General features: G+C 49.9%; 39 protein-coding genes (2 of these 39 cut by a window edge). 25 read left to right on the top strand and 14 right to left on the bottom strand.

Annotation, left to right across the window (positions count from 1 at the left end; genetic code table 11):
- From D9T21_RS21415 to D9T21_RS21400, 4 genes are all read left to right on the top strand, one after another.
- Positions 1-881: the final stretch of a family 43 glycosylhydrolase gene (locus D9T21_RS21415; RefSeq protein WP_123327201.1), read on the top strand. 1,015 nt of this gene lie to the left of the window's left edge; 881 of the gene's 1,896 nt are visible here — the last part of the coding sequence; the start codon falls outside the window, past its left edge; its stop codon occupies positions 879-881.
- Positions 882-1,052: 171 nt separating this feature from the next.
- On the top strand, positions 1,053-1,910 hold the full coding sequence (locus D9T21_RS21410) for an alpha/beta hydrolase (protein ID WP_164464803.1): 858 nt from the start codon (positions 1,053-1,055) through the stop codon (positions 1,908-1,910).
- Between the two features lie 164 nt (positions 1,911-2,074).
- The gene (locus D9T21_RS21405; protein ID WP_123327199.1) at positions 2,075-4,060 is read left to right on the top strand and encodes a hypothetical protein; all 1,986 of its coding nucleotides are present in this window, start codon (positions 2,075-2,077) and stop codon (positions 4,058-4,060) included.
- 117 nt (positions 4,061-4,177) lie between these two features.
- Positions 4,178-4,876, top strand: a complete 699-nt coding sequence (locus tag D9T21_RS21400) for a tRNA-uridine aminocarboxypropyltransferase (RefSeq protein ID WP_123327198.1) — start codon at positions 4,178-4,180, stop codon at positions 4,874-4,876.
- 49 nt (positions 4,877-4,925) lie between these two features.
- Here D9T21_RS21400 and D9T21_RS21395 read toward each other — a convergent pair whose 3' ends face one another.
- The 3 genes from D9T21_RS21395 to D9T21_RS21385 all read right to left on the bottom strand — a co-directional run bounded on the left by D9T21_RS21395 (position 4,926) and on the right by D9T21_RS21385 (position 10,885).
- Positions 4,926-6,461, bottom strand: a complete 1,536-nt coding sequence (locus D9T21_RS21395) for an alpha-N-arabinofuranosidase (RefSeq protein ID WP_123327197.1) — start codon at positions 6,459-6,461, stop codon at positions 4,926-4,928.
- Positions 6,462-6,473: 12 nt separating this feature from the next.
- Positions 6,474-7,430 carry a glycoside hydrolase family 43 protein gene (locus tag D9T21_RS21390; RefSeq protein ID WP_123327196.1) on the bottom strand — a complete coding sequence of 319 codons (957 nt, stop codon included), beginning with the start codon at positions 7,428-7,430 and terminating at the stop codon, positions 6,474-6,476.
- Between the two features lie 86 nt (positions 7,431-7,516).
- Complete coding sequence (locus D9T21_RS21385) at positions 7,517-10,885, bottom strand: LamG-like jellyroll fold domain-containing protein (protein ID WP_123327195.1); 3,369 nt, start codon at positions 10,883-10,885, stop codon at positions 7,517-7,519.
- Positions 10,886-11,257: 372 nt separating this feature from the next.
- Between D9T21_RS21385 and D9T21_RS21380 the strand changes: the two genes are divergently transcribed.
- The 4 genes from D9T21_RS21380 (at position 11,258) to D9T21_RS21365 (ending at position 18,813) form a co-directional block, all read left to right on the top strand.
- Positions 11,258-14,041 (top strand): TonB-dependent receptor, encoded by a 2,784-nt coding sequence (locus D9T21_RS21380; protein ID WP_123327218.1) that lies wholly within the window; start codon positions 11,258-11,260, stop codon positions 14,039-14,041.
- A gap of 266 nt (positions 14,042-14,307) precedes the next feature.
- Entirely contained in the window at positions 14,308-15,729 is a 1,422-nt protein-coding gene (locus D9T21_RS21375; protein WP_123327194.1) for an MFS transporter, read from the top strand.
- A gap of 143 nt (positions 15,730-15,872) precedes the next feature.
- Positions 15,873-18,332, top strand: coding sequence for a glycoside hydrolase family 127 protein (locus D9T21_RS21370; protein WP_123327193.1), 2,460 nt, complete (start codon positions 15,873-15,875; stop codon positions 18,330-18,332).
- A 58-nt stretch (positions 18,333-18,390) separates the two neighbouring features.
- The gene (locus tag D9T21_RS21365; RefSeq protein WP_123327192.1) at positions 18,391-18,813 is read left to right on the top strand and encodes an FKBP-type peptidyl-prolyl cis-trans isomerase; all 423 of its coding nucleotides are present in this window, start codon (positions 18,391-18,393) and stop codon (positions 18,811-18,813) included.
- 302 nt (positions 18,814-19,115) lie between these two features.
- Here D9T21_RS21365 and D9T21_RS21360 read toward each other — a convergent pair whose 3' ends face one another.
- A complete protein-coding gene (locus tag D9T21_RS21360; RefSeq protein WP_123327191.1) occupies positions 19,116-20,060 on the bottom strand; it encodes a transposase in 945 nt (314 codons plus the stop codon).
- Positions 20,061-20,400: 340 nt separating this feature from the next.
- Here D9T21_RS21360 and D9T21_RS21355 point away from each other — a divergent pair, with 340 nt between their 5' ends.
- From D9T21_RS21355 to D9T21_RS21345, 4 genes are all read left to right on the top strand, one after another.
- Positions 20,401-21,660 carry a pectate lyase family protein gene (locus tag D9T21_RS21355; protein ID WP_123327190.1) on the top strand — a complete coding sequence of 420 codons (1,260 nt, stop codon included), beginning with the start codon at positions 20,401-20,403 and terminating at the stop codon, positions 21,658-21,660.
- A gap of 246 nt (positions 21,661-21,906) precedes the next feature.
- Positions 21,907-24,873, top strand: coding sequence for a TonB-dependent receptor (locus D9T21_RS21350; RefSeq protein WP_123327189.1), 2,967 nt, complete (start codon positions 21,907-21,909; stop codon positions 24,871-24,873).
- Between the two features lie 118 nt (positions 24,874-24,991).
- A complete protein-coding gene (locus D9T21_RS23065; protein WP_241155785.1) occupies positions 24,992-26,560 on the top strand; it encodes a hypothetical protein in 1,569 nt (522 codons plus the stop codon).
- A gap of 15 nt (positions 26,561-26,575) precedes the next feature.
- The gene (locus D9T21_RS21345) at positions 26,576-31,150 is read left to right on the top strand and encodes a pectinesterase family protein (RefSeq protein WP_241155784.1); all 4,575 of its coding nucleotides are present in this window, start codon (positions 26,576-26,578) and stop codon (positions 31,148-31,150) included.
- A 536-nt stretch (positions 31,151-31,686) separates the two neighbouring features.
- On the opposite strand, the gene D9T21_RS21340 is transcribed toward D9T21_RS21345, so the two are convergent.
- The 5 genes from D9T21_RS21340 to D9T21_RS21320 all read right to left on the bottom strand — a co-directional run bounded on the left by D9T21_RS21340 (position 31,687) and on the right by D9T21_RS21320 (position 38,344).
- Complete coding sequence (locus D9T21_RS21340; RefSeq protein ID WP_123327188.1) at positions 31,687-32,811, bottom strand: ThuA domain-containing protein; 1,125 nt, start codon at positions 32,809-32,811, stop codon at positions 31,687-31,689.
- A 6-nt stretch (positions 32,812-32,817) separates the two neighbouring features.
- Positions 32,818-33,444, bottom strand: a complete 627-nt coding sequence (locus D9T21_RS21335) for a gluconate 2-dehydrogenase subunit 3 family protein (RefSeq protein WP_123327187.1) — start codon at positions 33,442-33,444, stop codon at positions 32,818-32,820.
- On the bottom strand, positions 33,444-35,135 hold the full coding sequence (locus tag D9T21_RS21330; protein ID WP_123327186.1) for a GMC oxidoreductase: 1,692 nt from the start codon (positions 35,133-35,135) through the stop codon (positions 33,444-33,446). The genes D9T21_RS21335 and D9T21_RS21330 overlap by 1 nt, the downstream gene beginning before the upstream one ends.
- A gap of 224 nt (positions 35,136-35,359) precedes the next feature.
- The gene (locus D9T21_RS21325; protein ID WP_123327185.1) at positions 35,360-37,198 is read right to left on the bottom strand and encodes an SLC13 family permease; all 1,839 of its coding nucleotides are present in this window, start codon (positions 37,196-37,198) and stop codon (positions 35,360-35,362) included.
- A gap of 174 nt (positions 37,199-37,372) precedes the next feature.
- Entirely contained in the window at positions 37,373-38,344 is a 972-nt protein-coding gene (locus D9T21_RS21320) for an arabinan endo-1,5-alpha-L-arabinosidase (RefSeq protein ID WP_241155787.1), read from the bottom strand.
- 218 nt (positions 38,345-38,562) lie between these two features.
- Between D9T21_RS21320 and D9T21_RS21315 the strand changes: the two genes are divergently transcribed.
- A complete protein-coding gene (locus D9T21_RS21315; protein ID WP_241155783.1) occupies positions 38,563-39,597 on the top strand; it encodes a glycoside hydrolase family 43 protein in 1,035 nt (344 codons plus the stop codon).
- On the opposite strand, the gene D9T21_RS21310 is transcribed toward D9T21_RS21315, so the two are convergent.
- The 3 genes from D9T21_RS21310 to D9T21_RS21300 form a co-directional block, all read right to left on the bottom strand.
- The gene (locus D9T21_RS21310; protein WP_123327183.1) at positions 39,594-40,496 is read right to left on the bottom strand and encodes an AEC family transporter; all 903 of its coding nucleotides are present in this window, start codon (positions 40,494-40,496) and stop codon (positions 39,594-39,596) included. The genes D9T21_RS21315 and D9T21_RS21310 overlap by 4 nt on opposite strands.
- Positions 40,497-40,623: 127 nt before the next feature.
- Positions 40,624-41,526 carry a sialate O-acetylesterase gene (locus tag D9T21_RS21305; protein WP_123327182.1) on the bottom strand — a complete coding sequence of 301 codons (903 nt, stop codon included), beginning with the start codon at positions 41,524-41,526 and terminating at the stop codon, positions 40,624-40,626.
- Positions 41,527-41,602: 76 nt separating this feature from the next.
- On the bottom strand, positions 41,603-43,231 hold the full coding sequence (locus tag D9T21_RS21300; protein ID WP_123327181.1) for a sodium:solute symporter: 1,629 nt from the start codon (positions 43,229-43,231) through the stop codon (positions 41,603-41,605).
- A gap of 272 nt (positions 43,232-43,503) precedes the next feature.
- Between D9T21_RS21300 and D9T21_RS21295 the strand changes: the two genes are divergently transcribed.
- The 9 genes from D9T21_RS21295 (at position 43,504) to D9T21_RS21255 (ending at position 52,401) form a co-directional block, all read left to right on the top strand.
- A complete protein-coding gene (locus tag D9T21_RS21295) occupies positions 43,504-44,223 on the top strand; it encodes a FadR/GntR family transcriptional regulator (RefSeq protein ID WP_123327180.1) in 720 nt (239 codons plus the stop codon).
- Positions 44,224-44,284: 61 nt separating this feature from the next.
- Entirely contained in the window at positions 44,285-45,064 is a 780-nt protein-coding gene (locus D9T21_RS21290) for an SDR family NAD(P)-dependent oxidoreductase (RefSeq protein ID WP_123327179.1), read from the top strand.
- A 228-nt stretch (positions 45,065-45,292) separates the two neighbouring features.
- Positions 45,293-45,997 (top strand): sulfite exporter TauE/SafE family protein, encoded by a 705-nt coding sequence (locus D9T21_RS21285; RefSeq protein ID WP_123327178.1) that lies wholly within the window; start codon positions 45,293-45,295, stop codon positions 45,995-45,997.
- Between the two features lie 120 nt (positions 45,998-46,117).
- Entirely contained in the window at positions 46,118-46,522 is a 405-nt protein-coding gene (locus D9T21_RS21280) for a hypothetical protein (RefSeq protein ID WP_123327177.1), read from the top strand.
- 60 nt (positions 46,523-46,582) lie between these two features.
- On the top strand, positions 46,583-47,467 hold the full coding sequence (locus D9T21_RS21275) for an SMP-30/gluconolactonase/LRE family protein (protein WP_123327176.1): 885 nt from the start codon (positions 46,583-46,585) through the stop codon (positions 47,465-47,467).
- A 204-nt stretch (positions 47,468-47,671) separates the two neighbouring features.
- Positions 47,672-48,718: a UDP-glucose--hexose-1-phosphate uridylyltransferase gene (locus tag D9T21_RS21270; protein ID WP_123327175.1), complete on the top strand. Its 1,047-nt coding sequence runs from the start codon at positions 47,672-47,674 to the stop codon at positions 48,716-48,718.
- Positions 48,715-49,863, top strand: coding sequence for a galactokinase (gene galK, locus D9T21_RS21265; protein WP_123327174.1), 1,149 nt, complete (start codon positions 48,715-48,717; stop codon positions 49,861-49,863). The genes D9T21_RS21270 and galK overlap by 4 nt, the downstream gene beginning before the upstream one ends.
- A gap of 48 nt (positions 49,864-49,911) precedes the next feature.
- Entirely contained in the window at positions 49,912-51,474 is a 1,563-nt protein-coding gene (locus D9T21_RS21260; RefSeq protein ID WP_123327173.1) for a sodium/sugar symporter, read from the top strand.
- Between the two features lie 369 nt (positions 51,475-51,843).
- A complete protein-coding gene (locus D9T21_RS21255; protein ID WP_123327172.1) occupies positions 51,844-52,401 on the top strand; it encodes a single-stranded DNA-binding protein in 558 nt (185 codons plus the stop codon).
- A gap of 416 nt (positions 52,402-52,817) precedes the next feature.
- On the opposite strand, the gene D9T21_RS21250 is transcribed toward D9T21_RS21255, so the two are convergent.
- Positions 52,818-53,708, bottom strand: a complete 891-nt coding sequence (locus tag D9T21_RS21250) for a LysR family transcriptional regulator (protein WP_123327171.1) — start codon at positions 53,706-53,708, stop codon at positions 52,818-52,820.
- Positions 53,709-53,850: 142 nt separating this feature from the next.
- On the opposite strand from D9T21_RS21250, the gene D9T21_RS21245 reads away from it, so the two are divergent.
- From D9T21_RS21245 to D9T21_RS21235, 3 genes are all read left to right on the top strand, one after another.
- Positions 53,851-54,315, top strand: a complete 465-nt coding sequence (locus tag D9T21_RS21245) for a (R)-mandelonitrile lyase (RefSeq protein WP_206427315.1) — start codon at positions 53,851-53,853, stop codon at positions 54,313-54,315.
- Positions 54,316-54,326: 11 nt separating this feature from the next.
- Positions 54,327-55,109, top strand: coding sequence for a carboxymuconolactone decarboxylase family protein (locus tag D9T21_RS21240; RefSeq protein ID WP_123327170.1), 783 nt, complete (start codon positions 54,327-54,329; stop codon positions 55,107-55,109).
- A gap of 115 nt (positions 55,110-55,224) precedes the next feature.
- Positions 55,225-55,590, top strand: a complete 366-nt coding sequence (locus D9T21_RS21235) for a zf-TFIIB domain-containing protein (protein WP_123327169.1) — start codon at positions 55,225-55,227, stop codon at positions 55,588-55,590.
- Between the two features lie 112 nt (positions 55,591-55,702).
- Here D9T21_RS21235 and D9T21_RS21230 read toward each other — a convergent pair whose 3' ends face one another.
- A protein-coding gene (locus D9T21_RS21230; protein ID WP_123327168.1) for a TonB-dependent receptor crosses the window boundary here: on the bottom strand, positions 55,703-57,671 show its 3' portion. Its footprint extends 122 nt past the window's final position; the window shows 1,969 of its 2,091 coding nt (coding positions 123-2,091); its start codon lies beyond the right edge, outside the window; it ends in the stop codon at positions 55,703-55,705.

Raw genomic sequence — 57,671 nt, 5'->3', positions numbered from 1 at the left:
CTTTAACGCCGGGCGTAGAAGTCGCGCCGCCATCGGGTGAGAACGGCCCATTGGTAACCCGTGTACAGGGTCAGCGTTATCAGTTGGTGAATGCAACCAGTGAGCTGTGTCTGGATATCTCTGCCGACCCGGAAGACAACCGCGCAGTGCAGCGTCAGTGCGCCGGGACTAACGGCCAGTGGGTGCTGGACTCGACCACCGACGGTTTCATTCGTCTGGCTAACCGCGAAGACAGTAAATTCCTGGAGGTGGCCAATTGCGCTACGAGCGACAATGCCCGTGTGCAATCGGCGGCCTGGCGTAACAACTACTGCCAGCAATGGAAAGTGGAAGCCGGTATCGATGGCAATGTTACGCTGAGTAACCGTTATTCGGGTAAACCTCTGGCAGTTGCCGGGTGCTCTGCATCGGCCAATCAGGCTGTGCTGCAGCACAATACCGACAGTGCCTGTAATCAATGGCAGCTGCGCCCCATGGGTGAAGTGGCCCTGATGAGCCAGCAAAGTGGTAAGGCGCTTGCCGTGAATGGCGATAATATCGAACAGCAGGCCTTTGATTACCAGGCAGAGCAAAGCTGGTTATTTGTGCCAACCGATACGGGCTATCTGTCGCTGAAGCAAGACGCTGATAGTGAGTTATGTGTGGGTGTGGATGCCAACCAGGTTGTGCCGGGTGCCAACATCAGTATGGTGAACTGCGAAGAGAAAACGGCGCAGTGGCGTTTAACGCCGAAAGACGGCGGTGGCATGATGCTGTTTAACCGCTATACGCGTTTGCCACTGGGCTTAACCGACTGTGGTCTGGCTGAAGGAACCAATATTGCGCAACAGCCGGACTTAGCCACACGCTGTCAGATTTTCCATCTGCGCGAACCACAGTAAGTCATTACTTTTTAAGTACCTTGTTGTTCAAAGGGGGAGTACCGAGTAGGGCGGTGCTCTCCCTTCTTTCTTTGCAACTCCTCAAACCACGAAGCAAATGCATGACCCTGCATGATTTTTTACGGTTTTACTGGTACGCTTAAAGCAGTTAAGAGTTATCCAGGGAAAGGCATGCGCCGTTTTATCAAAGCCTCCATCATTACCGTCATCGCAGTGGTTATCACCGGCTGTGTGATCAACGTCACACCGGGCAATCTTATTTATCAGTCCACCAAAACCGAAAAACTCAATCTTACCCGCTTCCAGGAGCAGGCCTTTAAGGATGATATGTCGGTTGCCCTTAAAGCAGTAAGCCTGACCAGTGAGCAGGGGCATACTCTGCGCGGTATTCAGGCGCTTTATCACGGCGCAAAAGCTAACATTCTGTTGTTTGGTGGCAACGGCATGACCATCAATGAGTCAGCCAATATTGTGCACCGATTTGGCGCCATTCCGGCCAACGTGATTTGGTTTGATTACCCCGGCGCGGGGATCAGTGATAAACCAGCTAAACTTGACCCCGAAGCCATGATGGCTGATGCGCTGGCAATATATGACTTTGCGGCTGATAAACTGCGTAACGATAAACCTTTTATTGTTCACGGCATTGAGCTGGGGAGCGCCGTGGCTGCCAATATTGCATTGCAGCGCAGCCCGGATGCGCTGGTGTTAGAAAAACCCATTGTTAACCTCTCTCAGCTTATCAATGACAATTCACCGGGCTGGTCTGGCTGGTTTACGCGGATCAAACTATCTCCCAAACTGGCGGCGGTGGATAACGCCTATCAGGTGGGTAGCTACGAGGGCCCCTTGTTGATTTTAGTTGGCGAAAAAGACCTTACCACCCCCCCTAAATATAGTCAGATACTGTACCGGGTTTCCCCATCAGACAATAAAAACCTGGTAGTAGTAGAGGGCGTTGGTCATGACAAGCTTATGCGAAGTCCTATTGCTGTTGATGCCTACAAAGCCTTTGTTGCCGGTTTGTAACTATTTAGGCGGATTAACACTGCGGGTGAAAACCTATCAGGGAACATGGATAACACCCAATAGTGGTCGCACAGCCATACATTAGCTGATAATCTAACCGCCAGGTAAGTAATTAGCGCCGGTCTGCAAAAACCGGGGCGCGCGTTGGAATATGGAAATAACACATGGCATTTACTGGCAAAGTCGAAGTGACGCCATCACAATTTGTCACAGGTAGCGCAGGTATGCGTTCAGAGGAAGAAGCCAAAAAGCTGCAAAAGCAAAAGTGGTTAGTGTTAAGCTTAACCTTTCTGGTGGTATTTGCTGCCGCGCTGGCGTGGGTTTGGTCGCGGGCAGAGATTTACCAGAGTCAGGCCATCGTCCATTTTAGCTATGCTCAGCAGCATAACACCGAGCAAAGCACCGTGCCGGTTGAGCAAATCACCCTCAACAACCAGCGCCTTACCAGTAATCGTGTGTTTAATGATTTGAGTGCCCGCTTACTGGCCTACGATTCCCTGTCTCTTACCCCCGAGCAACTGGCTGGTATGCTGAGCACCGAAGCCAATACCAGCAGCCGTATAATCAGCCTGTATGCCAACGGAGAAGATAAAACCCTGTTAAAACCGGTTCTGGAGCAGTGGCTAAGCCTGTATCTTGAACAACTGTCGGCGGAAACCATCGCTAACACCGAAGAAACCATCAGTGTCGAACAGGAAAAACTCCTCGCGCTGGAAGAAAAGATTAATGCACAACGGGCAGTCGTGCAGGCCTTTGGTGAAGAAAATAATATTGTTTCGCTGGAGCGTGATGAAAACCGTGTGCTGGCGAAAATTAAAAGCAAAGGTGCGGCCCTGGATGAGGCCGAATCTATGCAGGCTGAAGCCGAGGCGGAGCTGGCTACCGTACGCCAGAGTATTGCCAACGGCGAAATGGTCTTTCACCCTAATGATAAAGCACGCATGGATAGTCTCTATGCCGTGATTGCCGAAGTAGAATCTGAGCTGGCCGAACTGGCCGAAAATTTTACCCCCACTTACATGAACATGGACCCGGAAATCGTTGGCAAAAAGCGCAAGCTGGAGGAACTCAGGGGTAACTATGACAAGACGGTAGCCGAAAGTCAGCAGCGCTACCTGGAAGAGCTCAAACGAACGGTAACCTCTTCCCAGCAAAAGCAACAGCAGTTGGAAAACGAACTTAAACAACTGTCGCTTGACGCCCAGGCCTTCAATCAAAAGCTAGAAGAATATGCCCGTCTCGACGGCGCTCTGGAGCAGTTACAATTACAATCGCAGACGCTGCGGGATCAACTGGTACAGGCAGAGGTGCAAAAACCTATGCAGCCTACCATCAATATTCTGGAGCAGCCCTTTGAACCGGACTTCCCCATAGCGCCACATTACTGGCGGGATTCTTCCATCGCGCTGGTGGTAGCAATTATTCTTGGTTTGCTGGCATTGCAGCTGTTCAGTTCGATTCATCGCCAGCAAGCTCCTGCGCCGACCTTTACCAGCTATAACGTGGTGCCTAATCAGGGACTGACCCTGGAACAGCAAATGGCAGCCCATCAGGCGCTTGAAAAACAAAAGGTCTCTCAGTTAGGACACCAGCAGGCGCCAATGCAACTTGGTCATGAGGCGCCGGCGAGTAATGCCCGGTTACTGAGTGAAAAAGACTGTCTGGGGCTATACAAAGCCGCTAATCGTGACGGCAAACTGGTTATCGCGCTGCTACTCAGCGGGGTAGCGCCGGAAGAATTACCGGAAGTACGTTATCAGGACGTGCTGGTAGAAAAAGGTGCGCTTAAAATCCATGGTGATTTTGCCCGGACTCTTGACCTAACCAATGAATGCGTAGGTCTATTGTGCGAGTCGGAAAGCGACCCTGAAGCTACCGTATTGAGCAGCCGTCTGGATGCCAGCCAGCTGGATCAGATGATCATAAACGTGGCACACGACGCCGGGCTGCCATACCCGGATCAGTTTTCAGTAGCAGCGTTAAGGCACACTTATCTGACATTCCTGGTGGCTCAGGGGGCACGCCTCAACGATATTGAACAGGCCGCGGGTTTTGTACCACCGGCTGAGCTGGGTCTTTACCGGCAGGTAAACCGCAACGGTAATGTGGTGGATATCGACAATCTGGAAACCCGCTACCCGCTGGCCTAATTTGTTAACCATGCGTACTGCTGGCAGCCGCTGCTAAAATACTCACCAAGCATTGCTGGTAGTGTCGTGCAGGGCTCATATACAATGTAGTCCTGTTCGTTTTATTCCGGCAATGCTTTGCATAATTCTGTTTTAGCCCTGCGCCAGCGAGAGCTGGTTCATTCAACCCGCCCGTTTCTGGCCCGCGGTGGTAAGGTCGTACGCTGTGACGACTGTTTGCTACCCACCGTCAATTGTATTTGTGAGTATGTGCCAGAGCCGCAGGCGAACAGTGCATTTGTGTTCCTGATGTACAAAGGCGAATGTTATAAACCAACGAACACCGGGCGACTGATTGCCGATGTGGCAAAGGTGAATCACGCCTTTACCTGGCATCGCACCGAACCATCCCCTGAGTTTTTAGCGCTGCTTAACAACCCGGTCTATCAGCCGTTTATCATCTTTCCCCACGAATATGCTGAGCCGGAGCGACGCGCACACGCCGTTGCGGATAACGGTAAAGTGCCCTTGTTTATTATGCTTGATGGGACCTGGCGAGAGGCGCGCAAAATGTTTCGTAAAAGTGAGTACCTTAAACACCTGCCAGTGTTGGGGATAAAGCCGCAGGTCAATTCAGAGTATAAATTACGTGAGGCGGCTCATGCTCATCAGTTATGTACCGCCGAAGTTGGCGTGGAAGTATTAAAACTGGCCGGGGAGGCGAGTGCAGCTCAAACGCTGGCGCATTACTTTAACGTTTTCCGCCACTTTTATGTGAAGGGGAAGCCCCATCTGACCGACCACTTAAGTGCCAGTGAACTGGGCCTGAGTGAATAAAAAAGCGCGGCCAGTAACTGACCGCGCTTTTTATCCGTATCGAAGCTACTTATTTCAACTCTGCAACGACAATTGACTTGGCTGGCAATACCAGTTCGTCGAGATCACTGCTGAATGACGCAGGTTTTACAACTTCCTTGGCGTCAAAGGTATTTTTAGCAGTAATGGCATCTGCAGTAAGGATCTGACCAATCAGTGAGGAATAATCACCGTTGTCAAAATCCAGTGCCACCTCAGCTTCATTGGCCGGATCTAAATTAACCAGAGCAATATATACCTTGCCATCCTGACCCTTAGCAATAGAGGCAGTAACTGCAGGTAATGACTGGTCACCCTGTTTATATTCACCACCGTTAATGGTGAATGGGATGGACGTTGCATCCTGAAAAACCTTATACATGCCATACACATGATAAGTTGGCGTCAGCAGCATGTCGCCACCATCCGTGAGGATCATGGCCTGCAGCACGTTAACCATCTGCGCGATATTGGTCATGTGCACACGTTCGGCATAGTGGTGGAACAGGTTAAAGTTCACCGCGGTTAAGACCGCATCACGCAGGGTGTTTTGCTGATACAGAAAGCCCGGCTCACGGCCTGGTTCCGGATCGTACCAGGTACCCCATTCATCCACATAAAAGCCCAGTTTGCCTTCAGGATCGTTGGCATCGAGTTTAGCGATATTATTTTTGAGGTACTTATCCATGCGATAGGTACGCTCCATGGTTTTAAACCAGTCGGTTTCGGTAAACTCGGTGGCGTGGCCCTTATTCGACCAATCACTGTTAGGCAGCGTGTAGAAGTGGTAGCTGATACCATCCATATTGCGCTCAATACTGGCGCTTAGCACATCAGTCCACTGGGTATCTTCGGTATGACCGCCACTGGCAACCAGCTTTGGCTTTTTACCCGGTGGGGTTTTGATAAAAGTGGCAAACTGGTTGTACAGGTCAACGTAGTACTCCGGCGACATATGACCGCCGCATCCCCAGCTTTCGTTACCAATACCAAAATATGCAATATCCCAGGGCTCTTCACGGCCATTGGCACGGCGTTGATTGGCCAGCGTGGAGTTTTTGTCTGAGGTCATGTATTCAACCCACTCAGCCATTTCACGCACGGTGCCGCTGCCCAGGTTACCATTTATGTAAGCATCCGCCCCAAGCAGTTCAACAAAGTCGAAAAACTCATGGGTGCCTACGGCATTGTCTTCCTCTACACCGCCCCAGTGGGTATTTACCTTCACCGGCCGTTCAGCCGGATCGCCGATACCATCACGCCAGTGATATTCGTCGGCAAAACAACCGCCCGGCCAGCGCACCAGGGGAACCTGAATATCGCGCAGGGCATTAAGAACGTCATTGCGGAAGCCTTTGGTATTGGGAATATCTGAGTCATGACCGACCCAGATACCTTCATAAATACCCCGTCCAAGATGCTCGGCAAACTGACCGTAGATATCCTTGTTAATGGTGGCACCTTCTTTACTGAGGTCGGCAGAGATACTCACATCATGTTGTTTGGAAACACATCCAAATGACAGGCCAACCCCGAACAGTGCACAAGCAACTAATTTTAACTTCATCATTACTCCTTGTTATTTCTGCACGCCTTCAGTGGTCATAATGACCCGTTTTAGGGTGCCGTCTTGGTTGTAATATAAAGGTTCAACGGCCACCGAACGACGGAAACGACCGCCACTCGCCTTGCCGTCTTTAGGCGGCAGTGCGCCGGTGTGATAAATGAAATAGCTCTTGCCTTTGTACTCAATGATGGACTGGTGATTGGTCTCTGAGTTACCGGCAACTTCGTTAAGGATGCCCTTGTATTCCCATGGGCCATGAATGCTTTTACTCATGGCATAGCAGATCTTCTCCGGGAATTCACAGGCATAGCTGAAGTAATAATTATCGCCCTTTTTATGCACCCATGAGGCTTCGGTATAATTTGGCACATCGATGGTTTTTATCTCGCCATCAAGTTCCAGCATGTTGTCTTTGAGTTTTACGTATTTTGGCATCAGGTTGCCAAAAAACATGTAGGCATCGCCGTTTTCTTCAATAAAGATTGCCGGGTCGATATCGTCCCAGTCATTTGGCGTATGGGTTGTCATATCATCGGTGATGAGGGCTTTGCCGATAGCGTCCTTAAACGGTCCGGTCGGGGAGTCTGAAGTGGCCACACCAATAGCGAAACCAGGTTTGGTTTCATCGTGACGAACGGTGGTGTAAAAATAAAATGTGCCGTCTTTTTCCACCATATGGGACGCCCAGGCAAAGCCGGGTACTGCCCACTCAAAATCAACGCCTTTCATGATTGGCCCGTGGGCTTTCCAATTCACCATGTCGGTTGAGCTGAAGGCCAGCCAGTCATGCATTTCAAAAAATTTATCGTTATTAGGCGCTTCGTCATGGCCGGTGTAAAGGTACACGGTGTCGTTATAAACCATAGCTGCCGGGTCGGCAGTAAAAACGTCGGTAATAATCGGGTTATCAGCACTGGCCGCAGAAGCAAATAAACAGGCGAAGGCGGTGCATAGAAGTCGTTTTCCCATGATGATCCTTATTGATTACGAGTGTCGAAGAAACGAAAAAACCGCTACCTGAAAACAGGTAGCGGTGAGTAGCTTAAGTGCAGTCCTTACTCAGGACGTTGCGAGTTATAGATTTGCGTAACATCAGTTGCAGTCAGCGCATCATCAAAGATGTACAGCTCATCGATTTGACCGTTGAAGGCGGCATCCCAGAAGTTGGCACCAATCGCAAAAGAGGTAACCGGAGCCGGGGTAAATACATCCGGGAAGTTCTGACCAGCGAAGCTTTCTACGCCATTGATGTAGATGGTCATTGCACCCTGGTTATTTACCATCACCATGTGGTACCAGTTGCCGGTTTCCAGCGTTTGGTCGGTAAAGGCGTCATACCAGGCTGTACCAGACCATACCATGGCATTGTCTGAAGCATGGTGACCACCAGGGATCATGCTGATCCAGCTGTCACCTGACTCATAACCAAACACTACTGGTGTATAGTTGGCCAGCGCCGCAGCGTTAAACCATACCGAGATAGCGTAGGAGTTATCTTTAATCAGATCATCAGCCAGCTGCACGCCGTAGTTGCCATCCATATCCAGTGCCCGACCTACAACGCCGTCGGTAAAGGCTGCTTCACCACCTGCCTGATCGATAGTGGCACCGGTTGGTGTACCTGAACTTTGCTGACCGGTTGCATCAGACAGATCATCGTTATCGAAGCTGTAATGGACTACCGGATCAGGCAGACCCAGAGCACGCACGTTAACTTCGAAGGTCTTGGTAAGACTTTCGCCTTCCAGGGTGATAGTGGCTGTTAGTACCACCAGAGCGTCGTCTTCACCATTGGCAGGACGGGTTACTTCACCTTTAGTGCTGATTACATCCGGGTTAGAGGATGTCCAGCTTATGGCTGACGCGTATGGACCTGTGGGGCGCATTGGCAGATCAGCGATGACTGCGGTGGTGTCACCTAAGTCGAGCAGGTCAGCGGCCGAAGCCAGCAGCTCCGCAGTAGACAGTGGTGTTACATCAAGGTTTTTGATTTCACCAGCCGTTAATGCCGTGTCATACAGCTTCACTTCGTCAATCATACCGTTGAAAGGCACATCCCACGGGTTTACTGCCAGGGTAAATACGCCCTCGTAATCGGTAAACATATCCGGCAGGCCATTGGCTTCACCGGCCAGTTCGCCATCAACGTAAATACGCACAAAGCCGTTATTTACAGAGAAAGCTACGTGGGTCCAGGTATCCAGTTGCATAGGCACGCCAGAGATACCGTCAAACCAAGGGTTGCTGCCTTTCAGTACCGAGTTACTCCACAACATGATGTTGCTGTCCCAGCTTTGTGGTACCAAACTCATCCAGCCGTTATCACCAACATTACCAAAGAATGCCGGAGTAAAGGTGTTGAGTGTCTGTGCATTCAGCCACATCGACACTGTGTAGTTGTATGAGTTAATAAAGCTGTCTGGCAGACGCAGACCGTTGGTGCCATCGAACATGGCTGCCTGACCTGTCTGACCTTCAACAAAGTTAACGGTACCTTCGGTATCCGGACGCATGCCGGTTTCAGTTGCGACCGTGTAATTACCCAGTTCGTCAGCAAAGCTGCCGTCGAAAGAGTAGTGGGCAATCCGGTTAAACGGCACCTGAGCCGGGATAACAATGGTGTAGGTCTGAGTTTGCGACGTACCATTGAGAGTAGCGGTTGCAGTTAAGGTGACTTCGGTATCACCAGACCCAACGTTAGGACGGGTTACCACACCAGTGTAGCTGGCATTCGGCAGTTCCGGCTCACCTTTCACTTCGATGTAATCCGGGTGGCTGCTGGTCCAGGTGATATCGGCGCCTTTAGCACCAATCGCTGGCAGCGTAACGTCTACGGTGGTTTCTTCCGGGAACGAGATGGCAGCCAGCGCATTGGTCAGCGCGGTAGCATCGTCGTTCTCCATCAGCTTACTGCCCCAGATAGCAACGCCTTCTTCATTTACCGCAGTAAAGGTTGGCACAAACTCGCCCATGTTGTCGTTGTACTGCCAAGAAGATACCCCTTTGAAGGTGCCACGGCCGTCGAGATACAGGCGTACAGTGTTATCAGCTTCGTAGTACCATTTACCGGTCACGTCGCCGCTGACAATATTGTAATCTTCCAGCGTAATATAAGTAGACACCTTGGCTTCACGATCGATGTCGGTACCGTGGTTAATCAGTTTGAAGGTACCAAACAGATCGGTCTCATCGGCAATATTATCGCCTTCAACCGGTACATAACGATGTGGTGCAACAACCAGCCAGCCATCTTCGTTTACGAACATTTCATGAACGCGTACGTTGTGGATTTGGCCCTGGCCAGGGAAGCGGGTATGGAAAATAACAAAGTACTTGCCGGTTTCTTCATCGTAGTAGGCAGAGTTATGGCCTGGTGCCATGTAACCGTGGTCAGTGCCTGCTTCACCAGGATTCACATCATACAGGAAGCCACCCATCACTTTATTACCATACTGCTCGATAGACGACCAGCCGCCAGATGCGCCAATCATGTCCTGACCCTTGCTGTCGGTGAAAGGACCGTTAGGGTTACGTGAACGGGCAATACGCATGTTGTAACCGTCGGCGTTTTCATAACCGCCAAACGAGGTAAACAGATAGTAGTAATCGCTTTCAGGGCTATAAATCATGTATGGCCCTTCAATAGCGCTGTAGAAGCCACCCATGAGTTTGGTGCCGTAGCCCTGGTCTGGTAGTGCCATACCGGTTTGTGGATCCATCTCCATAATCCAGATACCACCGGAATACGAGCCGTAAACCATCCATAAGCGGCCTTCTTTGTCGAAAAATACGTCCGGGTCGATGGCATTCGGATGCACATTACCGTCGTAAGCTTCGCCATTGATGCCTGGGTTTTCTGCGCCCACGTGCCCGGTAGTCAGGATCAGACCCAGGTCTTCATAAGGACCGTCGATATTGTCTGATACTGCAACCCCCAGGTATGAACGGGATACACAGTTACCGGTATCCGGCAGCGCACAGTGGTTGTAATAGAAGTAATAACGGCCGTCGCCCAGCTGGATAACATCCGAAGCCCAGGAACCAATATTGCCGCCTACCCAGTCAATGCCTTCAGACACTTCAGATGGATAGGTATTAAATAGTGGGGTATTAGCTGCTGCATCTTCGTTATTGGCGGCACCGGGATTTAACTGAGTCCAGTTAACTAAATCGGTAGAGCTGGCATAAGCCATATGAGAACCGAAGATATAGAAAGTGCCGTCATCCAGACGAATAACAGAAGGATCGTGAACGCCTACTTCACTAAAAGTAACACCGGTTGGAAAGGTCGGGTCTGTAACACTGACAGGCGGTTCGTTTTGAGGGGCCTCAACAACACCTTCAACTTTTTGTTGTGTTCCGTCTCCACATCCACCGAGTACGGCGGAAATACTCACGGCTAACAACACTTTGTTCCATCTCATGGTTAAACCTCATCAAAGTAATATTGTATGACTAATTTAAAATATCAAACAGTATATACGATGTAAATCTGTTGTTAATAGTCAAATTTCGTAAATTAATCTAATTAATTATAATTTGCTGATAAATAACGTTAATTTTTTATAGTATGTAGGCTTGACTGTTAATTAACCAGCGGCGCCAATCCGGTTTGTTAAGAAATGTTAATAGATTTAACAGGCTTTGTTGACACCGATTAAATCATACAATAATATCTAGCGTAATCTAATCGTTCTGTTACGAAAATTTATATTTTTTTACTTTGCAGTTAACACAACTTATACAAAGGTTACTGTCAGGAGCTTGCTCGGCTCCCAGTAATGGAGGTTTACCGTATGTTTAAAAGAAAGCAACTAGCAACAGCAGTCATATTTGCGCTGGGCAGCACACTGCTCTATGCACAAGAAGCTGATAATGCACAGGAAGAAGCACCAGAAGATGTAGAAGTAATAGAAGTCTCTGGTATCCGCGCTAGTTTAAATAAAGCCATCAACATCAAGCGCCAGAATCTGCAAATCGTAGACGCGATTGTTGCTGAGGACATTGGTAAATTTCCTGATAATAACGTAGTGGAAGCACTGCAACGGGTGACAGGTGTTCAGGTTACCGACAGAACCTCCGGTGAAGTTAACACAGTAACTATTCGTGGTTTAAGTGACGTAACAACAACGGTAAACGGACGCAACATCTTTACTTCTACGGGCCGCTCTATCGCATTGGCTGATATTCCAGCTGCGCTGTTGGAAAGTGCCAGTGTGTATAAAACCCGTTCGGCGTCGCAGCTCGGCAGCGGTCTGGCCGGACAAATTGACGTAACCACACAGCGTCCGTTTAATTTTGAAGGTAGTCAGATTGTGTTTGCTGCTCGTGGCATCGAACAGGAACAGGTTGGCGATCTCGACCCTAATATCAGCTTTCTGGCCAGTAATCGTTGGAATACCGACATCGGTGAGTTCGGCGCATTGATTAACGTGGCTTACGCCCGCACCCGCTTCCGCGACCAGCGGGTTACGGCGGGAGCCATGTTACCTTACTTCACTAAAAACGCACCTGAGCCATACGATATGTTATCGCGTGTGCCTGGCGAGTTCTGGACAGCAGGTCTGGAAGAAGGTCTGCCATTTGCAGCCGGCTCGACCTTAGATATAAATGGTGTAGACGCAGAGTATTACCTGTCCAGGGATGCTATCTTTGGTATCGACAGCTACGGTGATCGTGAGCGTCCGGCGGTAAGCGTATCGTTCCAATGGGCACCGAATGACTGGTCTGAATACCTGTTCGAAGCATTCTATAACGGCTTCAGAACCGACAACCAGACAGCCATGATTTTCAAAAACGTAGAGCATGCGCGTTTGCTGGACCCCACTACGCCATTGCATATCTATGAAGGCACCAACATTGTTAAGGCTGGTTCTTCACGTGACTCAACCACTACGGCTAACAGCTTTACCAGTGGTGACTACTTCCATGGTGAAACCGACGGTTATTTATATGCACTGGGTGGTACCTGGGATTTCACCGACGATCTGCGGGTAAAATCAGAACTTATTTACCAAACCAGTGAATACTCCAACATGTTCTTCGCCATGCGTGGTGTGCCGGTATCACTGCAGGGACGTTTAGATTTCGACTTTAATGCAGGTGGTGGTATTCCGTCACTTGAGATTGTAGATAATCCGGAAACGGCCATTGATGAATCAGCGATTACCAGCCGTGATATCTGGCGTACTGACCAGCTGTACGATAACAACTATCTGGGTGAAGGGGATGCGCTAACCTTTAAAATTGATGCAGAACAGTATGTTTCGTGGGGCATCATCGAGAAAATTGGCTACGGTCTTCGTTATGACCGCCGTACCGCACAGGACTACGATTACGCCGGTACCGGTGGCAATATCGCAACTATCCTGTCGGAACTGCCTGAAGGCTTAACCTTTATCAACAAAGATTTCTTTGATGGTAACGCTAACTTCCCAGACTCATGGGCATCCATCGACGCGCGCTATATTGCTAATAACCGTCAGGACATTCGTGCTCTGCATGGCTATGAAGACGTTACCGACCAGACGCCTGAGCTTAACTTTGATATCGAGGAGATCTCTCAGGAAGCTTATGTTGAGGCCGACTTCTCTACGCAGTTAGGCGGTAAAACCGTTGATGGTCAGATTGGTGTGCGGGTAGAAAGTGCCGAGCGTGACATGCTGTTTGCCGGAACCAGTGGTGAAGGTTCCAGTACCTCAGTGCTGCCAAGCCTGGTAGTACGTTATCACCTGATGGACGATTTACTGGCCCGTTTTGCTTACACAGAAACAGTTCGTCGCCCGGGCTTTGCATCGCTTAACCCAACCATTAACTATGGTTCTAACCTTACTGGTCTGGATTTAAAATCAGCCGGTCAGGGTAACCCGGACTTAGGCCCGGTTGAGTCAACTAACTTCGACCTGTCACTGGAATGGTATTTTGCGCCGCAGAGCTCAGTTTATGCAGCCTGGTTTAAGCGTGATATCGAAGGTTTTGTGTTTGATCAGCGTCGTCGCGTAACCATGCAGGGCCCGAACGACGAGCAGCCTACAGATTACATTCTGACCCAGCCGGGTAACACTTCAGACGGTACTCTTGAAGGTTGGGAATTTGGTGCGGTTTACTTCCCTGAAGGGCTGCCTGATATGCTTGATGGTTTAGGTGTTCAGGCCAGTTACACGTTATTGGATTCAAACCAAATCGTGCGTGAGTATGACGTAAACGATCAGGGCGAAATCTTCTTATCAAGCGTGCTGGAACGCAGCATGTTTGGTGTATCAGATAACTCCTACAGCGTAGTGGCTATCTACGAGAAAGATGATTTTGATATGCGCTTATCCTATGTATGGCGTGAAGACTTCATCAACCACTATGGTTCAGCGACTTTTGCTAACCCGCGCGCTGTATATCGCCGTCCGGAGCAAAGCCTGAACTTCCAGATGAGCTATGATGTTAGCGAAAATCTGATGGTGACCTTTGATGCGACTAACCTGACGGATGAAATTTATCAGACATACTACCAGTATCCTGATACCAATAATCTGGATAGCAACTTAATTAGTCGTACCTTTGCCGTGGGCATGCGGTATAGAATGTAGTCCGGCAAAACCCGTTAACAAAAGCCCGATATGATATCGGGCTTTTTTTGTTAACAGTGTATACACGCTGAATGTTAACAACTTTAGAGAGGAATAATTTCCGTAAAGCGAATGTCATAATACGGCTTGTTTAAATTGTATGATGATAGTATATTTGCTATTAACATTTGGTTTGCAAATGCCGCAAATCGAGGGCTAAATTAACGGCCCTTTATCTATTTCAAACAGCCTGAAACGGTAAGGCTGCAAGTCGGAAGCGTGGTGGTATGGTTTCACAAAAATTAACCCGGTTAGAGAAGATAGGCTTCGGCGCCGGTGATATGGCGGTAAACGTCGTAATTTCCTCGATGATGTTGATCATCACATTTTTCTACACTGACGTGTTTGGCTTAAAACCCTCAGATATGGCATTGATGTTTCTGCTGGTACGTATTCTGGATGCGGTAAGTGATCCGCTGATGGGGATGGTGACCGACCGTTACACCAGCCGGTGGGGGCGTTATCGCCCGTACTTTCTGTTTCTGTCGGTGCCCTTTGGTATCTCGGTATTCCTGACTTTCAGTACGCCCGATGTGGATTATAACGCCAAGCTGGTGTGGGCTTATTCAACCTATATTTTCGTTACCCTGATGTTCACCGCAGTAACGATCCCCTATATTTCCCTGATTGGCGTAATGACCTCGGACCCTAAAGAAAAGCTATCGGCAAACGGCTATCGCCTGTTCTTCGCCAAGGTTGCTGCGTTTCTGGTGACTATTATTGTGCCCTGGATGGCTGGCGCTGATTACTGGGAAGGTAACCTGGCGGCTGGCTATCAGACCGCCATGGGCTTAATGGCTGGCCTGGCCGTTGTCATGTTCCTGTTTTGCTTCTTTGCCACAACCGAACGTCTGGAACATGAAGTAGAAGAGAAACCTTTCAGAGAACAGCTGTCGTTATTATTGAAGAACGATCAGTGGTTAATTTTGTGCGGTGTTTGCGTGTTAGGGACTACCGGGTACGTAGTGCGTGGTTCGGTAGCACTATACTACGCCAAATATTATCTTGGTGGTGACGCCGGCTTACAGTCTATGTTCCTGTCTACCGGCGTGGGCGCGGCTATTCTGGCCATGGTTGCCTCAACCTGGATCACCAAACGTTATTGTAAAGTGAAGCTCTTCCGTTTCAGCCAGATGGCTGTTGGCGTACTGAGCCTGCTGATGTATTTCGTGGTTGGCCCCAATGATGTGGCGCTGGCTTTCATCCTGTTTTTCTTAATCAGTTTTGTGGTTGATTTACACGCGCCTATCTTCTGGTCGGCCATAGCCGAAGTGGTCGATTACGGCGAAAGCAAAACCGGTAAACGAGTGGCTGGCCTGGCATTTGGGGGTATTTCATTTTGCCAGAAAGCGGGTATGGGTGTTGCCGGTGCGCTGGTGGGCTGGTTACTGGCTTACTTCGAGTACGAAGCCTCAGCCCAGCAGAGTGAGTTTACGTTAATGGGGATCGTGCTCATGCTGACCATTATCCCAGGTGTGTTTCATTATCTGGTGGGCTGGTTAATGAACCGCTACAAGATCACCGATGACGAATACAAATCACTGTCGGCTGTAGTCCAGGCGAACCGCAAAGCGGCATTAGCCAGCGGCGATGTGCAACTGGACAGTCACAATCAGCACAATGCCGATATGGCATCTGGTGTGAAATAACGAACATCGCAAGACATGCAACGATTACCCAAACGCTTACAGAAGCGACGCCGGGTCTGGCTGGTGCTTAATCAGCCCCCGGCGACTGCAGCGTCTTCAGTCAGGCGGAAAGGGATTAAACGATACAAAAATGGCGAAGCGCTATGAAGATAAATACAGTTAAACACTGGGGTCTGGCGCTTTGCGTCAGTGCCGCACTGGCAAGCCTCAATGGCTGCAGCCAACCTGCTAATCAGCAAACTTCCGATTCCACTAATGTCACAAGTGTGGCAGAGCCAACCTACCTATCCGCAGCCGATGCCAGCCTGTTTGATTTACAGCAGGTGAGAATAACCGATGGCCCGTTTGCCCATGCCATGCACACAAACGTAAATTACCTGCTGGCCATGGAGCCAGACCGGTTGCTTGCGCCTTACCTGCGTGAAGGCGGCCTGGAGCCTAAAACTGACTCTTACGGAAACTGGGAGAATTCCGGGCTTGACGGTCACATAGGCGGGCATTACGTGTCGGCGCTCAGTCTGGCCTATGCTGCTACCGGCGATCAGGCGTTATTAGGACGCCTGGAATATATGCTGGATGAGCTAAAGCGAGCTCAGGATGCGGGCAACGGCTATTTGGGTGGTATTCCGAACAGTGCCGCAATGTGGGCTGAAATCAAAGCAGGTACAATCAAAGCTGGCTCTTTCAGTCTGAACGACCGCTGGGTTCCGTTGTACAATATAGACAAAATATTCCATGGTTTGAGGGATGCTTACGAGATTGCTCATCAGGAACAGGCCAAAACCATGCTATTGGCCCTGGGTGAGTGGATGCTGGACATCACCGACGGATTAACCGATGAGCAAATTCAGCAAATGCTGGTTTCGGAACATGGCGGTTTGAATGAAGTCTTTGCTGACATGGCGGCCATCAGCGGTGATGAGCGATACCTGACCCTGGCGCGCAAGTTTACCCATCAAACCATTTTGCAACCGCTGACTGAGTCCCAGGACAAACTCACCGGTTTACATGCTAATACGCAAATTCCCAAAATTATTGGTGCCTTACGAGTAGCAGAGCTGGATGACGATCAGGTCTGGGCCGATGCCGCGAAGTTTTTCTGGAATACGGTGAGTCAGCATCGCAGTGTCAGTATTGGTGGCAACAGCGTGCGCGAGCACTTTCATGATGACGACAATTTCACCGCCATGGTAGAGGATGCTCAGGGGCCTGAAACCTGCAATACCTATAACATGATGAAACTCAGTAAAATGCTGTTTCTGAGAACCGGAGAGCAGCGCTATCTTGAGTTTTACGAGCGCGCTACCTACAACCATATTTTGTCCAGCCAGCACCCGGAGCACGGCGGCCTGGTGTACTTTACTTCCATGCGTCCGGGTCATTATCGGATGTACTCATCGGTGCATGATTCAATGTGGTGTTGTGTGGGATCAGGTATTGAGAACCATAGTAAGTACGGTGAGTTAGTGTTTACTCACAAAGACGAAGCAGTATGGGTTAACCTGTTTATGCCGGCTACTTTAAACTGGCAGGATAAAGGCGTTATTATTCAACAGCATACCCGGTTCCCGGATGCGGACAGCGTGACGATTGAAGTCAATCCTGGTGACCAGGCGTCAACCTTTGCCCTCAATATTCGTCAACCGGAATGGGCCACTAACAACCTGACAGTCGCTGTTAACGGAGAACCGGTAGATGCGCCGCTAAGTAACGGTTATCACCAGATAACCCGTGAATGGCAGGCGGGTGATAAAGTCTCGTTTTCGGTAAATCCGGAGCTGCATGTCGAACAGTTACCAGACGGTCAGGATTACTATTCTGTGATGTATGGCCCGGTAGTGATGGCGACTCCGGTAAACGCTTTTGCCGATGAACAGCTCAATTTTGTGTCGGATGACAGCCGGATGGGTCACGTAGCTGCTGGCCCGGTATGCCCACCTGAGGCGTTGCCCATGATGCTTGGCGAACCACAGGCATTCCTGTCAGCCTTGCAGCGTGAAGACGGCAAGAACCTGGCGTTTAGAGCTACCGAACACGTGGGTATTGCCGATCCCGTTGATGCTGCGGCGCCAACAACTCTGATCCCGTTTTTCCGTCTGCACGATTCCCGTTATCAGGTATACTGGCCGCAGATGAATGAATCTGGTTTTAATGACTTCGTTGCCGAAGCGAAGTCCAGGGCGACTCTGGCTGCAGAGCTGCAGGCCAAAACGGTAGACCAGATCACCCCGGGGGAACAGCAGCCGGAAGTTGAGCATGAATTTAAGAGTGAAAACTCAGAATCAGGTGTTTATAAGGGGCGGCACTGGCGTCATGCCAGCGGCTACTTCCAGTATCGCTTGGCTAATCCAGAACTTCGGGCTGAAACATTACAAATCAGTTATTCAAAAGACGATACCGACCGTCAGTTCCGAATTCTGATTAATGGTGAAACGCTGGCTCAGGTGGCACTGCCGGTTGGAAAGCCGGAAAGTGACTTCTATCATGTCGACTATCCGTTAACCGAAGCGATGAAAGCGGCAGAGTCATTGGTGGTCCGCTTTGAAGCGGCACCGGGTTCAATGGCCGGCGGCGTTTACGGTATTCGTTTACTCGCCGAGTAAGCGAGCTGGTTAGATAATAACAAAGCCGGTCATCCAGACCGGCTTTTCAGGTTGTATTATGGCAAAAAGAAAACAATCCAAAGGCTCCCGTGGCAGCAATAAAAACCTCACCGAGGAGGTGCTGACTAAATTTCAACAGCGACAGGATGTCACCGTGCTTCCTTCGGGTCTGCTGTATCGCATTATTGAAGACGCTGATGGTGCCCAGCCAACGATGCAGGACCGGGTTAAGGTGCATCAACGGATCAAGCTTGGCGATGGCAGTGTTATTGATGATACCTACAAAAAAGGACTGCCTGAAGAGTATGCGGTCAGCGAAGCCATTGAAGGTTTGCAGGAAGGCTTTCAGCTAATGAATGTCGGCGCTCGCTATGAGTTTGTCATTCCCCCTGAGCTGGCGTGGGGAAAGCGCGGCAACAGTGGTGCAATAGGGCCTAACGCGGTCATGATTGTGGATGCGAGAATCGTTGGTATCGAGTAGCCAGAGCTAGGACAGGCACATCACATAGCTAGCCAGAGCTAGGACAGGCACATCACATAGCCGAGTTGGACAGACACATTGTTAGCTGCGATCAGCAAATTTATCCAGCATCAAGAATCTGACCGTTACTCTCTATTTTGGGATCTTTTCATAAGTCAGCGTGTGGAATTGAAGCGGGAGGTCTGTAAAGCGCTTTTAGGCCTGCGAAGTGAACGCAATGATTCCTCGTTCAAAGTTTAACGGTCTGAAATGAAATTTAATTATTTAGAAAATAAGATTTAGCCTCGTAGAAAAGGCAAGCCTTAGCCATAGCCGGCATGTTTCCGGCTTTGCCGGATATATTTTTCAAAGCTTACCGATGATTTAAAGATAGTCTCAATGCCGGTTACCATCTCGTCCCAATCATTGTTCGCGAGTCCAACCCGGGTGAGAATGGGTGAGGCTGAATCTTCGATTTTGCCTTTCTTGTTGGGCTTTAAATGGCGCCCAGACAATTCAACAAGTTCAATGTAGTCTTGCAGTTGAAAAGGCAAGCCATCAGGCATTCTGTTCTGCGTGTTGCCTGTAAAGGGAAATAATGGTTTCGGTTGCTTATTCCATTTGGCCGCGTTGATGCGTTTTTGAATACTTGTGTGGTTCGATTCTTCTGGGGTATTAGCCAAACACGCGCGTACGGGATTTAAGTCAACATACGCCATGCAGGCGGCTAGAGAAGCTTCATCTAAGAGTGCCTGTGATTTAAACCGCCCTTCCCAGAAATGACCGGTACATTCATCTTCTTTATTGGCCCTACGGGCTATGTATTCATTTAGCAGCCGCATAAACCAACTGATATCGTAAAGTCGCTTACGGTAAATTTCAGCCAGGCTACGTACGGTTTCAATTTCCGCTTCAGATAACGGGGTAGACTCAACAGGGTCAATGTAACGTTGCGACAACAACATGCCTTTGTAGAGCCGGTGCCACCGTCTGATGACATCTTTAACGCCTAGCGAGTAAGCTTTTTGTTTATTGATGCGTAAGACCACATGGGTGTGGTTGCTCATTACTGCATAGGCGCACACGTCAACACAAAACACCTCTGCTAAAAACAGTAACCTGTCTTCTACCCACTGCCGGCGATGCTCATAACTTTTGCCTGTTTGATTATCTTTTCCACATAGATACGCCCGACGAACACAGCGGGAAACACAGTGATAATAAGGTGTATCTGAGAGGTTGATTAGGCTTTTACGGGGTCTGGGCACAATGTTTCACTAGAGTTAGAAAAGTCGTGTGTTCATTGTGCTGATATTAAGAAAAAATCCTACTGGTCGTGAGTCTAGCGAGTGACTGTCCATCACGGTTAACTGTCCATCACGGTTAACTGTGCGCATTGATATAAGTGTTAAGCTGGTGAACCAGAATAAAACTGAGAAATGTCAGTAAGTGTCGATATGACATGATGGTTAACTACTTGTTAATTTTTATGGGGTGGTGTATTTTTGAAAATGCTACCGGTGGCATAAAGGTGGTTAACGTACTGAAAAATGCAGGCGCGTCCTGTGACAGTGGATTTTTACGCGAAAATGGGCAGGAGAAAGCAGGATGAAAGTCGTTATCGGGATACTCTCTATCATGATTCTGCTAAGCCAGATTGACGTCTGCCGGGCGCAAACCGACGTCGCTTTCGATGGCGCACTGGGATTTGGTCAGTTCACCAAGGGCGGTAAGGGGGGAGAGCGCTATATTGTGACCTCGCTGGCAGATGATCCGGATTCACCCCAACCAGGAACTTTACGCCATGCGTTCAAGCAGAAAGGGCCGCGTATTGTTGAGTTTGCCGTATCCGGTGTTATTCACCTCAAAGCGGAGCTGGAAATCCAGCAGGGTTATCTGACGGTACTGGGACAAACGTCCCCCGGCGGAATCGTGATTACCGGCGCGCAGACCTCCATTAAAGCTAACCAGGTGATCCTGCGTTACCTGCGTTTCAGGCCCGGACATTTGCAGGGCGAGGGCGATGCCCTTACCGCACGCAACCAGCATCACATAATCATTGATCACTGCTCGTTGAGCTGGGCTAACGATGAAGTTGCCTCTTTCTATAATAATCAGCACTTTACGTTGCAGCATTCGATTATCGCCGAGAGCCTCAGAAATGCCGGTCATCATAAAGGCAGTCATGGTTATGGCGGGATCTGGGGCGGCGCTAAAGCCAGCTTTTTACGCAATGTGGTGGCACATCACGATAGTCGCAATCCGCGTATCAACGGCTACCGGCTAAAGCCTGAGTACCCTCAGCAAGAAGCACTAACGGATATTCGTAATAACGTGTTTTTCAATTGGGGAGACAACAGCGGCTACGGTGCAGAAGGCACCCGTTTTAATCTGGTAAATAACTACTATAAGCCTGGCCCGGCGAGCGACGACATCCGTTTTTTTGAACTCTGGTCCAAGCCCGGCTTACCGCCCACTCGGGCTTTTATCAGCGGTAATGTCATGGCTGGTTACGAAGCAATGAGCGCTGATAATAAACAGGGGCTTACGGTAAAAAATCAAAAGAAATCCAGTAGGTCTGAGGTCGCAGCGGTATTTCAGTCAACCCTTGCAGACCACCCGTTTGATATAGCTCCCTCAGACACCCTGACAGCCGGTGATACTTATCAACGCCTGATCATTGATGGTGATGTGGGCGCTAATAAAAACGCTGCTGGCCGCTTCAGCGACTCGGTGGATACCCGCTTGCTTAGTGAAATTCGCACCGGCCAACCTGGTTTTGGTACCGGGTTGATTGATTCAGAACTCACTGTTCTGGCACCCGGTGGCTGGGCAGCCTATCAACAGGAGTTTACTACTCAAAACTAACTGGCTGTCTTCCTCCCTCCTCCCAGAGGTACTGACACACAGTGCCTCTAAGCAATTCCGTAAAATACTCTTGAGCCTCAAAAAGTTTTAACAAAATGTAAATAAAATGTTGATCAAGTATTTTTGTTGGTGCTATATTGCCACCGGTGGCACTGGTTTGGTGTGTTATGCCTGTTTTACGTGTCATTGACGAAAATTATATCGCACTCGTTTACACGACTTACTCATCGTGTCTGGAGAAAGAACATGAGAACATTTCGATTAAACGCGGTAATGGCCTGTCTGGCGTTAAGTTTGCCCGTTTATGCTCAGCAAGCAGAACAACAGAATAAAGCCGCTGACACGCAACCAGCTTCCACCGAAACGGAACAAGCTGCCAGTACCGAACAACAGGATCTTGAAATTATTCAGGTTAAAGGGGTGAAAACTGCTGACCTGAAAGCGCGGGATCTGGAACGTATGAAAGATGGCTTCAGCTCCGTCATCTCCACTGACGAACTGGGCAACTTTGTTGACCAGAACGTGGCAGAATCATTGCGCAGATTGCCCGGCGTAACCCTTCAACGCAGTGAAGGCGAAGGTAAATTTGTCGCCGTTCGTGGTCTGGGCCCAAGCTTTGTAACGGTTAATATGAATGGGGCGGAAATGGCCGGCGCCGGTGAAGACCGCGCGGTTGGCCTTGATGCCATACCCGCCGACTTGTTGGGAACCATTGAGGTATTAAAATCACTGACCCCTGATCAAAACCTTAACTCAATTGGCGGTACCGTAAACGTAAAAGCTATTTCAGCCTTTGACCGTGGTAAGAGTACTCTGAACCTGAAAGTGCAGGATGCCTACAACGAACTACGTGAGTCCCATTCACCGCGATTTAGTTTAAACGGCACCCAATTATTATTTGATAATACTATAGGACTGGGCTTCGCTCTGTCCTATGAAGACCGCGAAACGCTGGTTGACGAAACCCGCCATCACAGCTCCAATGAAATGAAATTTTATCAGGCCGATTTCGGGGTTAGCGATGAAGACATTGCTGCCGGTAATCTCGGCCCTGAAATCCTCGGCCCTGCACAGCTGGAATACCGTCGTGAAATTGCTGATCGCACTCGTACTGCGGGGGCATTAAACGTTGAATATCAGCCATCAGAGAACGCTTATTATTATGCCAAAGGCACCTACACTAAATATGAGGATGGGGACTTCGCATTACGTGAATTCTACGATTTTCAGGACGCCGGTTCTTTTGGTAACGAAGAGATCCTGTTTGTAAATGACGATACCAAAGAGTTTATTCTGTCGGATATTGATGTCTTTCATCAGCATTTTATTCAGGAGAGTAGTAACGAAACCACTACGTTCAGCCTGGGCGGCAGGAATACATTTAATGATACCTGGGTTCTGGATTACGAATACGCTAAATCTAAGTCAGAAGAGGATTCCCGTGGTGACCGCCGGGTACAATTTCGCGAACGCGACCTAATCGTTTACGGTCAGGGCGGCCGCCGCAACATCAATGCCCGGGTAATGAGCCCTGAAGAGGCCGCAGCGTTTGCTGGCTTGCCTTATTCCGAAGGTATGTTTGGCAATGCTGCGCGCGGCGATGCCAGCGACCTGAATAACTGGGACTTCGACAACCTGTTCCTGGAAGGCGGCTTACGCATCGATGACCTGGAAAGCTGGCAGGTGAATCTGCGTAAGGATGTGTACAACGAATACATAAACTACGTGAAAGTGGGTGGATTGTTTACCACTCGTTATTACGCCCGGGATAAGAACCGCTGGAGCTTTGACCCGTCGCCAGAGGACTGTAACGACGGCCAGGCATGTATTGATGCGGTGAATTCCAGTCTTGCCGACTACCCAAGCGCGGTACCGGCAGGCAGCGACTTCCAGTATCCCTTTGAAAGTGCAGCCATCGTTGATGCAATTGTTGACGTAACACGTCAAACAGTTGAGTCAGCCACTAATGGTGAAGAATCGATTGAAAGCACTAAGGGTGACTACGCCATCGATGAAGACACCAAAGCGTTGTACGCCATGACAGAGTTCCCATTAGGCATGGACGCCACCATCATTACCGGCGTGCGCTGGGTAGAGACAGAGTTTGCGTCCACCGGGTTTATGTCGCTGGAAAATGATGATTTTGAATTTAACGGCGCTGGCAACGGTGAGCTGGATATTGCCATTCCACTGCCGGAAGCCTCGATAAAATACTCTGAATTTTTCCCCAGTGTGCATCTGCGTTACGAACCCACCGAGAACATTCTGGTGCGCGGTGCTATATGGAGTAGTTTTACCCGCCCTTCATTTAGCCAGGCCCGCGCGTATGCGACCTTCGACAGTGACATAGAGCTGTGCCCACCCGGTACCGATGACTGTGATGATTCTCAGGGCGGCGCCAGCATTCGTCAGTTGCAGGACTACATTCTCGCTTCCGACAATACTCTGGATGTGGGTAACCCCAACCTGACGGCCATGACATCAATAAACTATGATGCGTCGTTAAGCTGGTATGCCAGCGAAGATTTGTTTATGGAGATCGGCCTGTTCTACAAGGATATTGAAAACTTCATCATTGAAGTCAACGGTATCGGCATGTCCATCGCCGATCTGCCGGTGCGACTACCGGTCAATCAGGTCACGGAATTTGTTATTCCTCAGGACCTGTTCATGGATGAAATCAATATCACCTTAAACGGTGATAAAGCCAAGGTATACGGCGTTGAGCTGAGCTATAACCAGTACTTTGAAAATGGCTTGTTTATTCAGTCCAATGCCACTTTCCTCAACAGTGACGCCAGACTCGACGACACCGTGCGTCAGGGGAGCATGCCGCTGCCAGACCAGGCCGACCAAACTTTTAACCTCACCGTTGGCTGGGAAAACGAAGTCTTTTCTGCGCGGTTGATCACCAATTACCGCTCGGAAATTCTTGAGCAAATCGGCTCATGCCCGGTGTCAGCACAGCTGGATGATGTGAAGGGCTGTAAAATCTGGGGCGATCAGTATCAGGCCGGCTACACCAGTGTGGATGCCAAATTTAAATATGATCTGACCGAAAACGTTCAGTTGTATTTTGATGCGCTTAATCTGACCTCACAGGAAGATTTACGCTTCTTTAAAGGCAATGAGTACAGCGGTGGCAACATCCTGTATCAAAAAGAAGTGTACGGCCAGACCTATCAGTTAGGTGCCACGATCAAGTTCTATTAAACGATAACGAGGCTTTGCCTCTGCACAGTTAATTGAAACGGGAACGTGGCATCAGGGTCGGACACTGCTTTGGTGCCGCCAGGCCGCACTCCCGCACTATCATCCTGGGAGGGTGAACATGAAAAAGCTCAATCGCATTGCTGCTCTGGTGGGTAGCGCCGTATTGGTAACCGGTTGCGGATTTGAACAAACCATCAATGTAAAGGAAGAGCCGGCGCCCGCGCTGACCGGCCAGTTTGTTGACGCCCCGGTAGGGGGCTTAAGTTATAGCTCAGAGTCTTTTCCCGACGGCACCACTAATGAAAATGGTGAATTTTCTTACTTTCGTGGTGATCAGATAACGTTTTCAATCGGTGACTTTACGTTTCCGACCGTGCCGGCATCCAGTTTACTAACGCCGCTGGCACTGTTTCAGACCGATAACCCGTTTAATCCGGCAGTTGTTAATACCCTGCGGTTGTTGCAGGCGCTTGATACCGATGCCGATCCCACTAACGGTATCAGTATTTCTGCCAATGCCGCAGCCGCAGCGCAAATGTTACTGGAGGAGGGCGAAACTGTTGAGTCATTCTTCGCCCAGGATAGCGATGACTTTGCTGCCGATGTAGAGCCATGGCTGGCCACCGCGGGGGGCAGCACCACGCTAACAGACTATGATGACGCGGTAGCGCATTTTGTTAACTATCTCGAAACCGAGTATGGCACACTGCTGACCAATGCCATTAACGTTGAGCTGATAACCGGTACCCTATACAACACTTATATTCAGGGCAGTACGGCGGTGAAGTCTGCAGTTACGTTTACGCCGGACGACGCTGGCGGCCTGACTGGTTCGTTTAGCTACACGGAAGGCGAAGTGACCACAACCGGTAACTATGGCTTTGCTTTTGGACGCCGGGCACTGGTACTGACCACCGATACCACTACTCACTACCTGGTTTCCCGTTCGTACAATACGGTTAACCAGGTATACAGTTTATGCTGGTTTGATGATCCTACCCAGGCAGTAGCCAGTTTAGTGCGGGCCTGTGATGCCGGCGAGGACCCGCAGGATAACCTGTTGGTTCTTACTGAAGAACAGGCCGATCTGGAACTGATTGCATTAGAAGAACAAGCGTCTAATGTTGAGCCTGCTTTAGCGGAAAGCTTTGATACCGACATTACCACTTTCTTCTCGTCGGGTTATAAGCGTTTAACCGATGATCCGAATAGCAGCGCTATGTACTTTAAAACTGGCGGTAGTCCGGTCATCGACCCGGAGCTGGGCCAGCTTAATTTGTCTGGCGCGCGCTTTACCATTGGTAATACTACGCCTGGTGTTGAAACGACCTCATCAGATACGGTGGGAACCGGTATTTTTAATATCAGCGAAGGCTTTACCATCAGCTTTGATGTGATTTCCCATACCAGTGCCGGCAGCCTGAATATATACGTGGATAACAACACCACCAGTCAGGGCAACTCCGTACATGGCGGCGCCAGTAAGTTTATTGGGATGAGCATCAGCGAAGAAAACTTCCCGATTGGTCAGCGTTTTACATACACCTATGAGCCCGGTACCGATGTCACGGGATTGCCGGCAGACGACCCGGATGCGCGCATTTTAGACCCGGCTATCACAAACTCGTTCTTTCAGTTACGTACCGACAGTTCCGGCAATATCACCATTGATAACCTGACCATCTAGACGGTGGCCGATGCTGTGGATGCACCGGAAGTACCGGAGGAACCGGAAGAACCCGAAGTGCCTGAGCAGCCTGACATTCCGCAGGTGGACTTGCCACTCACCTATAACTACATTGGCGTGACGGAGGATATCTTCTCTGATGCCTTTGCCAGCCTGGTTAACAGTACTGGTGAAACCCTGCCACTTTACTACCGTACCGGCGGCACCGTGATGGTCGTGAGCGATGGTCTGCAAATCGATTCAGGTCGCTTCACCATTGGTAATTCAGTACCGGATACTGAAACCACTGCCGATGACACGATTTTCACTGGTGTGCTTGATTTAAGCCGCCCTTATAAAGTGGTTATGGACATTGTGTCGGTAAGCGATACCGAGGGTAACAACAAGTTCCAGATTTATGTGGATAACAACACCAGTAGCAGCAGTAAGTCGGTACACGGTGGTGATTCACGTTTTTATAGTGAGCTGATCAACACCCTGGAGCCCGGCACCACGCTGGAAGTAGAGGGATTACTGGCATCGGAAAACTCCTTCCTGCAACTGCGAACGGAAAGTGGTGGTACCGTGGTGATTAACAATCTGCGCATTGAGTATATTGAAGATGCCAGCATGTTTTCCTGCGAAGATGATCCGAGCCTGTATTTTTGTGATGACTTCAGCAGCGGTAACACCGATAACTGGAACCTGCTGGCCCAGCCGGATAATACCGAAGGGGCTATCGGCAGCTTTGATATTTATACCAGCGATACCGGTAACGACATGCTGCGCTATACCGCCGGTGGCGCCGGTGGTGAAATCATTCAGCTCACCGATGAAGCCATGGCGCAGATTCCGGATACGGCCGATTACTTTGTGGAAGCCCGCATTCGCCCGCGTCAAAACAGCACTACCGCTAATAAACAGCTGTACTTTACTGCTCGCTACAATAGTGCGGGTAACTGGTACGGCGGCGGTTTAAATCTGCAGAACTCATCAAGCAGTACCCGGGTGGAAATTGCCATCAGCACCGACGGTTCAATTAATCGTCCGGTTCAGGCCAGTACGCCATTGTTACTGGGCGAAAAAGACGGCACCGACGGCGTTTGGTACCGCGTACGTTTCGACCTGGTAGGTGACACTCTAACGGTTTACCTGGACGGTGAGGAAATGGGCTCAATCAGTGATACAACCTTTACGGCTAAAGGGCTGATTGGCATGTTTACCAATAACCGTTCCTTTGAAATGGACGATTTCAAGGTAGGCGATCCGAGCGTGAAGCCGGTGCAACTTACCCTGGACTATAAAGACACAGAATGGAACGCCACAACCACAACAGACCCGCTGATTGTGTATGTCACCGCCGTGCAAAATGATGGCATTACCGATGATACCTTTACGGTTACATCGTCAGATGAGAGCGTGGTGAGTGTGGCTATTGACGGCCCCAATGTTACCCTAACACCTGCCGCAGCAGGGAGTGCCACGATAACCTTTACGTCAGGCTCCGATCCTACTCTGGTGCGCAGTGTTGAGGTATTAGTGACCGAAGGCTTTGTAATGCCAACCGGTGATTACGGCGACCTGACCGGCAGAACTTCCCCTGCAATTGCAGCGCCCAATGCTTATGTGGACGGTCGCTTGTCGATTACCTTTGATAGTGCACCAGTATTGGCTGAGGTTGGCGAAGTACGCATCTATGACGCAGCCGACGATACGGTGGCTGATGTTATTACCCTGGGCGGTGATATTGATGCGCTGGGCTACACCGGACAGGATCGTCTGCGCCGGGTAAACTACCGCCCCTTCAGGGTTGACGGTAATACCCTGACTATCGTACCGCACACCAACGCGCTGGATTACGATAAAACCTATTATGTGGCCATTGGTGAGGGCGTGGTTACGGGAACCCAGCTCAACGGCACCGACTTTACCGGCATGGGTAAAACGGCCGGCTGGCAGTTTAGCACCCAGGAAATAGGGCCTTCAGGTAGCGCGGTGACCGTAGATGACGACGGACTGGCAGATTTCAGAACAGTACAGGGCGCACTTAACTACGTAATGGAAAATGTTGCCAAAGACACCGCAGCAACCATTACCGTTAAGTCGGGTATGTACAATGAGCTGTTGTACGTGCGTAGTAAGAATAACCTGACTATTGAAGGCGAGGATCGCGACAATACGGTTATTTACTACGATAACTACGAGTCCTTTAACGGTGGCACCGGCGGCAGCGAAGCTCCGGGAACTGGCACACCAAACGGTGGCCGTAGCGTGTTCCTGGTAGAAAGTGCTGATAATCTGGTGCTGAATAACTTTACCCTGAAGAACAGCCATACCCGCAATAACGTAGACTCGAATCAGGCCGAAACTATTTATTTCAACAGCAGTCATCGCCTGATTGCCAATAACATGAACTTTATCAGTGAGCAGGATACGCTGCTGCTGAAGGGCTACAGCTGGTTCTACAACACGCTGGTGGCCGGTAACGTTGACTTTATCTGGGGCTATGCAACAGCTGCCTTATTTGAAGAAAGCGAAATCCGCACTATTGGCGACTCGAAATACGGTAGCGATGCCACCTCACCGGGCGGCTATGTACTGCAGGCGCGGGTACAAAATGCCGATGATCCGGGCTTTGTGTTCTTAAACAGTGACTTTACCCATGGCCCGGGGCCGCTTGGTACAACTGTTGAAGCCGGTTCTACCTATATTGCCCGTAGTGGTGGTAACAGTAACTACTACGACAACATTACCCTGGTAAATAACACCTTTGGTGAGCATATTGCTGCAGTGGGTTGGGCCTATAACGGCATTAATGGTCAGCCACAACCCAACCCGGACCCTGCCACGGCAAATGCCGGCTGGCGTGAGTACGGCAGTATGGATGGCCAGGGCAATGCACTGGATCTGACTGCCCGGTCGGGTGGTTACCTCCTGTCGGAGGCAGAAGTGGCTGATTACAGCACTCGTGCCAGCGTTTTTGCCGGCTACAATGACGGTGCTGGCTGGGAGCCTCAGCCGCTGGATGCGCCGGTAATTATCGAAGAAGTCACCGATAAAGGTTTTGCCGGTCATAACTTCGATATTACAGGAGGCGCTGGTGGCATGGTGGTAACGGTTGATACCGGGGCGAAGTTAACCGCTGCGCTCGAAGAAGCCAGCAACGCCAATACGCCGGTGACCATTTATGTGGACGGTGTTATTACCGATGCCAACAATGATGGCAGCGGTCGCTCCATCGAAATTAAGGATATGGACAATGTTTCCATTATTGGTGTTGCCGACCGCGGTGAGTTTGACGGCATTGGTATTTCGATTCGCCGGGCCAACAATATCATTGTCCAGAACCTTAAGATCCATCACGTCTTAACCGGTGGTAAGGATGCTATTTCCATTGAAGGTGATGATGATGGCTCAACCACCAGTCATATCTGGATTGACCATAACGAGCTCTACAGTACGTTAAATGTGAATAAGGATTTCTATGACGGTCTGATTGACTCTAAGTCTGGTGCGAAGAACATCACTATTTCCTATAACTATCTGCACGATCACTGGAAAGCCTCGTTACATGGTCATACCGATGATGAAAGCAGTAGTAATGACAGAGACCGGTTGATTACCTTCCACCATAACCGCTTTGAGAGCATTGAATCGCGTTTACCGCTGTTCCGCTTTGGCTATGGTCATCTGTACAATAACTACTACAACAACATCAGTTCTACCGGTATGAATTCGCGTATGGGAGCAGAACTACAGATTGAGAATAACGTTTTTGAAAATACCCAAAATCCAATCGTGTCGTTCTACTCTGCAGAGATAGGCTACTGGAATACCTCGGGTAACCTGTTTGGTACCGGCGTTACCTGGACCACACCGTCAGGCAGTGACGTGGTAGCCGGACCGGATGCTACACCAACCAGTAGCTACGAAGTGCCGTATACCTACACGCTGGATGAAACCAGTATTGTGAAGAGTAAGGTTATCAACCATGCGGGTGTGGGCAAGATTGACCAGAGTGATTTGCATATTCCGCCCATTGAAGATGATAACGGCGGCGGTAACGGTGGTGGCAGTAATGCAGGCACCGATGTCACGCTACCTTACAGCGAAGACTTCAGTGCGGCAGACGAAGATACGTTCTTCAGTGCTGAATACAAGTCACTACCGGAAGACAGTTCAATGCCACTGCATAATGTGACCGGCGGCGGCAGCGGTATCGTGGTGGCCGATGGCCAGATTACCCTGACCAGTGCACGCTTTACGATTGGCGATACCATGCCTGAGACCGACACCGCCGACAGTGATACGACCGGTCGTGGTGTGTTTGATCTGAGCCGCCCTTACAAGGTGCTGGTGGATATCGTCAGCGTAAGCGACCCCGACGGTGATAACAACTTCCAGATCTACGTGGATAACAACACCAGTAGCAGCAGTAAATCCTGGTTAGGCGGCAGTTCTAAGTTCTATGCCACTCTGATTAATGAACTGACTATCGGTACCCTGGAGGTGGAAGGTCCAGTGGCCAGCGAGAATTCGTTTATTCAACTGCGCACAGAAAGTGGTGGAACGGTTACGCTGGATAACTTCCGCATCGAATATATCGATTAATCATCCTACGGGAGAAACCGTTATCAATAAAAATCCGCAGTGCTGTTCCAGCCTGCGGATTTTTTGTATCCGGATTATTAGCCGTAAAAAAAGATTGAGAAGCCTTCTCGTCAGACGTTTGGAATATGGCGCGAAGTGATTCGGTATAAATGTTTATTTTTCAATTGCTTAAATTTTATTTGGGCGTGCTGGAGAAGAGCTCTAAAATCGACGCAAAAACAAAATAGTATACGATTTTAAAATTGTACTGGCAATTATTACAGTATTGTCATATAGTTAATAGGGCAACACAAAACGGAGGATGTCATATGAAAGCTTTTAAACGATTCTTCAAGCGCTCACATCCATACACTGTTGCCTGGTATTTAGGCCGGAAGAATACCCAGAAAATCTTCAATTGTAAGATTAAGAAAAAGTCTGAACTACTCGACGAACAGCATGGATAATGCTTGAAGGCATAAAGGCTCCCGTACAGGAGCCTTTTTTGCGGATAAAAGCAGGCTTTCTCAGCACTGCCTTTAAGTTAGAACACACCCTTATTCAGCACAAACTTTAGCGCCGTGACCGGATGTCCATTTCAGGGCATCTTTGATCAGGGTGATATTTTCCGGTACGTCATACATTTCTTCGCGGTGACCAATCGCGGTATACATCGCGCGGCCTTCATTTACACAATGTTTCCAGGCGATAGGATGAACGCCGCCCATGGCCAGATTGCCCGGTGCATAGCTGTCTTCATCGATGGTGATCACGTATTCAACACCCTCTAAATCGGGCTCAGCCGCAAACGAGTACCACTCGTCTTTAATTGACCAGGTGTCTGGCAGTGACTCAGCAATATGCGCCGAATTCTCGTGGGTGGTGAGTTCGGCTAACTGGAACTGGGGATCCATAGGGTGGCCAATAAACTGTACACCAAGCAGGGCATCGCGATACCAGTCCCAGAAATAAATGGAGTCGCCGCCTGAGGCATGAACGCCAAGGAAACCGCCACCGTTATTCATATAGTCTTCGAATGCAGCACGTTGCGACAAGGTAAGCGTGTCACCGCTCACGTTGTTCCATACCACTACATCAAACTGAGACAGGTTTTTCGCATTAAACGCGCCGCCGTTAGCGGTAACGGTAACGCCATAGCCCATTTCTTTTGACATACGCGTGAGCGCTTCGGTAGCGGCAGTCACGGAACGACCATGGTCGTAGCCGTTGATCTTTTGATACACCAGTACCTGCACCGGGGCATCATCAACGCTAAAATACTGCGGCTCGGCATCAAAACGAGCGCAACGAGCAGCTTTAACGGCTTCGGTTACCGGCAACGCGCGAAGCTCGGCATCCAGTTCAGCCAGGCGCGGCTTAGCCGGATCGGCTCTGGCGATAAGTTGCTCCAGTGTCAGTATGGTGGCAAAAGAAGGCATTTTTTCGCTGAGTAACCAGGCTGGCAGAGTTTCAAACAATCCCGGGTAATATTTTTCGGCAATAGCCCGCGCTTCCGGGCGGGTCATTACATCATAAGCAGGCAGTTGCACACTAAATGCCGTATCGCGTAACACACAGTCTGCAACGGCGGTTTCTGCCATGGTGACATTCGCATTAAGCAAACCGGCGGTCAGCACGGCGGCTTTGGTTAGCGGATGTTTGATAAGCTTGTTTAATTTCATTGTGGTTTACCAGGGCCAGGGTGTTGTCCAGGCTTTATCGCCTTCGTTATAAGGAATGTCGTAATAGCCGCCGGGCACATCTGAGTGACGCAGTACCTGGGTACCGCCCACTTTGGATGAGAAGAAGCCAAAAATAACCAGTTGTTTCATCAGCGTGAAGTAGTGTGGCTGACCTTCAAAACCAGCGCCATCCCACTGCGTGTCTTCGCCTTTGTTAAACGTTATGGCTTCAACATCAATGGCCGTGATCAAATCGGACTTTTGCTCTGCGTTCAGGGTCGCAAAAGGTTTGCCGTAAAGCGTTTTACTGCGTGATTCAATGTCGGCAAAGCCTGCCTCAAACAGCTTTTGTTGCTGTTCGTCGTAGCACTCGCGCACCATGCCAATGAAAAATGGCGGTACGCCGGCGTCTTTGGCTCCCGGGGTGTCGGTGCGCGGAATAACCACCTCGCACAGTTCGGTAATGAGCGCCACAGTGGCGTCATCAAAGCCGGCTTTGCTTACCGGTAACAGGTCGGGTTGTTCTTCCCAGACTGCCAGTGCCGGAGCATTGATCAGGCCGGCTCCGGTTGAGGCGGCAATGAGCTTTAACAGCGTGCGACGGTCCATGGTGGTGGATGTTGAGTTTGCCATTACAGGTTCCCCCGTTTTAATTCTTCAACGGCAAAGTCTGCTGCCCGGGCGGTTAACGCCATGTAGGTCAGAGACGGATTGACGCAGGATGATGATGTCATACAGGCACCGTCGGTGACGAAAACGTTCGGTGCGTCCCATACCTGATTGTGTTTATTCAGTACTGAGGTTTTTGGATCCCGGCCCATACGAGCGGTACCCATTTCATGGATCCCTTTACCCATATGGTAGGTACTTTCCCACGCCTGTGCGTTTTCCAAACCGATGCTATCAAACATTTCTACAATGTCTTCTTTCATGGCTTTACGCATTTTGATTTCGTTATCACGGATTTTGGCATCCATTTCCAGTACTGGCAGGCCCCAGGCATCAGTGACTGTCTTACTCAGGCTGACCTTGTTGCGGTGATCCGGCAGTATTTCGCCGAATCCCACAGTGCTCATAGTCCACTTACCCGGCTCGCTCAGTGTCTGTTTCAGTGTTGCGCCAATGCCAAGGCCATCGGCGTCACGATTAAAGCTTTGACGTACAGCGTTACCCTGGAAGCCAAAGCCGCGCAGGAAGTCGCGCTTGTCATTGCCCCAGTTAGCGAAACGAGGAATGTAGATACCGGTAGGACGGCGACCATAAACATATTTGTCGAGGTGCCCCGGGACATCAGCGGTGCCACCTAACATGTAGTGGTGATCCATCACGTTGTGGCCAAGCTCACCAGAGCTTGAACCCAGACCGTTATCCCACACATCACGGGCGGAGTTCATCAGAACCCACGCAGAGTTAAGTGTCGACGCATTCAGAAAAACAATCTTGCTCTTATAAACAATGGTTTCTTTGGTTTCCGCATCGATGATTTCTACACCGGTAACGCGTTTTTTGTCTTTGTCGTAGATGAGCTCTTTTACAATCGACATTGGACGCAGAGTAAGATTACCGGTTTTCAGTGCCGCCGGCAGGGTAGCCGACTGAGTACTGAAGTAGCCGCCCCAGGGACAACCTGTCCAGCATTTATCCCGGTTCTGACATTTACCGCGGCCCTGTTCCGGGCGGTGCTCGGTAATGTGGGCGGTACGGCCCATGATCATGTGACGCTCGCCTTTGTATTGCTTTTTCAGGCGCGCAGCCAGGTCTTTCTCTACGGCGTTCATTTCAAACGCGGGCAGGAAGTCACCGTCGGGCAAAACGTCCAGACCGTCTTTGTTTCCAGAGATACCGGCAAACTTTTCCACGTAGCTGTACCAGGGCGCAATGTCGTCGTAACGGATTGGCCAGTCAATGGCTACGCCTTCTTTGGCGTTGGCTTCAAAGTCTTCCGGGTTGAGACGATAAGACTGACGCCCCCATAACAATGAACGGCCACCCACCTGGTAAGCGCGGAACCACTGGAAAGGCTCTTTTTCAACGTAAGGCGAAGTTTTATGGTCCGCCCAGGCGCCCATAGTGACTTCGTTAAAGGGATAGCCCTTACCGCGAGCCATCACCGGTTGAGACGCCAGTGCTTCTTGACTTGGGCGACCATGGTGAGGGTAATCCCACAGGTTTTTATGGGTATTGGTGTAGTCCTTTACGTGCTCAACGTTTTCGCCACGCTCCAGCATTAATACCTTCAGGCCTTTTTCGGTGAGCTCTTTGGCGGCCCAACCGCCGCTTATTCCGGAGCCAACAACGATGGCATCATAAGTGTTATTAACCATTACTACCTCAGTGCTTATAACAGCGAAGTGAGGTTCGCTGTTAATTGTTAGGGGGCTTAACTAATTAGCTAAAGATACTCCTGCTGTGACCAAATTTGAAGCACAAAAAGACAAAATTTAACATTTCTTTAGCTTTTAATAGTCCGCAGGGCAAGTATAGTCTGGTCTGCGCCACTGCGCAGACCATAGGTAGCTATTCGTTAACATCCTGTGTTAATGATTCGCTACCAGGGGAAAAAGAAGGGAATGAGGAAATAACAGCATACAAATACCCAGACCAGCATAGGGCTGCCCAGTTTGATGAAATCAAAAAAGCGGTACTTGCCGGGCTCCACAATCAACGTAATGATAGGTGAGGCAATAGGAGTCATAAAGGCCGCTGATGCGGCAAACAGCACGGTCATTGCCAGTGGGTAGGGCGATACGCCCAGCTGGTGGGCGACGCTGATTGCGATAGGCGCCATGAGGACTGCTGAGGCAGTATTGGATAAAATATTGGTCAGCAAAGCAGTAATCGCGAACAGCAGCACCAGCAGCGTTTGCGGGGATGCGTCACCCGCCGAGCCTATCATACTACCCACAATCATATCGGTGCCGCCGGTTTGTTGCAGGGCGTCAGCCAGGGGTAACATACCGGCCAGTAATACCAGGCTTTGCCAGTGAATGGCCCGGTAAGCGTCGGCTGCGGTAAGGCAACGGGTAATGACTGCCGCGATTACTGAGATTAACACGGCTGCCACCAGCGGCATCCAGTTAAAAACCGAACTGAGTACCATAAAGGTCGTGATGGCCAGTGCTACCGGCATGCGCCGGAATGCCGGCACTACATCGGCAGCTTCGGCGGGCGTTTCCAGCACCACAAAATCGTGGTTTTGCTGTTGAAGCTGCATAATCTTAGCCCAGGGGCCGGTCACCAACAGACAGTCAGACGCTTGCAGTTTTTGATTCTGGTAGTCATCCAGGGACTGGCGGTTACGCCTCACGCCAAATACATCCAGGCCGTAGTGATCGCGGAATTTGGCCTCCCGCACCGACTTACCAATAAGCTTTGATTCCGGGTGAACCAGCACGCTTTCAGCGCCGAACTCCCAGCTGCGATACTGGGTTTCCAGTTGCGAGGGGTGAAATGGCATCAGCATGACCTGGCTTTCCACCGGTGCCAGTTGCTCAGGCGGAATTGCGACATGCAGTACATCTCCGGCATGCAGCACAATATCCGGCGATACACCGGCCTTTAACTCCCGCCAACCCCGAACACGCTGGGACAGGTCAAGAATGCGCAAGCCGTAATTATCGTACAAGCCGCTCTGGGCAATGGTTTTTCCGTGCAGAGGCGACTCCTCATCGATACGCAGGTAAACCAGTTCACGGTTCACCCGGTAGTCGTCCCACAGGGCTTTAATCGAGCGCTGGGCAGACTGGTGTTCTGTTTTACCGTTGTTTGGTAGCCACTTACGACCGACCAGCAGCATATACAGCATCAGGCCACCAAGCACGACCAGCCCCGGCATCGTGAAAGTGAAAAAGCGCAGGGGCTCATAGCCCTGAGCACCTAACTCGCCGCTGATCACCAGATTAGGCGGCGTTGCAATGAGGGTGAGCATACCGCTCACCAGTGCCGCGTAAGACATGGGCAGCAGCAACTGACTGGCACTATTGCCGGTTTGTTTGGCGATGCGCATTACGATAGGAATAAAAATGGCCACTACCGCCGTAGAGCTCATTACGGCACTTAAAATGGCGCTGGCAAGCATAAGCATGATTAACAGTTTATTAGTGGAGCTATGACTGTGCCGGCCTATCCAGTCACCCACAAAACGGGCAACACCGGTGCGGTCGAGCATTTCGCCGACAATCAGCAGGGCGCCAATAAGCACAACCACCGGGTTACCAAAACCGGCCAGTGACTCCTTTACCGACAATATTCCGCCTAACATAAGGGCCAGCACTACCGTGATAGCTATCATATCGTAACGCACGCGATTGCTGGCCATTAACAGCGCGGCCAGACCAATAACCAGAAATACATAATGAGCATGCCAGGCATGCGGAATAAAAAGCATGGGAACTCCCGCGACACAAACCCTGTGAAACCGAGAACAGAGAAGAAAATTTATACAGTCAGAATACTGAAATAACGTATGGAAAAACAGTGGGCTGGATCAATAGAGTAGGAAAACTCCCGTGCGCGTGGGTCTGTCATATCCATCGACAACGCACGGGAAGCTGAAGAAAAGTTACTTTTTCAGAAGTTCAGTAGTGCGCTTGTTGAGGTCGGCCGGGTCAACTACTGGCCAGTCATTATCCCAACTAATCGGCAGAATACGTAGCTTTTGCAACGCGTTATCGGCTGTTTCATAGGCGTGTAACACCAGGTAGTCCTTACCGTCAAAGGTGTACGCCGCATTGTGACCCAGTGCTACCCAGTCGTCGTTACCTTCTATCACCATGGTGCCGCCGCCTTCCATTAACGACTTGCCATCACGGTCGAGGTACGGACCGGTAACTGATTTGCTGCGTCCTACGCGTACGTTGTAGGTGCTGTCCATACCGCGACAGCATTTATCAAACGAGACAAACAAATAGTAATAACCGTTTTGCTTAAAAATATAGGGAGCCTCGATAGCGCCTTCGCCCGGATCTGCACTGTCGGCAACATTGGAACCTGGGCGGCTGGCAATGGAATACCACTCCTGCGGCTCTGCCAGACGCACTAAGTCATCATCGAGTTTAACCAGTTTCAGACCATCCCAGAACGAGCCAAAGCTCATCCATGCATTGCCTTCATCGTCTTCAACAATTGCCGGGTCGATGGCATTCCAGTGATCACGATGCGGCACCGATTCCACCACAATACCGTAGTCTACCCATTTGTAGTCTGGTGACTGCGGGTCGAGACTCTCATTTACGGTTACGCCAATGGCCGAAGTGTTTTTACCAAATGCCGAAACCGAGTAGTACAGATAGAATTTACCGTCTTTCTGGTAAATGTCTGGTGCCCATAAGTGGCCGTCGAAACTCGGAGAGATACGTTTGGCCCAGCTTGGCTCATCGGGAAATACGCGCCCGGTCAGGGTCCAGTTTTCCATATCTTTGGATTCGTAATAGGTAATCCCTGGCCCGGTACTGAACACATAGTAAGTATCGCCGGCTTTGGTCATAACCGGATCATGAACCTCCACCTGTTTTGCCTGGGCACCACAGCCCATTAAAAAGGCACCGCTGAGTAAGCTTGTTAAGGCTAAGCGCAATCTGTTTGCACTGGTTTTCCGTTTACGGCTTTGAATCATTTTTACCTCTGAAAGCACCTGTAAAAGAACTTGCTTAGTGTAGCAATAATCATGTTAAATATGTAATACAATATTAATAATTGATTAGCAACTGCGCAATCGCAATTGCCCGTTTATCTTTAAACCAAGGACTCGCTATGTTGTTTGATTTTAAAACCATGCTGCGCACCAGCCTGACCATTGCCTGTACCGCCTTTGCAACGTTAAGCGTCGCACCGATGATGGCAGCCCCGCTTGAGCCTATTGATAATCCTATCGTTGTCCAGCGAGCCGACCCCTGGATTGTACAGCACGAGGACGGCTGTTATACGTTTATCGGCACTTCACCTAAGTTTGACGAAATAGAGCTTCGCGCTGCCTGCCGGCTTAATGATTTGAAAATTGCCGAGCCGAAAGTCATCTGGCGCAAAAACGACAAGGGGCCGATGAGCGTAAATATCTGGGCTCCGGAATTACACGAGGTGGACGGCGACTGGTACATCTATTTTGCCGCCGGCGATGTGGATGCGCCCTGGAGTATCAGAATGTATGCGCTAAAAAATACCGCAGCGAACCCAATGGACGGAGAATGGACCGAAGCCGGTCGCATTCAGACGCCGGTTGATTCTTTCTCGCTGGATGCCACAACCTTTGAACATGACGGCAAACGGTATCTGGTTTGGGCACAGCAGGATGCTAAGCGCAGTTACAATTCGGCGCTGTGGATAGCCGAGATGGACTCGCCTACCTCCATTAGGTTCGACACAGTCACCCTGTTGAGTGAGCCAACTTTCGATTGGGAAGTGGCCGGTTATAAGGTTAACGAGGGGGCCGCAGTGCTTGTTCGCCACGGCCGGGTGCTCATCACCTATTCGGCCAGTGCCACCGATCACCGCTATGCCATGGGGTTGCTGTGGGCCGATGAAGACGCGGATCTACTCGATCCTGCCAACTGGCACAAGAAAGTAGATCCGGTATTTACCACCAATGCCGCGGTGGGACGCTATGGCCCGGGCCACAATAGTTTTGTAAAAGCCGAGGATGGCGAAACCGACCTGATGATTTACCACAGCCGTGATTACGAAACCCTGCGTGGGACGCCACTTACCGACCCTAACCGTCACGCCAGAGCCCGGGTAATTTACTGGGATGCGGAAGGATTTCCGGTATTTTTCAGCGATAAAACTGACTAATCGAGCACAAAGAATAGTGCCACCGGCACCACCGCCAGACTGGCAATATTGCCGAGTAAAACAATCGACGCCACCGTGTGTGGCGCCTGTTTGTAGCGCTCTGCCAGCATAAAATTGAGTACGGCCGGTGGCAATACTGAAAACAGTACAAAATACGCCGTATGTTCGCTCGATAGCCCTGCCAGCAATGCAAACGGGTAAGCGACCATAAAGCCGGTTAAGGGCCCGTATAACCCCCAGAACAGGCCGGAACGCCAGTCGGCAAAATCCACATCGGTCATGCGAACCCCCAGCGCAAACAACATCAGCGGGATGGAAATCTGCCCCAGCATGTCGATGGGTGTACTGATCCAAACCGGTAATGTCCAGCCGGATAAGCTCCATACCAGTCCGGCTGCGGTAGCCATTACCATTGGATTGGTTGCCAGCGTTCTTAGCTGAGCTTTATCATGCAGAATATAGACGCCCAGCGAAAAATGCAGCAACGTACTCACCAGAAACATGGCGATAGCCGCACTCAACCCGGCTTCTCCAAAGGCCAGTAGGGCCAGCGGCAAGCCCAGGTTACCGCAGTTGTTAAACATGGTGGGGGGAGCGAAAATTTTGGGCGAAACGCCCAGCCATTTACAAACCGGTAGCGCCAGTAAGCCTGAACCGATGACCATCAGCAAAGTCCCCAGCATTAAGTCCAGATAACTAAACAAATCAAAAGACTTGGATGCCATTACAGAAAAGATTAACGCGGGCACAAAAATGTCGATGTTGATGCGGTTGGCAACGCCCATGTCTGAGTCGGTTTTGCGGGCATAAAGAAACCCCACCATCACCATGGCAAATAACGGAAAAACGGTGGCGAAGATGCGCTCAATAATGGGCAGTAAAGCAAAGCTGTCTGACATAAATGGTGGTGCAGGGCTGGGAATTGCTTTGAGGTTACATTGCAAACTGACTAACTAGCAATCAGTTTGCGTTTAACGAGTGTTTTACAGCGAGGATAGCACGATGAATAACGCAACACTGTTGTAGTTAGTCAGGAGAACACTGACTCTCGAGTTGTGCTACTCGTTCAGCAAATTGGCGCCCTAATGTCAGGTAATCCTCGGATGTATAGTGCCAGCCGTCATCAAGGTGGGTAAAGCTTTCAGTAACGGTGACCAGGGCCGCGCAGCTATCCTGCTCAACAAAGTCTAGCTGGGCTTGTTGAACCAGACTGCCCCAGTTCATTCGCAAACCGTCTTCGGGATCCATACCCGAATCCGTAATTTTCCCTAAGACCACTGGTAAATCAGGGCTGCGAAGCGCGGCTCTGAACAGTGCTATCATCGTTTTCAGGTTATCCAGGTAACGATTGGCGGTTATTTCACTGTCGTAGGCATCTGACTCGCCCTGCATCCAGATAATCCCTGCGGGGATCAGAGTGTCAGGTTCTCCGTCACTATCGATATCCCGGCTGGCAAAAGCATTGCCTAGTGTAGATAAAAAGTGATCATACTGGTTTATGCCATTGCCACGGCGGTAGTCAGGGTACCAGTTGTTACCCACCCCATAACCGAGGGCAGAGCCGCCCAGTGCATACTTAATCAGAGCCACGTTTTGTTGAGGATGCAGTTTGGCAATCTGATGGCCAAAGCTCAGCTCCGGGCCGAAATAGTCTGAATGCTGATTGGTGTTGCCATCGGAATAAAACTGTCGGCCGAAGCCGGGTTGCAGTATATCCCAGAGGCCAAGGCCACCGTTGGGTTTAAAGTCGGCTACCGGATTGCCCTGGAAAACAGGCACCGATTTAAGTGACGCCCGGTAATTGGCCGGTAAATCGATATTTTCACCAAAGCCTTCCATGTTTGATTGGCCGCCAAGGTAGTAAACTTTATATGTGGTTGCTGTAGCAGGAAATGTTACGAGTAACATTAAGGTGAGTATCTTCAGCATGGCGTCAATCCGGGTAGTCGTTGCAAGTTTGGTGGAGATAAAGAAAAGCCGGTGACGATGGCACCGGCTTGGTCGTTTACCAGAAGCGGATATAGATAAAGGCAGTGATGCCTAATATACCCACGGTATGGATGTAATCCCACTTATCCAGACCGTCTACCACTTCTTTCATAGTGCCTTTGCCCAGTGTTCGGAACGTCAGGCCCTGCAGTTTTTCTTCACTGGCCGCTTTGGTGAACATGCTCACCACAATCATGATGATAGTCACCAGGACGAACAGCAGGATACAGTAGTACAGCCAGTTCATCTCTACAATCCAGGCGAAGCTGGTGTTGGCCAGGCTGTCTTTGAACGGCAGCATGACCAGTCTGATCATGCCCAGTACAAAGCCTGAAACCAGGCCAGCGTAACCTGCGGCTGGCGTGATCCGACGGCTTACCAGGCCAAGCAGGAACACCGCTGCAATCCCTGGGGCGATCAGCGACTGCACACTCTGCAGGTACTCATACAACACATCGGCGATTAAGCTCATCACCGGGATCCACAGGATACCCAGAATAACAATCACGATAGTAGCGATACGGCCTACTTTCAGCAGGTGCTTCTCGCTGGATTCAGGTTTGAATTTCTTATAGAAATCGATGGTAAACAGCGTTGCAGAAGAGTTAAACAATGATGCCAGTGAACTCATTAGCGCGGCAACCAGACCGCCGATAACAATCCCCTTAACGCCGGAAGGTAACAGCTCGGCAACCAGAGTCGGGAAGGCCTGGTCGGCACTGGCGTAGTTGATAATACCTTTTTCCTTAAGCGCCACCGCAATCATGCCCGGGAACAGGAAGATAAATACTGGCAGTAATTTCAGGTAACCGGCAAACATGGTACCGCGGCGGGCTTCTTTAATGCCTTTAGCTGATAATACACGCTGTACGATGTACTGGTCGGTACACCAGTACCAGAAACCAATTATGAATGAGCCGAAGATGATGCCCGGCCATGGGAAGTCTACATCGCTGGCAGAGCGAATCAGATGCAGATTAGCGTCGTTAATGCGCTCTACCTCAGACCAGCCGCCAACCTGATCTAGGCCAACAACCAGGATTACTACAGAGCCAATGATTAGCACCGGGGTTTGTAATACCGAGGTCCACATGATGGCTTTCATGCCACCGAGTACGGTGTAGATACCGGTGATAATGACCAGACCCAGTGCCGATATCCAGAAGAAGTCGATGCCCCAGATGCTGTCGATGCCAAGGATAGTTTTAAACGCAATACCGCCGGCATAGACTGTTACAGCAACCTTGGTTAATACGTAACTGACCAGCGAAATTACCGACAGGAAGGTACGTGAAGCAGAGTTGTAGCGGCGTTCCAGGAACTCCGGCATGGTGTAAACTTTGCTGCTCCAGTAGAAGGGCACAAACACCCAACCAAGTAGCAATATGATCCACGACTGTAATTCCCAGTGAGCAAGCGCCATACCCGACTGGGCACCAGAGCCAGACAGACCCACCAAATGCTCAGAGCCAATATTTGAGGCAAAAATTGAGGCACCAATTACCAGCCAGCTGGCGTTACGACCGGCAAGAAAATAATCCGCCGTATCTTCCTCTTTTTGCCGCATGGACATCCCGACCACGCCAAGCAACAAAATAAAAAAACCAGCCAGAACCAGCCAGTCGAGTGTACTTAATTCAACCATGTAATAACCCTGATACCATGATGTCAGCTCAAAATAATTAAAAAATATTATATTACAATATGGGTAATGAAAAGCTTTTTGTTAAAACAGCGTTAAATTCCATAATGGCGTTAATAGATTGTTTTTAGTGCTGGATCAATTTTAAACGCTTGCACGTTGGGGGCTTACAACTCTATGATGTGAACAACTATATTAACAATAAAGCCAACAGGTACCACCGATAAATATGATATTATCCGTGGTTATGGCCGTAAGCAGAAAGATTATAATCCATGGCGCGAATTGAGAATTTAAACCTGTCGCAACGCGTTACCAACGAATTGGGTAAAGCGATTATTGCAGGAGTCTATGGCGAGGGCTCAGGCCTTCCAACTGAAGCTCAGCTTTGTACCGAGTATGGCATCAGTCGTACTGCAGTGCGCGAAGCAGTGAAAATGCTGGCAGCGAAGGGGTTAATATCCTCCCGGCCGCGCCAGGGGATTCGGGTTGAACCGCCGGAAAACTGGAACTTATATGATACCAGCGTACTGGGGTGGATGTTTGAGAGCAGCCCTTCATTGCTGGTATTGAAAGAGTTTTTGCAAATGCGTCTGGCCATTGAGCCACAGGCGGCAGCATTGGCAGCCAAACACGGGGCACCGGAAGCCATTGCGCAAATCGAGGTGGCGTTAAATGCCATGGATAATGCAGCTCAAACCGACGGCTCTATCCATCAGCCCGACTTAGAATTTCATACGGCCATTTTACTTGCCAGTGGCAATCGCTTTTTCTATCAGCTACGGGATTTCATCAGCACCGCTTTAAATGTAAGCTTTCAGTATACGACTAATGCCAAGGACAGCCTGCAAACCATTGCCGACGAACATCGCAAGATTTACCAGGCGATCAAAAATGGTGAAGCAGAGCGAGCCAAAAACATGATGGCGTATCTGATAGATGAAGCAATGGCTTACATTGAGCTGAAAATTGCTGAATCAGAACTGTCAGCGTAACGAATTTTTATTTAACAACGAAAGTTGGTGTGTACTGAGCCATCATCTATGGTGATTTTTTATGACCCAGTCGTCTGATACTTCAGCCTGTTATCCAAGCCTGAACAACCGCAGCGTATTTATTACCGGCGGTGGAACAGGTATTGGCGAGGTTATGGTGGAACGATTTTGTGCACAGGGAGCCCGGGTGTGTTTTGTTGATGTCAATGTAGACAAGAGTCAGGCATTGGTAGAACGAATAGCGCAGGCCGGAAAAGGCCAGGCCACTTTTATAGAGTGCGATTTGCGCGACCTTAAAGCCCTTAAAGGGGCTATCAGTGAGGCCGCAAAACTGCATGGCGACATTAGCGTGCTGATTAACAATGCGGCCGATGATACCCGTCACGAATTTGAAGAGGTGGACGAGGAATACTGGAATGATCGCATTAATGTAAACCTGCGTCCGAGCTTTTTTGCCGCCCAGGCGGTTGTCGAGCAAATGCGCCGCTGCGGTGGCGGCAGTATTGTGAATATGGGGTCGGTAAGCTGGCGCCAGAAGCAAACTTGTATGCCCGTTTATACGACGGCTAAAGCAGCAATTGATGGCCTGACCAGGACCCTGGCTGCTAAACTGGGTCCTGAGCATATACGGGTGAACACGCTGGTGCCGGGCTGGGTGATGACCGAAAGACAGATGACCCGTTGGGCTGGTCCTGAAATTGTTCAGGAAGTACAACAGGCCCAGTGTATTCATGAAACTCTGTTACCCATCGATATTGCCAACGCGGCATTATTTCTCGCCGCTGACGATAGCAAAATGATGACAGCGCAAACGCTGATAATCGATGCAGGCTGGGTATAACGCTATTCAAATGTCTGCCGGTGATGCGCCGGCATGCCTAATCCTCTGATATTTTCTTGTACTGCGGCTTGGCCTACAGGCCATGCTGCGGCTGCAAACAACTATTCCGACTAATTGTTATGTTGCAAAAATGTTTACATTCTGGCACTGTGCACAAATCATATGTAATATAATATGTAAATTGCATGTTACGCATAACAGTTAAGTTTTAGTTGAAGGATTGTTTGTTTGACCGACTATATCCTGGTGTATCTGGTCCTGATCATCGGTTCATGCTTGCAGAGTGTTATCGGCTTTGGGCTTGGCCTGTTGGGTGCACCGCTTATCTTTTTGATTATGCCCGAACTGGTTCCTGGGCCCATGATCCTCAATGCTTTACTGTTAACCACTCTGCTGGCAGTTAAACATCAGTACGATATCGACTTAAAACAAACCGGCTTCTCTATTCTTGGTGGCACGGCGGGTGTGCTGGTGGCCGGCAGCGTGCTGCTTTACATTGACGCCCATCAGTACCAAATGTTGTTAGGCGTGTGCATTATTGCCGCGGTGATATTGTCGATGGTGGGCGTTACACCGCGAATCAGCATTATTTCCAATTTAATCGCGGCCATGATTTCGGGCTTTATGGGCACTACAACGTCGGCGGGCGGAGCCCCTATGGGCTTGCTGTATCAGGCAGAAGATAAAGACAAAATTAAAGCCAACCTTAGCGTTTTTTTTGTGTATATCAACATGTTTGGCATCGCCGTACTGTGGTTTACCGATGCAGCTGGGCATGATGATCTTGAGCTCTTCTTAAAATGTATTCCGGCTATTCTGATTGGCTGGTTCGCGTCGTTTTTCATTAACCGGCGGATCAACGAAATACTGGTGAGAAAACTGATCCTGGTGGTGGCAGCGTTTGCCGGTACTGTGCTGATTGTTGCCAGTTAATCAGATTTGATAATACCTCGTTATGAACTGATCTGAACCTGTCATCCGGGTCTGCAGACCCAACGTGTTTTTCCAGTTACTTTGGTTTTCCTCAAACAACGGTTGCGCGAGAGAAACGACATGGAACGTATTTATATTTACTCAAGCCTGGTACTGATGACTGTGGCGGTTTATCACGGTTTTAGCGAAGGATACATCTGGTTACCCGTTATCCTGACGCCCATTGCGCTTGTCGTTACGGCAAAGCTTTATGCTCACACGCAGGGCAAACAACTATGTCAGTGGCAAAAAGAATTACCGGTGCTGATGTTCATGGCTTACGTGTTAAGAGACAAACGACTGTGCCAGCAACAAAATAGTCAGTCATTATTTCCTGTACTGTTTTTCGGTAGCTTTTTCCTTTGTGCTGATATCACAATGGTTTTATTCTTAAGTGACATTCACTATTCGATTCTGTTTGCGGGTTGTGTAAGCTTTGCCTTTCTCTATTCAGCTTTGATGGTGAATTATAAGGCGGCCAACTGACTAAGGGAGCCGGTTAGCGCAGGGCTCACCCGCAGGACTATTTAACAGCGAAACGATGTAATGCCGGTTAAAATTTTAAATGTAAGTCGTCACAGGTGCAGCCTCGGCGAGGGCATCTATTACAGTGCCCGGTATAACTGCGTTTTCTGGGTCGATATCAAGCAGCAGCTGTTATATCGAATGGATTACGCCACTAAGGCTGTGACGGCGACCCCGATGCCAGAACAAATTGGCTGGGTGAAAGAAACCCGTTCCGGCCGTTTTGTTGTTGGATTACAGTCGGGCATATACTGGCTAAACGACGATTTGAGCTGCGGCGATTGCTGTTTGTTGTTAAACGAAGAACCGGCAGGCAATCGCTTAAATGATGCGAAAACCGACCAGGCTGGACGACTGTATTTTGGCACCATGGATGACAATGAAGTAGCCCTCAGCGGCAATCTCTACCAGCTAACCAGTCTCAACGAACACCGCACATTACATAAAGTAGACAGTGACTACGTCGTTTCTAATGGCCCGGCCGTGAATCTTGCCGGAGACCGGCTTTATTCGGTGAGCTCTGCCACTCGAACCATCTATGCCTTTACCGTTGATGGCAATGGACAGTTATCCCATAAACGCCTGCACATTGTTTTTCCCGAGCACCACGGTTATCCGGACGGCATTACGGTGGATGGCCAGGACAACCTTTGGGTGGCCTGCTGGCAAGGCCACGGGCTGTGTTGCTTTGATCCGGCAGGAAAGCTCATCGAGCGCATTGTGTTGCCTGCGCCACAAATTACTAATGTCACTTTCGGCGGGCCTGCTTATTCAACACTGTTTGTCACCTCAGCCTGCATTGGGATGGACGAAGACACATTAAATCGTTATCCGTTGGCGGGAAGCGTGTTTGAACTCGACGTGGGCGTAACAGGTGTTGCTGAACCCCGGGTTCATGATATCTAACCCCAGATTTATCAACCCGTTGTGTATCACATAAAGGTAAACGTATACCCTGTATCAGTGTTTCTGGTCGTTACTCTTAGCCCTCTTTTTTAATGTTAATCAGCTGATCAGAGCAGACTTGATTGCTCAGAGTTATTTACATCTCTGTAAAAAAAGATGAGAATAGGGAAAACGTTTACCCTTTAAGTTAAACAGGAATTAATCATGTCTGTTCCTTTTGAGCCGTCAGATCATCCGCATCGACGTTACAACCCATTACTACAAGAGTGGGTACTGGTATCGCCACACCGGGCCAAGCGCCCTTGGCAGGGCCAGCAGGATGAGCCCGATCAGTCCGTCTTACCTGCGTATGATGAGAGCTGTTACTTATGTCCGGGAAACACGCGGATCAACGGGGAAGTCAATCCGGCTTATGAAGGGACTTTCGTGTTTACCAACGACTTCGCTGCACTGCAACCGGACACGCCGGATAGTGCCAGTAGCGATCCGTTGTTTCGCTATGAGTCTGAACAGGGCTGCAGCCGGGTGATTTGCTTTTCGCCGGATCACAGCAAAACGCTGCCATTACTTACCGATGAGGAAAGAGTCGGCGTAGTGAAATGCTGGATGGCTCAAACCGCAGAATTGGGTAAAAGCTATCAATGGGTACAGGTGTTTGAAAATAAAGGCGCAATGATGGGCTGCTCCAATCCGCATCCCCATGGACAAGTTTGGGCCCAACGTCATTTGCCAACCCAGGCGACTAAGAAACTGGCAAGCTTCGCGAAGTATTATCAGCAACATCAGCGGGCGCTGTTACTCGATTATGCTGAGCGTGAAATCGCTCTTAATGAGCGGGTCGTGTGCAGTAATGAAGACTGGCTGGTTGTGGTTCCCTACTGGGCTGCATGGCCGTTCGAAACCCTGTTATTACCACGCTTTAGTGTGAGCTCTCTGGCCGATCTGAGCGACTCACAGGCGCGCAACCTGGCCACTATTGTGGGCGAAATCACCAGTAAATATGACAACCTGTTTAATACGTCTTTCCCTTATTCAATGGGTTGGCACAGTGAGCCATGCGATGGCCAAGAGCATCCGGAATGGGGGCTGCACGCGCACTTCTTTCCACCATTGCTGCGCTCTGCCAGCGTCAGAAAATTTATGGTCGGATATGAGATGATGGCAGAAGCTCAGCGCGATCTCACACCCGAACAAGCTGCCCAGCGCCTGCAGGCGCTTTCTACCACCCATTATAAAAAGGCTGGCCAATGATGCATGCAGATATTTCTTCGCTGTTCTCTGCTTATTTTAATACCACACCAGAGGTAACCAGCCACGCACCCGGCCGGGTTAACCTGATTGGTGAGCATACCGACTACAACCAGGGGTTTGTGTTTCCGGTAGCAATCAACTTTGGCACCGACATTGCCGCAGCAAAGCGGGATGACGGCATCGTTAAGGTGGTAGCGGTTGATTACGATAACGAATGCGAGTCATTTTCCCTCGATAACATTGAGCACCAGCCACAGCCAGGCTGGCTCAACTATGTGAAAGGGGTGTGTCAGGTTGTCAAAGCGAAGTATCCGCAACTGGGCGGGGCTAACCTGGTAGTTACTGGTAATGTGCCACAAGGAGCGGGGCTGAGTTCATCTGCGTCTTTTGAAGTTGCGATTGTCAGTGCACTAACGCAGCTTTACGAGCTGAATATCGAAGGTATTGAAGCCGCCTTGCTGGGGCAACAGGCCGAAAATGAATTTGTTGGCTGTTCCTGCGGGATCATGGACCAGCTGATATCGGCACTGGGTAAGCAGGGGAAAGCCATGCTGCTGGATTGTCGAGACCTGTCACAGCGTTTTATCGACTTGCCCGAAGATTTTGCCATTATGATCGTTAACTCTAATGTTAAACGAGGATTGGTTGACAGCGAATATAATCTGCGGCGTCAGCAATGTGAGGCGGCTGCCCGCAAACTAGGCGTGGCAAGTTTGCGGGATGCCGACACTGAGTTGCTGGAATCCGGTAAAAATACACTCAGTGAGGATGAATACAAGCGCGCGCGACATATTATCAGCGAAAACGCACGCACAACTGCCATGTTTAATGCGCTGGAAAAGGGCGATATCGCTAAGGTGAGCCAGTTAATGGCCGAGTCGCACATTTCAATGCGTGACGACTTCGAAATAACCGTACCGGCAATTGATTTTCTGGTAGAAATTATTCATCAGGAGATTGGAGAATCTGGTGGCGTAAGGATGACCGGAGGCGGATTTGGCGGTTGTGTTGTTGCTTTATTACCAAAAAATTTACTTTTAGGGGTGACTAAACAGGTAGAAGACAAGTATTATGCGCGGACTGGGTTGAAACAAAAAGTTTACATTTGTACTACAAATAGTGGCGCTTTTGACGAAAATACCTAATTTCGTTGCCCACTTACGAATTAAAATTACAATTAACTGGGTCGCATAATGAAAATTGAAACACTCGACATAGCGTTATTCGCTATCTATGTGATTGCCTTAATCGGCATTGCATGGTGGGTTTCTCGTGAAGAAAAGGGACACGAGAAAGACACAAACGATTACTTTCTGGCGGGGTCAAGTCTGCCCTGGTGGGCCATCGGTGCCTCACTGATTGCTGCTAATATCTCAGCAGAGCAGATTATCGGGATGTCCGGTTCCGGTTACATGGTGGGTCTGGCAATCGCTTCCTACGAGTGGATGGCAGCTATCACGCTGATCATTGTAGGTAAATACTTCCTGCCGATCTTCCTGAAGCATAAAATCTACACCATGCCGCAATTTCTCGAGCAGCGCTACGACCACCGTGTACGCATGGTAATGGCGGTGTTCTGGCTGGGTGTTTATGTGTTTGTAAACCTCACCGCTGTATTATGGCTGGGGGCACTGGCAATCAATACTATTGCTGGTGTTGACCTGATGTACGGCATGATTTTCCTCGGTGTATTCTCTCTGGCTTACTCGCTGTACGGTGGTCTTAAAGCGGTGGCCATGACCGATATTATCCAGGTGGTGCTGTTGGTATTAGGCGGACTGTTCCTGTCGTACACGGCGCTGAACATCATCGGCGATGGCGCCGGCTTCTGGGCAGGTTTTAATACCGTTACTGAAGAACTGCCAGGCAAGTTCGACATGATCCTTAGCGAAGACAATCCACACTACATGGATCTGCCGGGCTTATCGGTATTGATTGGTGGTATGTGGATCATGAACCTGTCTTACTGGGGCTTTAACCAATACATTATCCAGCGTACCCTGGCTGCTAAGAGCGTTAATGAAGCGCAGAAAGGGATTGTGTTTGCAGCATTCCTGAAAGTGCTGATGCCGTTAATTGTTGTATTACCGGGTATTGCCGCGGTGCTGCTGGTGCCGGATCTGGAAAAAGCCGACCAGGCTTACCCATCACTGATGACACTGATGCCGGTGGGTCTTAAAGGCATTATCTTTGCCGCGCTGGTAGCCGCAATTGTGTCGTCACTGGCATCGATGACCAACAGTGTATCGACTATCTTCACTATGGATATTTACAAAGACCGTAATCCCAATAAGAGTCAGCATCACTATGTAAAAGTAGGCCGTATTGTGAGCCTGGTGGCGCTGATTATTGCCATGGTTGTGGCTAAGCCATTACTTGGTCAGTTCGATCAGGCGTTCCAGTATATTCAGGAATTCACCGGTTTCTTCACACCGGGTATCGTTGCGCTGTTTGCGCTGGGTATGTTCTGGAAGAAAACCACGGCTAATGGTGGTCTGGTAGCAGCCGTTGGCTCTGCGGTATTTAGCCTGGCATTTAAACTCCTGCTGCCAGAGCTGCCGTTTATGGACCGCGTTGGCATTGTATTTTTACTGTGTGTGGGTCTGGCCGTTATTGTTAGCCTGTTTGAAGGTAAGGGCGACCATGAGCACGCAGTACAGCTGAACGACATCAACTTCAAAACCTCATCAGTGTTTAATGTGGCTTCCGTGGCATTAACCATTGTAGTGGCAGCGTTTTATATTACCTGGTGGTAAGCACCGTCTGGTTAATACAGGTCGCTTAATAAATAAAGCTGAAAGCCTCAACTCCGGTTGAGGCTTTTTTTTGCCTACCTGAGCTTAACTCTAATTAATTTTGCTAAACATGGCGGCCATGGCACGCTTACCTGCTGGGTATAAGTAACACAACCGGTTGCAAGAACAGGTGAAAGTCGCGCTAATTTGCCGTAGTCTGTTTGGTAAAACAACGAGTTAGTATTTCGTCACTGAGGATTTTTATTTAACCTCAAAAAGGCGCTGAGCGAGCGCAAAAAATGCGTTATACTGGCAAGCTTTACAAACGACGACGAAGCGCTGCATGCGCTTATATTATTATAAAAGCGTAAACAGATTTTAGGAGACATCATGGCAACTCGAGGCGTTAACAAAGTCATTCTGGTCGGTAATTTAGGTAACGACCCGGAAGTACGTTACATGCCCAACGGCAACGCCGTTGCCAATCTGAGCCTGGCAACCAGTGAAAGCTGGAAAGACCAGCAGGGGCAGGTGCAGGAACGAACTGAATGGCACCGTTTAACTATGTACCGTCGGTTAGCAGAAATTGCCGGTGAATACCTCAAAAAAGGTTCGCAGATTTACGTTGAAGGTAAACTGCAAACCCGTAAGTGGCAGGATCAGCAGGGTCAGGATCGTTACACCACAGAAATTATTGTCGACCAGATGCAAATGCTCGGTGGCCGTGATGGTGGTCAGGGCGGCCAGGGCGGTGGTTATCAGCAACGTCCACAAGGCGGCCAACAGGGCGGCGGTTATGGCGGTGGCAACCAGAATTATGGCGGAGGCAATCAGGGCGGTGGTTATCAGCAACCGCCTCAGCAACAGCGCCCGCAGGGTGGCCAGAATCAACAAAAGCCACCTATGGCTGAGCCTGACTTCGATTTTGACGACGATATCCCGTTCTGAGTCTACGGTATGCTTATTTTACAAACCCTGCTTCGGCGGGGTTTTTTTATGCGGCGATAACGCTGACTGTACTAACTGTACGATTAAAGAAGCGGCAAAAAAAACGGGAAGCACCAGGCTTCCCAAAAAGTCCATATGCTTAAACTGCAGCATACAGGGGCACATGTAGCGTAACGAAGCGGTTGGGCCCGAGATATCCCGCTGAGTAGGCAAATGCCCGATGGATAACCGCTTCGTGAAAAGGAGGACAGGCAGTTCCTGACCATGTCATACCAACTGCCTGGGGTTGGGCTGCGAAAAAAGATTCTGCCTCACCCGGAAAACTTAGCTACTGTGCAAGTATTGTATTATTTATACCATTAATGCCCTGGCCAATGTCAGCGACAAAATTGCAATGCGGTAATGAATAGCGTTCATTAATCCCGATAGCGCAAGCGTTCAATTACAGCGGCAAAGGCGGGTGAGTGGTTATTACGGTTGGGGTAGTACAGGTGATAACCTGGGAAGGGCTGACACCATTCTTCCATCACGCGGATAAGTTTGCCCTCAGCCAGGGCCGCAGCGAACATATCTTCCGGCAAAAATGCCAGGCCGAAGCCTTCCAGCGCGGCTTTGCAGATTAACGCCGGATGATTAAATATGACCTGGCCTTTGGATTTAACCTTAACCTGACGCTCGCCGTTATCGAGTTCCCAGTCGTACACCCGGCCGGCAGAAATCAGTCTCAGGCTGATACATTTATGCTCGGTAAGCTCTTCCGGTGAGGTGGGGGTTCCATGCTGCGCCAGGTAGTCAGGCGTGGCAACCATAGCCATTCTCATGGCCGGGCCCACTCTAACGGCAATCATGTCTTTTTCAACCGCTTCACCAAGGCGAATTCCGGCATCAAAACGGCTCGACACTATATTAGTAAAGCCATTATCGACGTTGATTTCTAACTGTATGTCCGGGTATTCCTCCAGCAACGGCGACAACTTAGGCCATACCAGATTAAAAGCCGCGTGGTCGCTACAGCTAATACGCACCAGGCCTGCCGGCTTACTGGTGAGTTCAGAAAGCATTTCCAGCTCGGTGTCGATATCCTCGAAGCGCGGCGCTATACGCTGCAGTATGCGCTCACCGGCTTCTGTGGTTGAAACATTTCGGGTAGTACGGGTCAGCAGCCGTATGCCTAAACGTTCTTCCAGGGCACGCATGGAATGGCTCAGGGCAGACTGAGTTACGCCCAGTCTGGCGGCGGCACGGGTAAAGCTCCGCTCGCGGGCTACGGCAATGAATGCCAGGATTTCATTGTAATTTTCTCGCATACTATTTCTCTGAACACCAGGGTAACCGGTAAAGTTTATTAATGAGGATGGCTCATAAGTGTATTATGACTGTGATTCAATCCGGCTGCAGTAAACTCGACGTAGTGATATGTAGAGATTATCTAAATTTGGAGGAAAAACTATGCAAAAAGCGTTAAGCGTCATAATGTTACTGATGGTTGGCATGGGCTCAGCCCAGGCCGCGGAAAAAATGCAAATCACCCGTAATGGTGAACAAAAGGCTATTACCGGCTCCGATAAGGTGTTTACCGGCATCAGCATCGTTTCTCCACTGGTATCACCCAATGAGCATTCTAATGTCTCTGCGGCAAATGTTACTTTCGCGCCCGGCGCGCGCTCAGCCTGGCATACCCATCCGGCGGGTCAGTTCCTGGTAGTATCTGACGGTACCGGTTACGTGCAACAGTGGGGCGAGCCCAAACAGGTTATCAAAGCCGGCGATGTAATCTGGACACCACCAGGCGTGAAGCACTGGCACGGTGCCACCGAATCAACCAGTATGACCCACATGGCTATCCAACAGCGCGTTGAAGGTAAAAACGTGGTGTGGGGAGAGAAAGTCAGTGACGAACAGTACAATCAGTAAGGAGGCGTTTAATGCGAACTCGCTTTGGTAAATTTTATGCGGCAGCCACCACTGGCGCAGCGCTATCCATCGCTGCATTTGGCAGTCAGGCAGGAGAAACGGCTATGAACAGTAAGTACATCGAGCGCGTCGCCCCGCTTATTGCGACGAATCAGAACCAGTGGCTGGAAAACGACTTATGGCAGCGTGAGGCGCTATCGTCCCGTGACCGGAGTATCGTTACATTGTCGGCGCTGATTGCACGAGGTCAGCTGGATGCGATGCCGGAAATTGTCGAAAAAGCACTGGCCAGTGATGTCACCCCTGAAGAAATCGCCGAGATTATAAATCATCTGGCGTTTTATACCGGCTTTGCCAATGCCCGCGCCTCGATAGCTGCTATTGGCCCGGTGTATGAAGCCCATGATATTAAAGCCAAACAGTTACCGTCGGATAAACTGGAGTTGCTCTCGTACGATAAAAAAGCCGAGCAGCAGCGCCGTGAGTTTGTTGATAGCAAGTATGGCGAAGTCAGCCCCGGCACTGTTTCCTACACCACCGATGCCTTGTTCATGGATTTATGGTTACGCCCGGGTCTTGCCCCCAGAGACAGAAGTCTGGCAACCGTAAGTGCCCTGGCGGCGACAGGTCAGGTGGAACAGGTCAATTTTCATCTTAACAAAGCTATGGACAACGGACTCACTGAAACTGAGGCCGGCGAAGTGATCACTCAGATTGCCTTCTACTCCGGATGGCCCAAAGCGTTTTCAGCGCTGCCGGTGTTTAAAGAGATCTTTGCCAATCGAAAAGAGTAATAACTTAACCATTATTCTGTAAGCCCGCATCAGCGGGCTTTTTTATTGGCGATGACAGCGTCCGGAATAACGCATATAGTGAAATTCTGGTTGTTTCATCAGTGCAGTTAATTATATGGATTGTCCCAAGTGTCATGGTCATTTTGAGCATATCAGTACGCCTGCCGGTGTGGTCGAGCGTTGCAGCACCTGCCACGGCTTATGGTTTGATGTGATGGAACATAAGGAACTAAAAGACTTCGCCTCGGCGCTCGATACAGGTGATAAGAAAATGGGCTCGCTATACAGTGAAATAAGCGATATCAATTGCCCGGTGTGCCCGAACATTAAAATGCTCGAAATGACCGACAGCGCACAGCGACATATCCATTTTGAAAGCTGCCCTCAGTGCCATGGCCGGTTTTACGATGCTGGCGAATATGTTGATTACGCCACGATTTCTGTGAGTGATTTTCTGAAACGTTTCGGCTTGCGCAAATAAAGTTCGGTGGCACAGCCGCTCTTTAAACCTGCTATTCGGCGTTTCCGTTCTTTTTTGCCAAAAAAAAAGCCCTGCTAGTGCAGGGCTTCTGGCTTACAGGTGTAAAGGCTTCTTAAAATCTGCCCACAACTGTCAGCATCGCGTTAAGCGGCGCCGCTACCGTTGCCTGATGTGTGGCGTGGGCATTCGGGAAGTACAGTTCGTCGGTCAGGTTTTCGATGTTCAGCTGCACGCGCAGGTCTTTGCTGATATCGTAATACGCCGAGGCATCCCAACGGGTATAGCTGGGTAATACCGCCGAATTTCCGTTGTTAATGAAGCTCTCATCCTGATAGGTGGCGCCCAGGCCAACACCAAATACGTCATTCACCTGATAAGTGCTCCACACCGAGAAGGTATTTTCCGGCAACTCGCGAGGCGTGCGGCCGGTTGGGCCACTGCGGTCGACAATTTCGCCTTCAAGGTGGCTGTAATTAGCGGTAATGCGCCAGTCATCATTCACATAGCCGGTGAGTTGCAACTCGTAACCAGAGATGTCTGAATTAATTACATCCAGGGTTTCCGGGTTATCATCGGCCACCTGAGGAGAGCTTTGCTCGTTTTCAAACACTGCGGCGGTGAAGCTCAGACCCTGGGCAAAATCCCACTTAATACCGATTTCCTGATTGCTGTAGGTATCTGGGTCTAGTTGGTTATCACTGCCGTTAATATCGGTATATTGCTCGCCACTGCGCGGCAGGAAAGACTCGCTGTAACTGGCATAAAGCGAGATGTTTTCCTGCGGCTTATAAATAAGCCCGGCACGAGGAGAAACCTGTTCGTCGGTGCGGCTGCGGGTTTCCACTGCCTTAGCGTTAAATACCTCAATATCGAAACGGTCAAAACGGGCACCAAGTACCAGATCCAGGTGTTCAGATAGCTCAATCTCATCCTGCACAAAGAACGAGGCAACATCCAGGGTCACCCGCGTATCGTCATTGAGTGCCGTAAAAGCGGTGGTTACCTGCTCACCTGCTGCGTTGATGCCGCTAAAGCCGCTAAACGCCAACGGGCGCTGGGTGAAAAACGTTTCGCGGTCATTGCCGGTGCTGTCAAATACCGGATTCAGGCGGAACTGGTCTGAATTAGTGCGAATAAATTCTGTACCCGCGATCACCATATGGCCAATGCCGCCGGTGCTGAATTCGCTAATCAGGTTACCTGATACAATCAGGTTGTCGCGGGCTGTTTCATCAATATAACCGTCCAGCTCAACAATGTTGGTGTCGGCGTCATAGCCACTGGCGTAAAAGTTTGAGTAAACCTTATCGTAGTCGCCGTAAAACACGTTAACGTTGGCTTTGGTGTAATCGTTAAACTGGTGCGACAGGTTTACGCGGAATACGTGGGCTTCCAGCTCGTGGTAGTTATTCTCCGGGTCGCCAAACACCACATTTTTCAGTGACTCTACCGGACGACCATCGGCGCCGGTGGGAATACCACGGTCGATAAAGCGCTCGTGGTTGATGTACTCGTAAGACACATCCAGTATGCTGTCTTCGCTTAATTCAAACCTGGCGGTGGGATTAAATCCAATGCGCTCGCCGTCGAAGAAGTCACGGTGGTTGTCCAGCGATTCGTACATCGCATTAATACGCAGCGCTGAGGTGCTGGTCATATCGGTGTTGGTATCTATTTCTACGCCATAGCCGCCAAAGGTGTTCAGCGTGGCTTTATAACCGGTAAAGGTTTCATCTAATTTCGCTTTCTTTGACACCCGGTTCAGAATACCGCCTGTACCACCGCGGCCAAACAGCAGGGCGTTGGGGCCGCGCAGGATTTCCACCTGTTCTACATTGTACAGCGAGCGATAGTACTGTACGTCGTCACGGTTGCCATCAATGTAAAAATCTGCGGTTGAACGAACGCCACGGAACACCACTGAATCCCGGTGTCCCTCGCCCTGAGAAGTATTAACGCCTGGCGTGTAGTCGATGATTTCACCAATACTGGTGATCCCGCGTTCAGTAATGTCCTCGGCCGTCAAAATCGACAGGCTCTGTGGTACATCAATAATCGGTGTTGGCGTTTTTACCGAATTG

The organism is Marisediminitalea oceani (genome assembly GCF_003731635.1).
In the GTDB taxonomy this organism is placed as follows: Bacteria; Pseudomonadota; Gammaproteobacteria; order Enterobacterales; family Alteromonadaceae; genus Alteromonas; species Alteromonas oceani.
Note: the sequence above shows the minus strand (reverse complement) of the source record. Positions and strands in the feature narration are given on the sequence as shown.

Excerpts from the sequence above, each read along its gene's own strand:
- D9T21_RS21385 (WP_123327195.1), bottom strand. The coding sequence starts at position 10,885 with ATGAGATGGAACAAAGTGTTGTTAGCCGTGAGTATTTCCGCCGTACTC.
- D9T21_RS21395 (WP_123327197.1), bottom strand. The coding sequence starts at position 6,461 with ATGAAGTTAAAATTAGTTGCTTGTGCACTGTTCGGGGTTGGCCTGTCA.
- D9T21_RS21250 (WP_123327171.1), bottom strand. The coding sequence starts at position 53,708 with ATGCGAGAAAATTACAATGAAATCCTGGCATTCATTGCCGTAGCCCGC.
- D9T21_RS21350 (WP_123327189.1), top strand. The coding sequence starts at position 21,907 with ATGAGAACATTTCGATTAAACGCGGTAATGGCCTGTCTGGCGTTAAGT.
- D9T21_RS21280 (WP_123327177.1), top strand. The coding sequence starts at position 46,118 with ATGGAACGTATTTATATTTACTCAAGCCTGGTACTGATGACTGTGGCG.
- D9T21_RS21275 (WP_123327176.1), top strand. The coding sequence starts at position 46,583 with ATGCCGGTTAAAATTTTAAATGTAAGTCGTCACAGGTGCAGCCTCGGC.
- D9T21_RS21270 (WP_123327175.1), top strand. The coding sequence starts at position 47,672 with ATGTCTGTTCCTTTTGAGCCGTCAGATCATCCGCATCGACGTTACAAC.
- D9T21_RS21235 (WP_123327169.1), top strand. The coding sequence starts at position 55,225 with ATGGATTGTCCCAAGTGTCATGGTCATTTTGAGCATATCAGTACGCCT.
- D9T21_RS21290 (WP_123327179.1), top strand. The coding sequence starts at position 44,285 with ATGACCCAGTCGTCTGATACTTCAGCCTGTTATCCAAGCCTGAACAAC.
- D9T21_RS21410 (WP_164464803.1), top strand. The coding sequence starts at position 1,053 with ATGCGCCGTTTTATCAAAGCCTCCATCATTACCGTCATCGCAGTGGTT.
- D9T21_RS23065 (WP_241155785.1), top strand. The coding sequence starts at position 24,992 with ATGAAAAAGCTCAATCGCATTGCTGCTCTGGTGGGTAGCGCCGTATTG.
- D9T21_RS21330 (WP_123327186.1), bottom strand. The coding sequence starts at position 35,135 with ATGGTTAATAACACTTATGATGCCATCGTTGTTGGCTCCGGAATAAGC.
- D9T21_RS21335 (WP_123327187.1), bottom strand. The coding sequence starts at position 33,444 with ATGGCAAACTCAACATCCACCACCATGGACCGTCGCACGCTGTTAAAG.
- galK (WP_123327174.1), top strand. The coding sequence starts at position 48,715 with ATGATGCATGCAGATATTTCTTCGCTGTTCTCTGCTTATTTTAATACC.
- D9T21_RS21390 (WP_123327196.1), bottom strand. The coding sequence starts at position 7,430 with ATGGGAAAACGACTTCTATGCACCGCCTTCGCCTGTTTATTTGCTTCT.
- D9T21_RS21365 (WP_123327192.1), top strand. The coding sequence starts at position 18,391 with ATGGCAAAAAGAAAACAATCCAAAGGCTCCCGTGGCAGCAATAAAAAC.
- D9T21_RS21375 (WP_123327194.1), top strand. The coding sequence starts at position 14,308 with ATGGTTTCACAAAAATTAACCCGGTTAGAGAAGATAGGCTTCGGCGCC.
- D9T21_RS21340 (WP_123327188.1), bottom strand. The coding sequence starts at position 32,811 with ATGAAATTAAACAAGCTTATCAAACATCCGCTAACCAAAGCCGCCGTG.
- D9T21_RS21355 (WP_123327190.1), top strand. The coding sequence starts at position 20,401 with ATGAAAGTCGTTATCGGGATACTCTCTATCATGATTCTGCTAAGCCAG.
- D9T21_RS21320 (WP_241155787.1), bottom strand. The coding sequence starts at position 38,344 with ATGGGCTGTGGTGCCCAGGCAAAACAGGTGGAGGTTCATGATCCGGTT.
- D9T21_RS21315 (WP_241155783.1), top strand. The coding sequence starts at position 38,563 with ATGTTGTTTGATTTTAAAACCATGCTGCGCACCAGCCTGACCATTGCC.
- D9T21_RS21255 (WP_123327172.1), top strand. The coding sequence starts at position 51,844 with ATGGCAACTCGAGGCGTTAACAAAGTCATTCTGGTCGGTAATTTAGGT.
- D9T21_RS21380 (WP_123327218.1), top strand. The coding sequence starts at position 11,258 with ATGTTTAAAAGAAAGCAACTAGCAACAGCAGTCATATTTGCGCTGGGC.
- D9T21_RS21245 (WP_206427315.1), top strand. The coding sequence starts at position 53,851 with ATGCAAAAAGCGTTAAGCGTCATAATGTTACTGATGGTTGGCATGGGC.
- D9T21_RS21325 (WP_123327185.1), bottom strand. The coding sequence starts at position 37,198 with ATGCTTTTTATTCCGCATGCCTGGCATGCTCATTATGTATTTCTGGTT.
- D9T21_RS21295 (WP_123327180.1), top strand. The coding sequence starts at position 43,504 with ATGGCGCGAATTGAGAATTTAAACCTGTCGCAACGCGTTACCAACGAA.
- D9T21_RS21240 (WP_123327170.1), top strand. The coding sequence starts at position 54,327 with ATGCGAACTCGCTTTGGTAAATTTTATGCGGCAGCCACCACTGGCGCA.
- D9T21_RS21405 (WP_123327199.1), top strand. The coding sequence starts at position 2,075 with ATGGCATTTACTGGCAAAGTCGAAGTGACGCCATCACAATTTGTCACA.
- D9T21_RS21300 (WP_123327181.1), bottom strand. The coding sequence starts at position 43,231 with ATGGTTGAATTAAGTACACTCGACTGGCTGGTTCTGGCTGGTTTTTTT.
- D9T21_RS21305 (WP_123327182.1), bottom strand. The coding sequence starts at position 41,526 with ATGCTGAAGATACTCACCTTAATGTTACTCGTAACATTTCCTGCTACA.
- D9T21_RS21370 (WP_123327193.1), top strand. The coding sequence starts at position 15,873 with ATGAAGATAAATACAGTTAAACACTGGGGTCTGGCGCTTTGCGTCAGT.
- D9T21_RS21260 (WP_123327173.1), top strand. The coding sequence starts at position 49,912 with ATGAAAATTGAAACACTCGACATAGCGTTATTCGCTATCTATGTGATT.
- D9T21_RS21310 (WP_123327183.1), bottom strand. The coding sequence starts at position 40,496 with ATGTCAGACAGCTTTGCTTTACTGCCCATTATTGAGCGCATCTTCGCC.